This window comes from Streptomyces sp. NPDC127595 (assembly GCF_042671685.1).
In the GTDB taxonomy this organism is placed as follows: domain Bacteria; phylum Actinomycetota; class Actinomycetes; order Streptomycetales; family Streptomycetaceae; genus Streptomyces.
This window is the reverse complement of sequence record NZ_JBHXWK010000016.1, coordinates 113,356-169,144: the sequence shown is the minus strand read 5'-3', so window position 1 is coordinate 169,144 and position 55,789 is coordinate 113,356. Positions and strand designations below refer to the sequence as shown.

The following is a 55,789-nucleotide window of genomic DNA, read 5'->3' as shown; positions in this document are numbered from 1 at the left end:
GTGCCGGAAGCAGCGGTTGACCAACGTCACCAGGCTGTCGTCGGCGACGCGGGAGCCCTCGTGGTAGAGGTAGGCGCCATAGCAAGTGGCGTGCGGGAGGCCGTAGTTGACCTCGTGGACCTCGCCGGGCCCGAACCCGCCGTCCACCGGTTTGACCTCGCCGTCGGCCAGGTCGAGCGCGCCGACGACCCAGGCGAGGTGGGGGAAGTTGTCGTAGACGTCGAACTTCTCCAGATCGGTCACCGGGTACAGCGGCGGCGGGCTGATCTCCTCGGCGCCGGCCGCGAAGGCCCAGTCGGTGAACGTCCGGTCGAGTTCGCGCACGAGCCGGGTCGCCGCCGGCCCCAGGATGGCCAGTGCGGGGGCGCCCGCGTTGCCGGTCAGCCGGTTCACCGGATGATTCCCGTCTTCTCGAGGAACTTGGTGGTCTTGCGGAAGGTCTGCGCCTCGGCCGCGACCCGGGCGGGCGAGGCGAGCAGGGTGCGGCGTACCTCGTGCGGGTCCGCCAGGCCGGCGTCCCGGTAGACCTGGGGGTGATAGAGCGACTCGAAGCTGTGGGTCATATAGCGCCGCAGATAGCCGGAGATCTCGTCGAGCTCCGCCTCGGTCGCGGTGCTCTTGACGTCCTGGTAGAGCAGTTGGACCAGTTCGCGGCCGAAGGCGATGTGCCGGGACTCGTCCTGGTGGTGGATCCGGTTGATGGAGCGGATCGTCTCGTGCAGCCGCTCGTCCGCCGCCATCGCGGAGTTGTAGTGGTCGACGAGCTCCTCGAAGATCATGATCCGGGCGAAGACGAGCAGGCTCTCCAGCTTGGCCGAGGGGGCCGCGGCACCCGCTCCGGCCGGCTGCCGGTAGATCTTCCCGTCGCCGTAGCGAAGACAGAACTCGGCGAAGAACCACATGTGTTCGTTCTCCTCACCGATGAAGTGGTGGAAGAACTCCGAGGGCGTCTCGAATCCCTTGGTGTGAATGCGGTTCACCACTTCGATGAGCAGCTCGCGAATGCCGTGCACATTCAGGCTGTAGAAGTTGATGCTCTCGAAACGGGAAAGCTTCTGAAGCTGTTCGGTACTCAGTGAATCGGCCAGTTCGGTGCCGTAGGTGGTGGTGAGTTCGGGGCTCATCCACCACATGGCTTCCGGCAGTTGTTCAGGCCATTCGAAAAGCCGGTAAGGATTGTAGTAGTCGTCGATCGATTTCGCGCTGAGGCGGCCCAGTATCCCCTGGAACCGTGCACTTCGGTCAATGACCTCGCTGGACATGGGGCAATGGCCTCCGCTCGCCGAGGATTGCTTCGCTTTCGAAGGTAGAACGCCGGTCGTGTTCGGCTCAACGCCCGGAAGTGGCCTGGCCGGGACCGGACAGTGCCGCCGATCCGATGCGGTGGCGGTGTCCCATCGGTTACCGTCGAGCGATGGCCTGTCCGTCAGCGGTCGACTTGCAGTGCTGCTGAGGGATTCGACGGGATCGTTCCGACCAATATCCGGTGCGCATGGCGTCTCAGGGAGGAACCACACTCCGTGGAAGGTTCGGTTGGCATGGGTCGGCAGATCCACTCTCTGCGCAGGCGGTCCGGGCTCAGCCAGAGCGAGTTGGCGGCCAGATCCGGCATGAGCACACGGGCGTTGCGCGATATAGAACGCGGGCGGGTGGCACGTCCGCAGTTGCGGACGATCCAACGACTCGTGGCCGCCCTGGAGTTGTCCGACGGAGAAGCCCAGGAACTCTATGCGGCGGACCGCACGACACCCACCCGTAATTCCGCCAGATTCCGCGTGAACATTCTCGGTACGCTCTCGATCCACAGCGGTGACACCGATGTTCCCGTCAACCGGCCGATGCTGCGTCGACTGCTCGGACTCCTGGTGTTGAAGCAGCCACATTCCGTCACGCACGAGGAGATCGTCGACACGCTCTGGCCGACGGGTCCGCCGCGTTCTTCACAGAGTCTGGTCCATACCTATGTAAGCCAGGTACGCCAATTGCTGGAACCGGCGGGGCCGTTGACCCAGGCCGCGCCGAGCGTGGAACGCGTTCCGGGCGGATATCGGCTGCGGGCTGAGGCGGGCCAGAGCGACCTGGGCCGTTTCCGGGACCTTGTGGCGCGAGCGAAGCGCACGTACGGCGCCGGAGATCTGGAGATCGCGCACCAGTCGCTCGCGCTCGCCCTCCAGTGCTGGCGCGGCCCCGTGCTCAGCGACGTGGACCCCCTCTTCCGGCAGCACCCGAGCGCCGTACTGGCCGCCGAGCAGCGCGTGGAGGCCACCCTGCTGTACGCCGACCTCTCGCTGACCGTGGGCCGGCCGGAGCAGGCGGTACCCGTGCTGTGGGAGACGGCGGGCGGTGAACCCCTGCACGAAGGGGTGCACGCCCGGCTCATGCTCGCGCTGGCCGGGAGCGGCGAGCAGGCGGCGGCCCTGAACGTGTACGCGTTCTTCCGGGAGCGCCTCGACGAGCAGCTCGGCATCACACCGAGCCAGGAGCTTCGGGAGGCGCATCTGCGGGTGCTGCGGCAGCAGGTTCCGCAGCCCGAGCGGCCGGCCCTGTTTCCTCCGGGGCCGACGTCCGTGGGGAGTACGGGAACCGCAGCCGCGAGCGCGCCGTCCGCGCCCGCCGCCACCCCGGTCAAACCGTCCCAACTGCCCGCCGGCACCTCCTCGTACGTCGGCCGCGAGCGGGAGAAGCGGGAGCTGGACGGCCTGCTGGGGACCGAAGCGGCCGACGGCGTGGACAGGGCCGACGGGGAGGACCGGTCGACGGTGATGGCGGTGGTCGGACCGCCCGGCGTCGGCAAGACGGCGCTGGCCCTGCACTGGGCCCATGTCCGGCAGGAGCGCTTCGAGGACGGCCATCTCTTCGTGGATCTGCGCGGCCACTCGCCGCTCCCCGCGCTGGAACCCGCCGACGTGCTGGCCCGCTTCCTGCGCGCGCTCGGCGTTCCGCCCGACCGGGTACCGGCCGGCGAGGAGGAGGCCGCCGCCATGTACCGCACACTGCTGGCCGGCCGGCGCATGCTCATCGTCCTCGACAACGCCGGCAGCGCGGACCAGGTGCGTCCCCTGCTGCCGGGTCCCGGCCGCTGCCGGGTGGTCATCACCAGCCGCAGCCGGCTCCCCGGCCTTGTCGCGGGTGAGGGAGCCCGGCACCTGGGCCTGGAGGTGCTCAGCCTCTCCGAGGCACACACGCTGGTCGGCCGGATCCTCGGCGAGGAGCGGGCCGCCGCCGAACCGGAAGCGGTGGTGCAACTGGCCCGGCTGTGCGGGTGGTTGCCCCTGGCCCTGCGGGTCGCCGCGGCCAACCTGATCGCCAACCCCGTTCTCAGCGTCGCCGGCTACTGCACCGAACTGGCCGGCGGCGACCTGATCGGCGGGCTGCGGATCGAAGGCGACGAACGGTCCACCGTCCGGGCCGCCTTCGACCTGTCCTACCTCGCGCTGTCCGAGGGCGCGCGCCGCACCTTCCGGCTGCTCAGCCTGGTACCCGGCTCGGACATCACCGTCCCCGGCGCCGCCGCCCTGATCGACGACTCGCCCGCCGAGGCGGCCCGGCTGCTGCGCCGCCTCGCCCACTCGCACCTGGTCATCGAACCGACGCCGGGCCGGTTCGGCATGCACGACCTGCTGCGCTCGTACGCCCGTGAACTGGCCGACGGCGAGGAGACGGAGGCGGTCCGGCGCCTGCTCGACTGGCAGTTGGCCCGCACCGAGTCCGCGGCGGAGCTGCTGTACCCGGACGACCCGGCACGCTTTCGGACGGCCGGACGCGAGCGGACCCGGGCCGGTGCGCCCGGCGTGACCGACACGGACGAGGCGACCGAGTGGCTCACGACCGAGCGGGAGAACCTGGTGAGCATGGTGCAGTACGCCGCCAGGACCGGAATCCACACCAGCGCCTGGCGGCTCGCGGAGGCCCTGCACGGATTCCTCTCCGTCGGACTGCACCGGGCCGACCGACTGGCCGTCGCCAGGGACGGACTCGCGGCCGCGGTCGCCGACGGGGACCTGCGCGCACAGTCGGCCGCCCGGCTGCGGCTCGCCGACTGCCACTGGGCACAGGGCCGAAACGCACACGCCGTACAGGACTACGGGCTCGCCCTGGACCTCGCCGAGCGGGCCGGCTGGGGGGACGGACAGGCCATGGCGCTGCGCCGGATCGGGGCGGCGCACCAGGAGAACGGCGCGATGCGGCAGGCCTCGCTCTTCCTCTCCCGGGCCCGTGGCCACTCCTCCCGCGGCACCGGGCCGGGAGCGGCGGAGGACCTGGTGAACCTGGGTCTGATCTGCTGGAAACTGGGGCGGCTGCAAGAGGCGGTGGCCCACTACACGCAGGCGGCCCGGATCTGGGACGAGCTGGACTCCACCGGCAGTGCGGCGATCGCGCGGACCAACCTCGGCGTCGTCCACCGCGCCATGGGGCGCCCCGCCGAGGCGATCACCCTGCTGGACCGGGCCCTGGTCCTGCACGCCCGCAGCGGCAACAAGACGAGCGAGACCGTGGCACTGAGCTGTCTGTCGACGGCGCACTCGGACACGGGCGACCATGTGCGCGGACTGCGGCTGGCCCAGGAGGCCGTCGCCTCGGCGCAGGCCCTGCAGAACCGGAGGCTGTCCGCGAACGCGTGGTTCTCCATGGGGGCCGCCCAGGAGCGGGCCGGCCGGCCCGAGGCCGCGGACAGCTACCGGCTGGCCCTGCACCTGGCCGGAACGGTCGACGACCGCTTCCCGCAGGCCTCCGCGCTCCTCGGCCTCGCCACCCTGGCCCTCCGGCAGGACGAGCCGGAGGAGGCACTGGCCCACGCCGGGCAGGCCCTCGCGCTGGCCCGGGAGGCGGAGTTCGGTGTGCTGGAGGCCTGCGCCCGTCATGTCCTCGCCCTGGCCCGGGTGTTGCTGGGGGACTCGCGGGCGGCGGTGGAGGAGGCGCGACGGGCGCTCGAAATGCACCGGCGGACCGGACACCGGCCCGGTGAGGCCCGCAGCCACATGGTGCTGGGCTGCGCGTTCGCCGCGAGGGGTGAACCGGACCGTGCCTTCGGTCACCGGCGCAAGGCCCTGCTGCTCTTCCGGCAGATGGGCATTCCCGACTTCCGGGACTTCGCGGCACATGGGCGCGCCCGCCGGAACTCGGCGCGGGTGGACGAGGCCGCGGACACCGGGCCGGCGCAGCCGGTTCCGCTGTGTGCGGAGCTGCCGGGGAGGGGTTGAGATTTCTGCCGCCTTCTGCGGCGGAGGTTCGGGCTGGATTGTGTTCGTCCAGGTCAATGGTGGTGCGGCGAGAGCGGAACGGCAGCCTCAGCGAGCCGTCGCGCTATGGGCGCACTGTGGCCGTTCGTCCCATCGGTCTCCCTATGCTCTCGGGCAAGAGGTACAGACCAATAGGGGGCGAGCATCGTGGAGATCACCACCGCCACGCGGTCCGGGGGCGGACCGGACGGCAGCGAGGACCTAGTGGTCGCGGGAGGCCACTTCGCCCTCCTGCTCGACGGGACGGGCGCGGGCACCGGCACCGGCACCGTCGAGGCTGAGGGGTGCGGGCACGGTGCCCCGGGCCTGGTGAAGGAGCGATGCGGGCATGGTGCCCGGGGCCTGGTGGAGCAGCGGTGTGGGCATGGTGCCCGGGGCCTGGTGAAGGAGCGGTGCGGGCACGGTGCCCGGGGCCTGGTGAAGGAGCGGTGTGGGCATGGTGCCCGGGGCCTGGTGAAGGAGCGGTGCGGGCACGGTGCCCGGGGCCTGGTGAAGGAGCTCGGGAGCCGGCTCGCCGACGGTCTGATCCGGAACGCGGACGCACCCCTGGGCGCCATGCTCCGCGGCGCGTTCGAGTCCGTCCGCGAGGCCCACCGCCTGCGCTGCTCGTCCACTTCCGCCCGGGGGCCGGTCCCTTCTGCGGCGACGGTCGCCGTCCTGCGGCAACGCGGGCACTTCCTGGACCTGTTGGTCCTCGGCGGTGTGGCCGCCCTGGTCCAGTTCCCCGACCTGACCGTCAACGCCGTGCGCGGACGCCGGCCGGCCGGTGGCGGCGCCACGGAGGAAGCCTCGGCCGTGGTGGGCAGCCTGCCCGCGAAGGACGTCCACCGTGTCTGTCTCCTCAGCGGCGGGGCGTATCGGCTCGCCGAACCGTACGAGAAGCGCTGGCCCCTGCTCCTCGACCAGTTCGGCAGCGCGGGCCCGGACGCCTTCGTCGCGGCGACGCCGTACGACGACGCGTCGGTGGCGCTCTGCGTGCCGCGCCTTTGACCGACGGGTCGAGGGGCTCGTCGGGGGATCAGTCGAGTGGCCGGTCGCATGACTGGCCGCATGGCTGGTCGGGTCGCTGGTCGAGCGACAGGCCGGGGGACCGGCCGCGACTGTCCGGGCGGCCGGGCAGGCGACTGGTCGAGGGTTCAGTCGGGTGACTGGTCGAGCGACAGGCCGGGGGACCGGCCGCGTGACTGTCCGGCCGGCCGACCGGGCGACTGGTCAGGCGACTGGCCGGGGGTTCAGTCGGGTGACTGGTCGAGCGGTTGGTCGGGCGGCCGACCGGGGGACCAGCCGCGTGACCGGTCGAGCGGCTGACCCGGGCAAATCGACCCGGCGACCGGCAGGGCTCCGGGCCGAGCCACGAGAACCCGCACCACAACCTCCGCCGCCCCTCACGCCCACCCCCGCCTCCTCACGCCCACCCCCGCCTCCTCACGCCCACCCCCGCCTCCTCACCCCTACGTCCTCAAGCCCGTCTCCTCACGCCCACCCCCTCACGCCCACCCCTCACTCCCGTCCTCCCACACGCCAACGACCCCCGAGGTGACCAGTTGCCACAGTTCACGGTGCCCTTTTCCGGTTCGCGTAGCCGTAGCGGGCCGCTCTCCTTCGGGCACGCCAACATCGTGCGCGCCATCACCATCGACGACGACCCCACCCGTCTGAACCTCGCCATGGTCTTCGACGCTCCTGCCGAGGCCGACGTCGGCCACGTCGCGGGGCTGTTGCGCACCCTGGTGGAGCGGCACGAGTCGCTGCGCACCACCTACCGGCTCACCACACCCCCTGTGCAACAGGTCGCCACAGAGGGTGAGTTCAGGATCGAGCTGGTCGAGGCGGCGGAGACGGAGGGCGATCCGCAGGACGATCCGCTGACCCTCGCCGAGCACACGGCCCGTCTCCTGCGCGCCAAGGTCTTCGACCTCACCGCCGAACTCCCGTTCCGTGCCGCCCTGGTGACGCGTGACGGCGTCCCGCTCCATCTGGTCTGGGTCGTCACCCACGCCGCGATGGACGTTGCCGCCTGCGAGACCCTGCACAGCGAATGGACGGCCCTGTCGGCGGGCCGGCCGCTGCCGCCGCCGTCCATGCAGCCCCTCGACGTGGTCGAGTTGGAGGCAACCCCACGCATCCAGCGGCTCGGCGAGGGAGCCCTGCGGTACTGGGAGGCGCAGCTTCGCCGGGTGCCGCAGGCGATGTTCACCCCGTCGTACGCCGCTCCGGCGAAGACCTCGTGGCTGCACGCCGGACTCGGCATCCGCTCCCGTACCGCGCCCGGACATCTCCGGGCCGTCGCCGAGCGGACCGGAGCCAGCCCCTCTGCCGTGGTGCTCGCCGCGCTGACCGCGCTGCTCGCCCACCGCACCGGGCACCGCACGGTCGTCACCACCTCGTTGTCCGGCAACCGGGTGGTCCGCGCGCTGCGCGGCTTCGTCGGATCGCTGGCCCAGGACGCCCTGCTGCCGGTCGAGTTCGAAGGTCTCGACGGGTTCGACGACGTGGTGCGCAAGGTCCGCTCCACCGCGCTGCCCGCCTACCGCAGCAGCTGGTTCGACCCGACCGCCGTCTGGCAGGTCATCAACGGCGTCAGCGGTGAACGCGGCATCAGCTTCGCCCGCGACCTCGTCTTCAACGACATGAGCGCGCTGGCCACGGACGCCGCCTCGCCGGACCAGTCCGCGCGCGGCCGGCTGCCCGGGGTCTGGATCCCCGGCCATCAGGCCCCGCTCGAAGAGGACCCGGAACTCGGCGGCAGCATCACCTGGCTGCCCGCCGAGGACATCCCCTGCCGGTTCTTCGCCTGCCTCTACCGGATGGACGAGGAGTTCGAACTGACCCTGTGGGTCGACCCGCAGACGCTCGCACCGGCGGAGGCCGAGGAGTTCGGCCGATCGCTGCTGCGCCTGCTGCGCGCCGCCGCCGAGGCCGATCTGCCGCTGAAGGACCTGCCGTCGCTGACCGCCCTCCCGCCCACCGAGCGCGGCGACGGCTGGGTCCTCAGCGATCACACCTGGATCGAGCCCGCCGCCGTACGGGACCTGCTCGCGGAGGTCACCGGGGACGTCCCGCACGCGGTCACCGTCGTGCCCGACGAGCGGATCGGTCATCGGGTGGTGTGCCATCTGGCCGCTCCGGCCAACCCGGAGGCCGTCCACGAACGGGCCCTGGTGGCGCTGCCCGGCCGGGTCACGGCCATCGTCCCGCACCACTACCTCGTCCACCCCGCCCCGCCGGCCGACGACCCGGCCGACCCCGCCGCCTGGGCCGAGTTGCCGGTCATCGCCGAAGCAACCGGCCGCACCCGAGGACGTGACAACGCGTGAGTACGGAAACCGACCTCCGCACCGACAAGGGCGCCGCCCCGGCCGCGACCCTGTGGACCACCAACTTCCGCCTCTACTTCGGGGCCCGCACCAGCTCACTGCTCGGCGACGCCATGCTGCCCGTCGCGCTGTCCGTCGGTCTCCTCGAAGCCGGTTACGGCAGCGGAGGCGTCGGCTACGCGCTCGGCGCCTGGATGGGCGCCCTCGCCCTGTGCATGCTGTTCGGCGGCGTCCTCGCCGACCGGTTCACACCCCGCCGCATGATGGTCCTCGCCGACCTGGCACGGCTGCTCATCCAGGCCGGCATGGCGGGCATGTTCATCACCGGCCACACCTCGCTACTGGCGGTCGTGGCCCTGCAGTTCCTCTCCGGCTGCGCCACGGCGCTCTTCCAGCCCGGCGTGGCCAGCATGGTCCCGCAGGTCGCCACCGACGTGCAGCGGGCCAACGGCGTGCTGCGGATCGCCGAGTCCAGCGCCGGGATCCTCGGCCCGGCCCTGGCGGGCGTCCTGGTCGGACTCTCGGGCGCGGGCACGGTCTTCGCCATCTACGCCGCCACGTACGGCATCAGCGGCCTCTGCCTGCTCGGCCTGCGCATCAAGACGGCCGTGGCGGACGCCTCGGAGTCCTTCCTGCGCCAACTGTCCACCGGCTGGACGGAGTTCCGCTCCCGCCCCTGGCTGTGGGGCGTCATCTCGACCTTCCTCCTGTACGGCTGCTTCGTCGCGGGTGTCTCCCTGCCGGTCGGCGCGGACCTGGTCGTCGACGAGCTGGGCTCCACCGGCCTGGCCATCGGCATGGCCGCGCTGGGCGGCGGCGGAGTCATCGGCGGCATGGTGGCGATCAAGGTGCGCAGCACCCGCCCACTCGCCGTCGGTTCGATCGGCTGGGCGCTCTACGCGCTGTCGCCGGTGGTGACCGCGGTGCGGCCGAACATCGTCCTGCTCGCGTTCGTCTGGGCGCTGGCCGGTGCCGGGCTCGCGTTCTGGGCGGTGATCTGGACGACGACCGTGCAGACGCAGATCCCGCCCGAACTCCTCAACCGCGTCTACGCCTACGACGTGGCCGGCTCCCTGGTCTCCATGGCCCTCGGGCGCTCGCTCGCCGGCCCGCTGGCATCCCTGGTCGGCCAGCGCACGCTGATGGTGTTCGCCACCGTGCTCGGCCTGCTCTGCAGCGGTCTGCTGCTCGCCGTACCCGCCATCCGGCAGTTGCGCGCCGTACCCGTCGGCCCGCTGCCCGCCGGAGACGACGACCGGAGGAACTGATGTTGGACATCATCCCCGCACCGAATCAGCCGTCCGGGCCGCGCACCCGCGAGACCGTCGACGTGTTCGCCGTACAGGTCTACGAGTTCGTCCTCAGCCGGCCGGGCGTGACCCGCGAAGCGGTCGGGCGTGCGCTCGACGCACCCTGGCAGCACGTCGACGACGCCCTCGAGGTGCTGCGCGGTCTCAGACTGGTCAAGGCGCCGGTCGGCCCGCGGGACGGCCTGGTCGCCGTCGATCCGGAGGCCGCACAGATCGAGCTGATGGTGCCGCTGGAGCGCGCCATCCACGACAACCGGCGCAGGCTCGCCGGCGTGCAGGGCCAACTCCAGTCCTTCATGGCGGCGTTCCACGACAGGGGGCACGACCGGCCGCGCGGCGGGACGGTGGTCGTGACCGACGACGCCGAGGAGATCGAACTGCGGCTGGTGGAGGCCGCACACCGCTGCACGCGGGAGATCCTGCTGATGCAGCCCTGCGTGGCCCAGGAACACCCCGAGCTGCGGCAGGCGCATCCGCTGATCCTGGACGCGCTGCAACGAGGCGTACGGGTACGGGTGTTGTACCCGCACACGGCCCGCGGCGACGCCGGGACCCGCTCACGCATCCGTGAACTCGTGGCGGCGGGCGGGGAGGTGCGGACTTCCCGCGAGATCCACCGGCGGTCCCTCGTCTTCGACCGCAACACCGCCTTCGTCCCGGCCGAATCCACCGTGGACGCAGACACGGGAGCCACCGAGGAGAGCGGTACGGGAGTCACCGCCGTGTACGAGCCGGCGGTGGCGACCTTCCTCGGCAGCCTCCACGACCTGGTCTGGGAACCGGCGTTCCCGCTGGAAACCGCCACGGTCGGCTACGGGGACGTCCGCAACGACCTCAGGTCGACCATCCTCGAACTGCTCGCCGCGGGCATCAAGGACGATGCGATCGCCCGCCGGATAGGGCTGTCCGAGCGTTCCCTCCGGCGCCATGTCGCCGCCATCATGCGGGATCTGGCGGCGGGCAGCCGCTTCCAGGCGGGGGTGATGGCCGCGCGGTCCGGCCTTGTCGACCCGGTCCGGGCGGGCACGCTCACGGACCTCGGGGAGGAAGGGGCCGCCTGAACCCGCGGACGGGAGCGGACGGGAGCGGACGGGAGCGGAGAAGAGCGGAGGAGAGCGGACGGGAGCAGACGCGGGCGGAGGAGAGCGGACGGGAAACGGAGCGGCCCGCCGGAGGCGCTGTGCCTCCGGCGGGCCGGACTTCGTGCGGGTCGCACTTCTACGCGTCAGGACTGCGGCCGCTCAAGCCCCGCGTCGCTGGGCCAGCAGCCAGTCGTAGACCTCCGGGTTGTCGTACGTCCGGGTCCACGAGTCGTGTCCGACGCCGGCGTAGCGCGTGAAGCGTGCCTGGTTGCCCCGCCGGTGCAGGGCGTCGACGACCTTCGCGGTGTGCTCGACGGGGATGTTCTGGTCGTCCTCGCCGTGGAAGGTCCACACCGGGAGCATCCCGATGCGGTCGGCGGCCTCGGGCATCCACGATCCGCAGATGGGCGCGGCGGCGGCGAACCGGTCCGGGTAGCGGGCGGCCATGCACCAGCTGCCGGCCCCGCCCATGCTCAGGCCGGTGACATACACGCGGTCCGGGTCGATGCGGTGCTGCTCGATCACCTCGTCGAGCAGGGCGTACACCCCGGAGATCTCGGCGGCCCAGGTGCTGTACGCGGGACACTGCGGCGCCAGCACGACGAAGGGCAGGTCGGCGCCCTGCGCCACCTGCTTGACGGGCCCATGGGCGACGAGGTCCAGCGGATTGTCGCCCCGCTCCGACGCACCGTGGAGAAACAGCAGCAGGGGCCAGCGTGTTCGCTCGTCCCGACCGTATTCACTCGGCAGCGAAAGAGCGAAGGGAAGGCTGTTACCCACATTGTCCACTTTGAACGTGGACGTTTGAAGATCGGAGGTCATAATCCCAGCATCCTGCCAGTGGACACTCACTGTCAATGAACCCTCGTCGGGCGGAGGAAATGGAAAAAGAACTTCCCCTGCTTTCGCGGACAAGACTGCCGGTACCGCCCTTCCCGGGTTCACCGTGGCCACCGAACGACAAGAAAGCGCAGGTCAGTTGGGTAGTCCAAGCGTGAAGGACTTCCTCTTCCGGGAAAGCGGCCGCTCGGTTTCGCTATAGCTTCCTTATGGCTTCGCCCTCGCAGCCGCCCGCTACTGTTCTTCCGTGCATTCGACCGCCGCGGAATCCACAGAATCGTATGGCGCAGAATCGTATGGCAGGGATTTCCGTGGCGCGACCTGGGGAGATTTCACACATGGCCACGCAGCACACGGCTCCGGCAGCGGGAAACCCCTTCGGGGTCCGCGAATCCGACGCGCTGGAGGTCGTCGTCTTCGACGGCGGGCTCGGCGACCGGTACGTCCTGGACGCGGAGGACCGTTACCGTACGGCGTTCCCCGGGGCCGGCGTCACCCACAGCGCCGTGCCGGACATCGAGACCCTGCTCCGGCCCCGCTTCGACGGCGGCACCCCGCCCGACCTGGTCGACAACACAGGCCCTGGCTCACTGCCCACCGCGGCGCTCGCGGCGGCGGGGGAGCTGACCGACCTGCGGCCCCTGCTGGCGGCGCCCTCGTACGACGATCCGGCGAAGACCGTCGGCGAGACGCTGATACCGGGGGTCGCCGCGAAGGGCCGCTTCGGGGGCGAGGAGGTGTGGGCGCTCAACTACGCCTACACGGCCTTCGGTATCTGGTACTCCCAGCAACTGCTCGACAAGTACGGCTGGTCCTACCCGCGGACCTGGGACGAGATGCTGGACCTGTGCGCGGAGGCGAAGAAGGCGGGCATCGCCGGGTGGACCTATCCCGGCGCCTACCCGTACTACCTCCAGTGGACGCTGTATCCGTTCATCGCGAAGATCGGCGGCACGGACGTACTGAGGTCGATCGAGCATCTGGAGCCCGACGCCTGGCGGCATCCCGCGGTACGGCAGGCCTTCGAGGCCTATCACGAGCTCACCGTCCGAGGCCATGTGCTGGACGGCAGCGCGGAGTTCGACCATGTGCAGGCACAGGCCGCCTGGACCCGGGGCGAGGCGCTCTTCATCCCGAACGGCACCTGGGTGGAGAAGGAGACCCGGGACACCACTCCGCCCGGTTTCCGGATGACCGTGGCCCCGCCCACCGGGCTGGACGCCTCGGACGCCCTGCCCTTCGGCACCGTCTGGGCGCAGGTCGGCGAGGCCTACGTCATCCCCCGGGACGCCCAGAACCGGGCCGGTGCGATGGAGCTGCTGCGGCTGATGCTCAGCCGCGGGTCCGCGCGCGACTTCGCCCTGCACTCCTCGTCGTTGACCACCGTGCGAGGTGCCGTCGAGGGAATGGACCTGCCCTCCGGACTCGCCTCGGCGGACGCGATGCTGGCCGCGGCGGGCAGCCACATCGTCGCGCCCCGCACCGACTGGTACCAGACGCTCAGCCGCGAGGTGATCGCCTCGATCATCGGCGAGATGATGGCGGACCGCATCAAACCCGCCGAGGCGATCGAGCAGATCCAACGCGCCGCGGACGCCACCGCCAACGACCCCACGGTCAGGAAGTACCGCCACCCCTGACCTGAACAGGGGTGGCGTACCCAGGAGTTCTGACGGCGGCTGGTCCCACGGGGGTGGCTCAGCCGACCGTCAGCCACTTCGGGCTCGTGGCGATCGCCTTCAACTGCTCGATCGTGACAGCCGGAGCCTCACGCGTCGCGTCGCTCTCCTGGCCGCCGGAGTTGAACGCGCTGACCACCACACGCCTGCCGTCGGGCCTGATGGTGTCGGCCGTCCACATGACGACTCCCGAGCCGCCCTTCTCGCCGGGCCCCTGCCGGGTGACGACCTTCGTGCCGTCGGGCAGGACCTCGGCGTCCGGGCCGAAGAGCTGCCCCTCGACATCCGACATGTCGGGCTGGACATTGATCTGGATCAAGCTCTCGCCCTGCCCGTCGTCGACCACGACATAGGCGAACCCGGTGTCCTGGCCGCCCTTTCCGACCACCTCGACGTCCTCGGGGAGCAGGGAGACGAGCGTCGACCGGATCGCCTCGCTGTCGATGCCGGCGGGTGGTGCCTCGGGGGTCCCGGTCGGCGTCTTCGGGTCGTCGGGGATGGCGTCGATCGCCGTACGCCATTCCGTGGCCGTGACCAGGGCCTCCAACTGCGCTGCCGACAGGGGCGGTTCGTCCCTGCTCACCGGTGCGCCCTTCTCGGCCGGGGCGTTCCATTCGTTCACGGTGACGTGCTGCCCCTGCGGAGTGACCAGGTACGCGGTCCACAGTTTCGTGTCCACGCGGCGGTCCGGATACTCGTACCCCTTGAACAGCGTGAGCGCCGAGCCGTCGGCGAGCCGGCTGGTGGCGCAGGAGTCGTACGGAGACAGTGCCTTGTCCGGGCATTCGACGGCCTGGGCGCTCTGCTCACCGTCCGGCGCGAGCCGACCGAGGCTGACCGTGACAGCCGCCTTGCCCTGCCCGTCGTCGTACACGACCTCTGCGTACGGGCCCAGCAGCTCGTCCGTGCCCCGTGACTGCCGCCCGCTGAACTCGCCCTCGGGGAGCAGCTTTTCGAGGGTGCGTACGAGTTCGTCGCCGGAGATCGCGCCGGCCGGCGTCCCGGCGATGGACGTCGAGGCCCCCGCGCTCGCCGCCACGGAACGGCCACCGCCCTCGCCGCCCCCGGGCACGAGCAGCGCGGCGCCCAGTCCCACCAGGGCGACCCCGGCCACCCCGCCCATGACAGCGGCCTTCCGGCGGAGCAGGAGCCTGCGCCCGCGCTCCTCCCCGGCGGCGAGCAGTGCGCCCCGGTCGGTCTCGTAGGACTCGCCGGCCTGGCGCAGGACCGTGCCGATCCGCTCCTCGAACTGCTCTTCCGGCTCTTTCATGGGCATGGCGAACCAACCTCTCCGCGGTCGATAAGTCGATGTGGGTTTCAGTGAGTTGTGAGCGCCGGTTCAGGGGGTCGCGTACTCGTCGAGCGCGTCGCCGAGCAGGACGCGCAGCCGGGCGAGGGCGCGGACGCAGCGGGTGCGTACCGCGGCCGAGCTGACGTTCATCGCGTCGGCGGTCTCCTCGATGCTTCGGTCCTCCCAGTAGCGCAGGACGACCACCGCCCGGTCCTTGGCGGACAGCCGGCCGAGCGCCTCGACCAGGGTCAGCCGCAGGGGTGTGTCGGCGTCGGCCGAGTGCGGGTCGGGGAGGTCGGGGAGTACGTCCGTGGCACGCTCCCCGCTGCTGCGGCGCCGCTGGTGCGCGAGGAACGTACGGGTGAGGACGGTCTGGGCGTATCCCGCCGGGTTCTCGGCCTTGGCGACCCGGTGCCAGCTGACGTACAGCCGGCCGAGCGCCTCCTGCACCAGGTCCTCGGCGAGATGGGTGTCCCCGCCGGTGAGCAGACATGCGGAACGGTACAGATGCCCCGCGCGTGCCGCCGCGAACTCCTGGTAGCCCTCCGCCCGGCCCTGTCTCATGCGCCGCCCTCCCCGTGACTCCCTACGGCCCTCACTTCTCTGATGCGGTGGACCCGCGGAAATGTTTCAACGGGGTGGGGGGATCGCCGGCCACCGCGTCACGCCCACCCCGCCCCACCCCACCTGTGAACCGTAGTTGGGACGCGTATTCGAGGTCACCCCATGGTGTAGCACGCGGCATGAAGTCGCCCGGCCGTGCCTAGGGTTGATGGTCATGAGGTCAGACTTCGGACTGGGCGCCGCCGTGGTGGCAACCGTCCTCCTCGCCGTCCCCCAGCCCGCGGCGGCCGCGGATCCCACACACCGGGCGGCCCCGGCCCAGTGCACCGAGGGCGGCCGGGATTCCCGGTACCGCTCCTCCGTCCACGACGGGGAGATCCGCTGGAAGGACGAGACCGGGTTCGACGACGCACTCGCCCGGGCGAACAGGGTCTGGTCCACCGACGGGCTCGCCCAGGTCCGGATCAGGCCCGCCCACACGGATGTGACCGCCGACCTGCGCTGGCGCGAGGTGAACCGGACCGGGCCGGGCTGGAGGAACGTCTACGGCAAGTGGTCCTCGGGGCCGGGAACCGACACCATCCACCTCAACCGGGCCTACCTGGACGACGGCAGACGCCGGGGCGACACCAGGGCCCGCCGCGTGGTGGCCGCGCACGAACTGGGCCACGCCCTCGGCTTCTGCCACAAGTCGGCCGACCGGTACGCGACGTTGATGGACGCGGACTTCGGGCGCCTCCCCAGGGACGGCAGGCCGACTAAGGGCGACCGCCGGAACTATCACAGGCTCTGGGGCTGAGGAATGAGGAGAGCACGGATCGCGGCTGTCTCGGCCGTCGTCGCGCTGGCCCTGGCCGGTGGCGGCTGGATCGGCCACGAGAGCCCGGACACGGTGGAGTCCGTGGAATCCCTCACCCGCTACGACCCCGCCGACCCCCGGCAGGTCACCGCCACCGCCGACGACGTCTTCGTCGCCGACGTCCTCGCAACCACCGGCCGCAGAACCATCGACGACATCGACTGGGACCTCTACCGGGTGCGGGTCGGCGAAAGCCGCAAAGGCGACCGCACGGGCACGGTGCAGGTGGCCGTGGAACACGGCAGCCCCCTGCTGACGGCCGGCGCCGCCTACCTCTTCGCGACCAACCGCTTCCCCCACCCCGCCGACGGCAACGGCCAGGTGGCCGGGACGACGCCGAGGGCCGCACCCCGCTAGGGAGTGCGGCCCACGGGCTCACTGGAGGAAACGGAGGTACTACGGCAGTGAGTGGACCTTCGGTCCGACCGAGTTGGACCAGGCGTTGCCCGCCGTGGCGTCCCAGTTCGTCGACCAGGTCATCGCGCCGCGCAGGTCCGGGTAGGTCTTCGACGGCTTGAACGTGCCGCAGTTGGTGCCCGCGGTGAGGCAGTCGAGGGCGTTGTTCACGATCGTCGGGGAGACATAGCCGCTGCCCGCGCCGCTGGTGGAGGCGGGGAGGCCGAGGCCGACCTGGGACGGGGCGAGGCCGCCCTGCAGCTGGATGCAGGCGAGCGCGGTCAGGAAGTTCACCGTGCCCTGCGAGTACACCTGGCCGTCGCAGCCGAGCATCGAACCGCTGTTGTAGTACTGCATGTTGACGACGGTCAGGATGTCCTTGATGTTCAGCGCCGTCTGGAAGTAGGCGTTGGACGTGGACTGCATGTCGATCGTCTGCGGCGCCATCGTGATGATCAGCGACGAGCCCGCCTTGGTGGAGAGGGACCGCAGCGCCTGCGTCATGTACGTGGCGTTGAGACCGTTCTCCAGGTCGATGTCGACGCCGTCGAAGCCGTACGTCGTCATCAGGGAGTAGACGGAGTTGGCGAAGTTCGTCGCGGACGCCGAGTCGTTCACCGACACCGTGCCGGTCTCACCGCCGATGGAGATGATGACCTTCTTGCCCGCCGCCTTCTTGGCCGCGATGTCCGCCTTGAACTGGTCGACGGTGTAGCCGCCGAGCCCGGCCGAGTCGAGGCTGAAGGTCACCGCGCCCGGTGTCGTGGTGGCGGAGGCGAAGGCGACCGCGATGATGTCGTACTGGGACTGGACGGCGGAGATCTTCTGGACCGTGGCGCCGTTGTTGAAGTTCTGCCAGTAACCCGTCACGGCGTGCTTCGGCAGCGTGCCGCCGCCGCCCCCGCCGGACGCGGTCGTCGTGCCGGTGACCGTCGCCGACTTGGCCGACTCACCGGCCGAGTTCGTCGCCGTGACCTGGAAGGTGTACGAGGTCGAGGCGGCCAGCGAGGAGACGGTCGCCGAGGCTCCGGTCACCGACTGGACCTTCGTGGCGCCCTGGTAGACGTTGTAGCCGGTCGCGCCCGAGACCGTGTTCCAGGCGAGGGACACGGAGGACGAGGACGTGGAGGAGACGGCCAGACCGGCCGGGGCCGCCGGGATGGTCGGCGCCGGGTCGCTGCCACCGCCGCCGTCGGGGCCGAACACCGAGATGTCGTCGGCGTAGTAGGGCGCCTGCCCGTACCAGCCGTTCGTGTACACCGTCACCGAGGTCGTCGAGGCGCCGGTGGTGAAGGTGGTCGTCAGCTGCTTCCAGGCGGCGGAGTCGGGCGTCCAGGTCGACACGTCCGTCGTCCCCGTGCCGGTCACGCCGAGGTACGTGTACCCGCCCTGAACCCAGGCGCTCAGCGTGTACGTCGAGTTGGGCTTCACGGCGACGGGCTGCGTGCACTTGGCGTTGTCCTGGCCGGCCGGCGTGCCCTTCAGCGCGGCAGCGCCGCCGTGCACCGGCGAGGAGACGGTCGTACCGCTGCCCGCGGTACACGTCCAGTTGGTCAGGCCCGACTCGTAGCCGGCGTTCTTGACGTTGTTGATGTCCGCGGCCGAGGCATCGGTGGCGAGACCGGCGACGGTGAGGAAGGAAGCGGTGACGGCGGCGGCGAGGAGCCCCGCCCAAGTACGTCTGCGTCCGGACATGCCTGAAACGCGGTCCACTGGGACCTCCGGTGAGGGGGACGGAATGGGGGAGAGCTGGGCAGAGCTGGGGAGGGCGTACGGAACGGTGGTCACCGTTGTTGGGGTACAAGGTGGTCCAGACCAATTGGGTTGTCAAGACCTCTGGCGCCTGCCGGACCCCTCAACGCCCTTACCGGCGCGCCGAGTTGTGGCATATGCGGCTCACTCTCCGTTGATCATGCCCGCACCTTCAGTGAGTTGATCTCGCGAAGTCGGTGTTGAGGGGGGCATGCCGTGGATATGGTGCTGATGCAGGAGAGCGTCACAGTGGCGATCTATGGCTATATGTGACGGTCCATGGCGAAAAAGGGGCGATCTGGGGCGGTGGTTGACCACTCCGCCACAGTGAAGGGCCCGCCGCAGCGAACGGGGTGTGTGCAGCGTGCCGACCGCGATAGCCGTCACCAGTCCCGATCTGGTGCTCCCACCGCACGACCGGCAGACCCCGCCCGCCGTCGTCCAGCCCCTCGACACCCTCGAAAGCTCCCTCCTGGGGATGCACGCGCTCATCGAGCAGCACGGGTACGTCATCTCGCTCTACCCCGCCTCGGTCTCCGGCCATGTGACGCAACGGCTGCGCACCGTCCGCTCCGTCCTGGAGAGCGACCGCATCGCCCTGCTCGGCATCGACCTTCCGCCGCTCGGAGTCGCTCTGCTGGCCCAGCAGTTGAGACAGCTCTCGGTCTGCGACTTCAGCCCGGGCGTGCTCGCCTCCGCCGCCCGTCTGCTCGCCCACTACATCTACGCCGGCGCGCTGCTCGGCTCGGTCGCCAAGCTCGACCAGGTTCCGGTGTCCCTGAAGTCCCACGCCAAGTCGTGGGTGCCGGGAGCCCAGTTCGCCGTACTGGCCAATCCGCGGCCACAGCTCGTACGCGTCGGCCAGGAGGAACTCGCCGGGCCGGAGTTCGGCACCCGGCTGCTGGCAGCCTCCGGCCAGGCACCCTCCGACTGGGTCACCGCGACGCTCGCGCCCGCCTGGCGCGTGCAGGGTGTCGCGACCGTACCGCTGCCGGAGGAGTCGGCGCGCTGGTGGGGGACCGGGAAGCTCGTCGAGTTCGCCGCCGGGCTGTACGACGTGTCCGTGCTCTACCAGCTCGTGTCGTCCGTCCGGCGGGAGCAGTGCCACTGGTGCGGGCTCGAACTCATCGGTGACCGCTGCGGGTTCTGTGCGGCGCCACTGGCACCACCGTCGTCGTCCACGCCGCAGCCGTCGCCGTCACAGACGTCGCAGGCGCGGTCACTGTCCGCACCGTCATCGTCGACGGAGCTTCCGGCTGCCGCCGTACGGGCAGCCTCTTCTGTACGCGCCCTGCCCCCGGGCGCCACATAAGCACCGCCGAGCACCACCAGGTACGACCGCTCGACCCCGCCGTCCCCGCCCCACGATCGAGGTTGTCCGGATCATGCTGCAGCACCCTGGGGGACAACCCCCGGACCCCAGGCAGGAAAAGCAGCTCGGCACAGTCCCCGGCACGCACCTACGAGGTGAGAATCAGTGAACTCGCGCCAGCGCCGCGGCGTCATCCTGCTGGTCCTCTCGGCCCTGTGCGCCATGGGCGCCTTCGCCGGAGTGCTCTCGGTGATCCGCGACGTGAACTCCAAGGTCGGCCCGGAGGTGGCGGCGTACCGCCTGAAGGACGACATCGCGCCCTACAAGGTGCTGTCGGCCGACCAGTTCGAGAAGGTCGAGATGCCCGAGCGGTGGCTGTCGTCCACGGCCGTCACCGACCTCTCCCAGATCCGCGGCAAGATCGCGGTCACCCAGCTGGAGAAGGGCTCCCTGCTCCAGACCGACATGATCGTGGACCGGCCCGCGCTGGAGGCCGGCCAGCAGGAGATCGCGATCATGATCGACGCGTCGACGGGGGTCGCGGGCAAGATCAACCCGGGGTCGCGGGTGAACATCTACGCCACCTTCAAGGCCGAGGGTGACAAGGGCGTCAACCAGTCCAAGGTCATCGTCGAGAACGCCCGCGTCATCGACGTCGGCAAGCTCACCGCCCTCGACCCCGGCCAGTCCACCGTCGAGCGCAGCCGGACCGCCACCCAGGCCGTCCCCATCACCTTCGCGCTCGACACCGCGGACGCCCAACGCGTCGCGTTCGCCGAGTCGTTCGCCGAACACGTCCGGCTGGCCCTGGTGGCGGGCGGCTCGAACACCCCCGTCGCTCCCGGCGACCGCACGTACACCCTCGACGAGGACAAGTAGGAGGCCGGGCATGACGAGGCCAGGTGTGACCGTGCCGGGCGTGAGGTCCGCGAGGCGGGGGATGGCGCTCGCGAAGTCGGCCGTGTCGATCGCGGAACCGGTCGTGACGTCCGGCGAGTCGGCCGTGATGTACGCGAAGTCGGCTGCGGAGATCGCGGAGTCGGCTGTTACGGCCGAGAGGCCGGCCACGGCGATCGCGAGGCGACCCGCGACGATCGCGAGTCCGCCCGTAGGGATCGCGACAGCGGTCGTGACGATCCGTAGGTGGGTCCGATGACCATCCGTATTCTCCCGGCCGTCGGTGACATCGACTCGGCCCGTGCGCTCACCACACTGCTGAGCCAGCTCGCCGACGCCGAACCGGCCCCGCCGGTGGCCGACTCCACGGCCCTGCTCGACACCCTCGCGCGGCTCGCCGGGGAGTCGCTGGACGAGCTGCCCGAGGTCATCCTCGTCCACGAACGGATAGGCCCCGTACCGGCGTTGGACCTGATCCGGGACCTCGTGATGCGCTTCCCGGCGGTCGGCGTCGTCCTCATCACCGCCGACACCGGCAACGGCGTACTCACCGCCGCCATGGACTCCGGCGCCCGAGGCATCGTCGGCCTGCCGCTGGGCTACGACTCCCTCGCGGAACGCGTCCAGGCAGCCGCCGCCTGGTCGCGCGGCATGCGCCGCCATCTGGTCAGCGGTACGCCGGAGTTGTACGCCGGGCCCGGCGGCACCGTCGTCACGGTGACCGGCGCCAAGGGCGGCGTCGGTGCGACGGTGACGGCCGTCCAACTCGCCCTCGCCGCCCGCGCTTCCGGCCGTGACGTGGCCCTGGTCGACCTGGACCTCCAGTCCGGCGACGTGGCCTCCTACCTCGACGTCCAGTTCCGCAGGTCGGTCGCCGACCTCGCCGGCATCAGCGACATCAACCCCCGCGTACTCCAGGACGCCGTCTACACCCACGACACCGGCGTCGGCCTGCTCCTCGCCCCCTCCGAGGGCGAACGCGGCGAGGAGGTCACCGACCGGGTGGCCCGCCAGGTCCTGGCCACCCTGCGCTCCCGCAACGACGTCGTGATCGTCGACTGCGGCTCCCAGCTGAACTCCGCGACCGCCGCCGCCATCGAGATGGCGGACCACGCCCTGCTCCTGGTCACCCCCGACGTCATCGCCGTACGCGCCGCCAAACGCATGATCCGCATGTGGGACCGCCTCCAGATCCGCAAGGCCGAGGAGACGACGACCGTCGTCAACCGTTTCGCCCGCGGTACGGAGATCCAGCCGTCCCTCGTCGAGAAGGTCACCGGCACGAAGGTCGCCCGCTCGGCGATACCCGCCGCCTTCAAGGAGCTCCAGTCCGTGGTCGACGCGGGCCGGCTCCAGGACCTGGACGCCCGCTCGACCGTGAAACAGGCCCTGTGGGCGCTCGCGGGTGAACTGGGACTGGTCATCGCCCAGGAGGGCGGGGGCGGCGGCAGGCGACGCAAGGCCCCGTCCTCGGACCGGGGCGCACTGGCACTGCGGCGCAAGGGCGGCGACCGAGGCGCCGTGACCCTCGAATTCGCCGGGATGTTCCCGCTGTTGCTCGTCGTGATGACCATCCTCTGGCAGTGCGTGCTGTACGGCTACTCGTACTCCCTCGCCGGGAACGCGGCGGACGAGGCGGCCCGCGCGGCTACGGCGGCGTACGCGGTGAATGGCGCCGTGGGCGGGGAGTGCCAGGCGGCGGGGAGCGAGCATCTGCCGGGGGCCTGGGACGGTGCCACGATCGCCTGCGGCCCGGACGGCTCGCTGATGAAGGCCACCGTCAGCGTCCAAGTGCCGCTGTTCTTCCCGGGGTTCGATGTGGACTGGACCGTGGAGGGGGAAGCGGGCGCGGCGCTGGAGGGTGATGGCGGATGAGCCTCACCCGGATCACCCGGATCACCCGGATCACCCGGATCACCCAGCTCTCGCAGGTCACCCAGCTCTCGCAGCTCTCGCAGATCACCCGGCTCTCGCAGGGACTCAGGCGTCGGCGCCGAGGCCTGAGGCATCGGTTCAGGGACGACCGGGGCGTCTCCATCCTGGAGTTCGCCGGGTTCCTCCCCATCCTGCTCGTCGTCGGGATGGCGGCCATCCAGCTGGGCCTGATCGGCTACGGCATCAACCAGGCCGGCACCGGGGCGCGAGCCGCGGCACGGGTCGCGTCGCAGGACGGGGACGGCGTGGCGGCGGGACAGGACGCGGTGAGTGGCTGGCTCAACCCGGCCGTTCCGGCGCCTGCTGTGGGCCCCGACCTCACCACCGCCACGGTCACGGTCACCGTCCCCTCCGTCATCCCCCTCTTCGACCCCGTGACCGTGTCCCGCAGCGCCACGATGCCCACCGACGACTGACCGCCCGTACGAGAGGAGCCGAAGCCATGAGCCTGCGTTCCCGCATCGCCGCCCCCGACGAGGGGGGACCCGCCCGTGAGGACGGACACCTCGTCGCCCTGTACCGCACCAAACTGCTCGAAGAGATCGACCTCGCCGAGATGTCGAGCCTGGCGGCGGCCGAACGCAGGCTGCGCCTGGAACGCGTACTCGGCCACATCATCAGCCGAGAGGGCCCGGTCCTCTCCTCCGCGGAACGCTCCCAGCTGATCCGCCGAGTCGTCGACGAGGCCCTCGGACTCGGCGTCCTGGAGCCACTCCTCGCCGACGCGTCGATCACCGAGATCATGGTCAACGGCCCGGACTCGATCTTCGTGGAGCGGGCGGGACGAGTGGAGCAGCTCCCTCTGCGCTTCGCCTCGAACGAGCAGTTGATGCAGACGATCGAACGCATCGTCTCGACGGTCAACAGGCGGGTCGACGAGTCGAACCCGATGGTCGACGCCCGCCTCCCCACCGGCGAGCGCGTCAACGTCATCATCCCGCCGCTCGCGCTCACCGGCCCGACGCTCACGATCCGCCGCTTCCCCCGTGCGTACACCCTCCCGGAGCTGATCGGCCTCGGCACCCTCGACGAGCAGATGCTGATGCTCCTCGCGGCGTTCGTCCGGGCCCGCTTCAACGTCATCGTCAGCGGCGGCACGGGCAGTGGGAAGACGACCCTGCTGAACGCCCTCTCCGGGCTCATCCCGTCCCACGAACGCATCATCACCATCGAGGACTCGGCGGAACTCCAGCTCCAGCAGGAGCACGTCATCCGCCTCGAATCCCGCCCCCCGAACGTCGAGGGCAAGGGCCAGGTCACCATCCGGGACCTGGTCCGCAACTCCCTCCGGATGCGCCCCGACCGCATCATCGTCGGTGAGGTCCGCGGAGGCGAGACGCTCGACATGCTCCAGGCGATGTCGACGGGGCACGACGGTTCTCTCGCCACGGTCCACTCCAACTCGGCCGAGGACGCGCTGATGCGCCTGCAGACCCTCGGTTCGATGTCCGAGGTCCAGATCCCCTTCGAGGCGCTGAAGGACCAGATCAACTCGGCCGTGGAGGTCGTCGTCCAGCTCTCCCGGCACGCCGACGGCTCCCGCAAGGTCACCGAGATCGCGCTGCTGGTCTCGCACGGCCGCGAACAGTTCCGTATCGCGCCAGTCACTCGTTTCGTATCCAGCCCCGTGGGCCCCGACCGGGTCGTGCGCGGCTACTTCGAGCATCTCCCGCTCCCGCGCGCGGTCGCGGAGAAGCTGTACGTCGCCGGCGAACCGCTCCCGCCGGCCTTCGGCGTGGCCGAGGCCCACGTCGACGTACTGAACACAAGGCAGGCCATCGGATGACCCCCGGGCCGGAGAGTCGGATGACCCCCATGTCCGGGAGGTGTGAGCCATGAACAACCCCGCCCTGCTCGCCCTCGGCGCGACGGTCCTGTGCGGCACGCTCGCCGTCGCGGGCGTCCACGCGTACGCCGCCGGACGCGCCCAGCGCCAGGCACTGGTCGACCGCCTCTCCGGCGCCGGCCCCCTGCGCAGCGCGGCCGGCAGAGTACGCCGCTTCGCCGGCATCGACCGGCGGCTGCGCCGCACCCGCATAGGCCGCACCATCCACATCCGTCTGTCGGCGACGGGACTCGACGTGACGGCGGGGGAGTTCTTCACATACGTCACCGCCGTGGTCGTGGCACTCTGGCTGATCGCGGCGGCGGCCCTGGCCCCCTTCTTCGGCCCGATCGCCGCCCTCATGGGTGTCTGGGGCGCGGCCGTCTTCCTCAACTGGCAGCGCCAGAAACGCATCGAGGCCTTCATCAGCCAACTCCCCGACGTGGCGCGCCTGCTGGCCAACGCTACGGCGGCGGGGCTGGCGCTGCGGACCGCCCTCGCGATGGCGGCGGAGGAGCTGGAAGCCCCGGCGGGCGAGGAACTCGCGCACGTGGCGGACCAGTTGACGATGGGCCGGACGGTCGACGACGCCCTCGCCGAACTCTCCGAACGCCTCCCGTCCCGCGAACTGATCGTCCTGGTCACGACCCTGGTGCTCGCGAACAAGGCGGGCGGATCGGTCGTCAGCTCGCTGCGCAACCTCACCCAGACCCTGGAGGACCGCAAGGAGACCCGGCGCGAGGTCCGCACGATGCTCTCCGAGGTCAACGCCACCGCCTTCACGGTCCCGTTCCTGGGCATCGGCTCACTCGTGCTGATCAACTCCTCGAACGAAGGAGCCCTGGCCCGCGTCACCGGCTCCCCGCTCGGCCAGGGTCTGGTCCTCCTCTCCCTGGGCCTCTACACCGTCGGCTTCTTCGTCATCCGCCGCCTCGGCAAGATCGACGTATGAGGGAGGGATGACCTTGCTGCCCCTGCTCCTTGCTCTCCTCATGGCCGCCTCGATCGCGGGCGTGCTCCTCGGCATCCGCATGATCAGGGCCGACGCCAAACTGCCCTCCGACCTGGTGCTCGCCCTGGAGGTCGGCGGCACCCGCGTCTCCAAGGCGGACTCGGCCGTCGACCGCCTCGGCATGCGCTTCGCCCCCGCAGTCCTGCGGCTGATGGGCCCCCGCCGCGTCGACGCCAAACGCCGCCGCATCGACATGGCGGGCAACCCCGGCGGCCTGACCCTCAACCGCTACGCGGCCCGCCGGGCGGTCTACGGCGTCTTCGGCGTCGTACTCGGCCTGGTCTTCCTCTCCAACGGCCAGCTCCTCTTCGCCGCCCTGACGCTGGCCTTCGGCCTGGTCGCCGCCGACGCCCTCATCTGGCAGGCCGTCCGCGAACGCAAGGAGGTCATCGACCGCACCCTCCCCGACTTCCTCGACGTCCTCGCGGTCGTCGTCTCGGCGGGCCTCGGCTTCCGCCAGGCCCTGGACCGCGTCGCCGAGAAGTACGAGGGCCCCTGGGCGGACGAACTGCGCATCACGCTCCGCCAGATGGACGTGGGCGTCAGCCGCCGCCAGGCCTTCGACGAACTCCGCAGGCGCAACTCCTCCGAACAGGTCGCCCAGTTCGTCTCGGCGCTCCAGCAGGGCGAGGAACTCGGCTCCCCGATCGCCGACACCCTCATCCAGCTCGCCAACGACATGCGCCGGACCGACGCCCAGAACGCCCGCCGCCGCGCCGCGAAAACCATCCCCAAGGCAACGATGGTCACCCTTGTCTTCATGCTCCCGGCCACGATGATCCTGATCGCCACGGGCATGTTCCTCGGCTCGGGCACCGACTTCGGCTCGATCCTGGGCCGATGATGAGGAGTCGCTTCGCTCACCTGCCACGGCCGTCTCAGCTATGGGCACGCGCCCTGGGGGCGGCAGCCCACCCACAGCGGCACGGCGGTGTCGTGGGCCGTCGCAGCCGACTTCGCTGTGGGCATGCGTGCCGCTTGGGGCGGCACCCGTCCCAAAGCGAGCGGCACCTCGCAAACGCCGAGCAGCGCACCCAACCCGCGGTCCACCAGCACGCCGGGCGCGAGATGGAGGGGGCGAGCACCAGTACAGGCTGGCCCCCCGACGCCGAGAACCCAGCAGCTGGCGCCCGCTGGCCAAACGGCGACGCCGGTTACCTGGCAGACGACGCCCCGCCCCCGGGAAGTATCCGTCTCCAGCTCAACGCCCTACAGGCCCTCTGCCGCCAGGCCTTCGCCGTACGCCTCGCAGCGATCGCGATCGGCGCCCCCGTCGCGATGGCCAACGCGACGGACGGCCCACCCCGCTACGCCGTACTCGCCGCGGCGGTCCTCGGCGTCATGGGCTCGTACGCCATGCTCCGGGACTGGGACCGCTTCGGCCCCCGTCTCCTGGCCCACCCCACCCTCATGGCCGTGGACCTCAGCTTCGGCGCGATCCTGCTCCTGACCGCGTCCCCTGCCTCTCCCCTCGCCTACGCGACGGTCTGCACCCCACTCCTGGCGGGCCTCCTGTATGGCTGGCGCGGCTCGGGCGTCTTCACTGGCCTGCAGCTGATCGTCCTGCTCACCGTGTACAGGGCCTGGGCACACCACCCGGGAGCAGGGGCCAACACCCTCCTCATCGCAGGCTTCTGCGTCGGCGCGGGGATCATCGGCGTCACCCTCCGCAACCTGATGTTCCGCTTCGGCGCGGCCAGCGAGGCACTGTCCGAAGTGACCTCCCGCCTGGCCGTGGCGGAAGCCGTGGAGTCGGAACGAGCCCGCCTGGCCCGCGAGATGCACGACTCGGTCGCGAAGACCCTCCACGGCCTGGCGCTGGCGGCGGAGGCGCTGGCGGCATCGGCGAACGCGTCGAGCACCGCGGCCCCTTCGGACCCTTCGTATCCGAAGACACTCGACGCCCTCAAGGGCCAGGCAACGACAGTGGCGTGCGCGGCGCGCAGAGCCGCGGCGGAGTCACGCGCCCTCCTCTCGGACCTGCGCCACCACACGGACCTCGTCTCCGAACTCACCCTCCGCACAGTGGACTTCGAGTCGCATACGCAGATCAGGACCTCCCTGAACCACAAGGGCGGCCGCTGCCCCTCCCTCCCCGCCACCACGGCCCACCACGTCCTGGCGATCGTCTCCGAGGCACTGGAGAACACCCACCGCCACGCGGACGCGAAGCGCGTCACGATCGAACTGGAAGCCTCCGACACCGCCCTCACGGTCCGCGTCCAGGACGACGGACGAGGCCTGCCGGCCGCCACCACGCTCCAAGACGCAACGAAAACCGGCCACTTCGGCCTGCTGGGCATGACGGAACGGGCCGCCACCCTCAACGCCCGCATTCACCTGGGCCCCTCCCCGCAGGGCGGCACGGAGGTAGCGGTCACGCTCCCTGTCACGCACCCCGCTCCGCCCGGCGCTCCCCACCCCCCTCAACAGGAGGCCGCACATGCCTGACCAGGCACTTCCCGGCCCGCCGCCGCTGCGCGTACTCGTGGCCGACGACAACCCGGTCGTCCGGGCCGGCCTCACCGCGCTGCTCGGCGGCCACCCGGACATCGAGGTCGTGGCGGCGGCGGCCGACGGCGAAGAGGCCCTCGCCTCCGCGACCCGCCTCACCCCGGACGTCATACTCCTCGACGTCCGTATGCCAGGCACGGACGGCCTGACCGCCCTGCCGGGCCTGGCGCGTCTCGCCCCCGTGATGATGCTGACGTACAGCCGGGAACCCGAGGTCGTGGCCGAGGCCCTGCGCCGCGGCGCGACCGGCTACCTCGTCCACGGCGAGTTCACCGCCGCCGAACTGATCACGGCCGTACGGAACTTGAGGCACGCCACTCCGGTTTTCACGAATTCACTCGGTGTTTCCTACGAACCGAACAAAACTTCTTCGCATCTGCAACCATCTATGGCACAGTCTTCAACGACGCGACTCACGCACGCGGCGGCCCTTCACCGCCGCACCCCCAACCGGCCGGACTTCGGCCTGAGTTCAAGGGAGGTGGAGGTGATGGACCTCATCGCAACCGGCATGAGCAACCGCCAGATCGCCGCCACCTGCTTCATCAGCGAGAAGACGGTCAAGAATCACATCAACCGCATCTTCGCAAAGCTGCACAGTTCCACGCGCAGCGAAGCGATCGCCCACTGGCTGGGCACCGCGCGCGAGGGGTGGGTCCGGTGACCCCGCGATGGACGCCGTTGCGCGGAAGTTGGGCCCATGGACCCACTCGCAGTAGGCGGGTTCTCACGTACGGTGCTCGGGTTGGTATTGATGGCGTCGGCTGGGAAGGCAGAGACAATGAGCAGGCTCGAGACGTGGACGCGGACCGTTGCCTCCCGGATGCGGGGCGAGAAGCGAGACGCGGGGGCCGGGTTCGTGGAGTACGCGGGCCTGATGATCATCATTGCGGGGATCTTCACGCTGATCGACAGCTTGGGGCTGGACGGCCTGATCTCGACCGCGATACTCAACGCGGTCACGGATGTCATTGGCGGCGGCTGACCTCTGCACGGCTACAGAGCGACCGAGGGCAGACGCTTCCCATTTATATCTGGCTGACGGGGATCCTGCTCTTCGCCGCGTTCGCCTTCTTCGCCTTCGCCCAAGCAGCGTCCGCCCGCAATGGAGCTCAATCCGCGGCGGACGCTGCGGCGTTGGCGGCCGCGCAGGACGCGCGGGACGAGATAGTCGAGGAACTCGGTGGCGCCATCGGCCAGGAGGACAACTGGCTGGACTGGCTCGACGGCGACCTCGACCCCACGGGTGCGGGAGCGGCCGCCGCGGCCCAGCAGTTGGCCGCCGAGAACGATTCGACTCTTCAGGGCATCCAGTTCGTCACGATGAGCGGCTTTCCCGGGTTCGAGGCCGACATCCAGACCAACTACACGGTCGGCGACTCGATCATTCCCGGTACGGAGGGCATGCAGGCCAGCGCTCATGCCGTGGCCGTCATCCAGCCGCGATGCGATTTCGATCTGGACGCGGATCCCGAGAATCCCGTCCAACTGGACTGCGACGGCGAGATCGTGGACATCGATCCAGGAGATTTCGATCCGGTCGAGCTTCCGGACGCGTCCGTGCTGTTCTCCGTGCATCTGGCCGAGTGAGAGGAACTTGTACCGATGGGCATTCGGCACACCATGAAGGGCCGCAGGGCGCTGAGCGCGGTGGCGATCACGACTGGGCTGCTCCTCACGGTGGCCGGCTGCGGCGGGGGAGACGGCGGGGAGTCCGACAAGGGAGCCCCGACCTCCTCAGCTTCCGCGACGAGCGGCAGCAGCGACGGTGGCGACGCGGAGTCGAAGACGCCGGAGCCCGAAACGGTGCTTGCGGAGGTCAAGGGTGAGAACGGTCTGGTACTGGCGATCACGTCCGCCAAGCGTGACGAGGGCGGGTTCGTGACTGTCGAGGGGACGGTCACGAACAACACCGACGGCGCCTGGGTCGCGGCGAACTGGCGGGGTGATGAGCAGGAGTTGACCAAGAACGGCGCCTCCATCGCTGGAGCTGCCCTGATCGACCAGAAGGGCAAGAAGAAGTACCTCATCCTCCGCGACACCTCGGGACGCTGCCTGTGCACGCAATTCACCGGTGGCGTACAACAGGGCGCGACCGCCCAGTGGTTCGCCCAGTTCCCCGCACCCCCCGCGGACGCCACCGAAGTGGACTTCCAGGTCGGTGGAATGCCCCCAGCCTCCATCCAGCTCACCGAGGGCGAGTAACCATGGCCCTCCAACCCCGCAGCGCGGCCACGACGTTCACCGCGCTCGCCGTACTGGCCACCCTGAGCCTCACCGGGAGCCCGGCGCACGCCGATGACGAGGACCCCAGCGCTCCGCCGGGCAGTGTGACCACTTCCCCGCCCCCCGAAATCGACGCCAACAGCCCCGGACTGAAGCTCTCCGACGGCGGAACCCTCGCCCCCGCCAAAGTCCTCGACATCAAGTCGGTAGTAGAAGACCTCGGCGGCGAAGAGCGCCGTGAAGACACCAACTCGGACGTGACGTTCGCGCTGCAGGCCGAGGTCCTCTTCCCCAAGGACAGCTCGAAGCTGAACCCCGAGGCCCGTTCACGTATTCAGGCGATCGCGGACGAGATCGAGGCCCAGAACGCGACGACCGTCAGGGTCTTCGGCTTCACCGACAACCTCGGCTCGTACGCCCACGGCCTGACCCTCTCCAAGAACCGCGCCGAAGTGGTGCACGACCAACTGGCCTCCTACCTCGGCTCGATGGACGTGACCTTCGAGGTACGCGGCTACAGCGAGGACTACCCGATCGCGGACAACACATCGGAGGAGGGCCGCCGCAAGAACCGCCGAGTGGAGGTGACGTTCCCGCGGGTCGCGGAATCAAGCTCCAGCGAGAGCTGAGGCCGTCTTGCAGGGTCTCAGCTTTCGCGGCGGGATCTCAGCCCGGATGGCCCATCGGTGGCACTTCTGCCGTCTTCGTGAGAGTCGCAGCTCGGAGTGTTCACCGGCCCTCTCCGCCAGGCCGTAGGCCGTTGACCAGCAATCCCAGCAGATGCTCGGCTGTTCCTTCTGGTACCTGCTCGCGCAGCCAGGCGGCGGCGTTCATCAGCGCATGTACGTCCGCTGCCGTGACGTCGCTGCGGACCGCGCCGGCCTCGCGGGCGGCGGTCAGCAGGGCCTCTGTGATCGCGGCCATCCGCTCACACGCCTCGTGCAGTTCCGATGCCTTGTCGTCGAGGCCCTCCATCAGGAGTGCGGCAAGGCCCCGGTACGCCGCTGCGTGCACCGTGACGGCGCTCATCCACTCCGCGAGGGCGTCCAACAGCGAAGTCCGTTCCGGCAGTTCGCCGCCAAACCTGAAGAGCGCCGCGTGTCGCTCGCGTAGCAGGGCTGCACACAGCGCCCGCCGGTTCGGAAAGTGCCCGTACAAGGTTCCGATCGCGACTCCGGCCTGGCGGGCGATCCCTTCCAGCGACGCCCCGGTGCCCTGCTCGCGCAACGCTCGGTCGGCCGCCGCCAGGATGTTGTCGCGGTTCCGCTGCGCGTCGGCGCGCGGTCGGCGCGTTCGAGTGCCGCTCATCCACCAGCCCCTTGCCAAGTTGAGGGTTCCTCGACTTATTATTTCGAGGATCCCTCACTTTAGGGGAAGGGCTTCATATGATCTTGGTTACCGGAGCCACCGGATCCATCGGCAAGCATCTGGTCCGGCAACTCCAGGAACTCCGGGTACCGTTCAAAGCACTCGTCCGGGATGCCGGCAAGGGTCGTACGCTCGGCTGCCCGTACGTCATCGGAGACTTCGACGACCCCGACTCGATGGCCGCGGCGCTCGCCGGTGCCGACCAAATCCTGCTCAACGGCGCGGGCGCGGTCCCCACTGCCGACGGGTCGCCGCAGCCCATGGTTGCCCAGCAGAAGGCCGTCATCGACACGGCCGGGCGCGTCGGCGTAGGGAAGATCGTCAAGGTCTCGGTCTGGCACGCTCAGCAAGGCGGCAAACTCGCCGAGGGTGCGCACTGGGACATTGAGCAGCACCTGAAGGCGTCAGGCATCGAGTGGACCCTCCTCCAGCCCAGCGGTTTCATGCAGAACTTCATCACCGGAGCGGGCACGCTCAGCGACAACGGGAGCCTCATCGCCCCGGCGACCGACGCGCCGGTCTCGTACATCGACTGCTACGACATCGCCGCAAGTGCGGCCGTCGTGCTGTCCGAGTTCCTGGGGGCGGGCCGGACTTTCGTCCTGACCGGCCCGGAAGCACTCACGATGGCCGAGATCGCCGGGCACCTCTCCGGCACCCTCGACAAGCCCGTCGACGTCATCGGCCTGAGCCGCGATGACATGGCGGTACGACTCAAGGCGCAGGGCGTTCCCGCACAATTCGCCGCCGACGTCGCCGACCTCTGGGCTGACGTCGGAACCGGCTCCCTGGCGGCGACAACGCACGACGTCAAAAACCTGACCGGATGCGAACCGCGTACCTTCGCCGAGTTCCTGACCGCAAACCGGGCCGCCTTCCGCTGAGTCGCGAGCCCACGGGGCTGCTGCACCGAATACTGCGGATCATCCTCCGTCGGACCGGCCGCCCCGACCTCACCGTGATCGCTGAAGACGTCCTGGGGGCGGTTGTCGTAGCCGCGTTCGGCGGGAGCGTACTTGGTGAAGCAATGAACCACAGCCAGCCGCTGGAAGACTCTGCGTCGACGCAAACTCGCTGAGGGCTTCACTGAGCCGGAAGGCGTAGCAGAGGCTCGTCGTGAGATCCGGCTGTCCACGGCCCTGGCGCAAGCGGTGTACGACCGGCGTGGCGAACTCGGGCTGACTCAGACCGAACCGGCCGCCCGCGCCGGCCTCACCCAGGCGAAGGCCTCCCGCATCGAAGGCTCTGACACCGCCCCGACACTGCCGTTCCTCGCCAAGCTCGCCGCAGCTCTGGACGCCACCCTGAACATCGCCCTCGAAAACGACGACACCCAATAGACCTTCACCGGGCATCGCACCGACCCGGCCCGAGCAGACTCGGTCTGCTCAGGCCGGGTCTGCCAAACGATTGGTTCTTCCAAGATTCTGGTGGTGACATTGCCGAGGGTCGCGCGGCCGGGCTGAAGCGGGGGCTGGACGGCGGTTCACAGCTCGGCGGGGCTCTGGACCGGGAGACTCAGCGCATGCGCGCACTCGATGAGCCTTTTGTCGTACGCCACGAACGCACTGACGGCGCTGCCCAGACTGAGTGCCGCGGCACAGTGCAGTGCGTCGACTGAACGGAGGCGTTCGGTGTGCGGCAGGCGGCCGGCCCTGTCGAAGGCGGCGGGGCGCAGGCGTACGAGCGCGCAGTCCTCCAGCCATTCGTCCACCTCGCGGAGCGTCTCCTAGTCCGATCCGCAGGCTGTCAGAGCCCGTCGCAGCTCCGTGCGGGTCAGATCGCTGGTGAGAACCGTCAGGGAGCCCTGCCGGGTGAGCCACCGTTCGAGAGCGGCGCTTTCCACCTCGGTCTTGAAGAGCTTGATCGCCGCCGACGTGTCCAGGTAGATCACCGACATCAGCGATCACCCTCCAGATCCCGTAGGTCCTGGAGTGACTGGCCCGCCACGTCCCCGTCCGGTAAGGCGGGGGCTCGCCGGATCTTGGCCGTCTCCGCTGCCGTGCGGGCACGGGCCAGGTCGGCGCGGTCGATGACGCCGTCCTCCACCGCCTGGTTGATCGCCTCTTCGGCGGGATCCGGAGGCAGTGTCCGGGCAACCGTACGGCCAAGGCGGGTCACGGTGATGGTGTCGCCACGCTCCAGCCGCTTGAGTGCAGCGGCGGCGTTGCGCTGAAGATCACGGACCGTGATGGTCGTGTTCCGCTTGTCTTCGGACATGGCGAACAGAATGCAGTGCGACATGCCGTCGTTATGTGCGTCACCGGGGATTCCGTGTGTGTCAGTCGATATCCGCCCCCGGCCCCATCCGCCCCCGGCCCCCGGCGAGGCAGAAGTGGTCATGACGCGCACGGTCCGGCTGGGATCGGCTCGCTGCGCTCCCCCACCAGCCAGCTCGTCAGTTGCTCGTCGTTACTCAGGGCCACCAGCTGGACCACGAATTCGGCCTCGACCCGGGCTGATCGCCGGCGCACACCAGGAGCTGTCCTCATGGCTGATGGGGCAACTACCGCTGTTGAGACGGGGAAGCGTTTCAGGTCACCGCGGATTTTCACGTGGTGTCCGACGCGCACAACACGGTGGCGTTCGGCGAACGTGCGGCATGGCCAAGGGGGCGGGGAGCGGCCTGGACCGAGGAGCGGGCGCCCCCAACCGTCCTCGTAGCCGCCACCCGCCCAGGTGCCCACCCGCCCGATATCACCCACCCGTCGGGCCGGGAGGAGAGATCGCAGCCCTCTCATAGCTCTCGTCCAGGAGTTGATGGCATCGCCTGGCGCGCCGGGTTCCGGCGGCGTCGCTGCGGGCGTCTCGGGACGCTGCCCAGAAGGCGCGGCCCGGTGCTGCCCTGAAGATGCTTTCGGCTGCCTGCCGCAGCTGGCTGTCGGTCAGGGCGCCCAGCTCGTACATCATCTCCCAGTGCGACAGCACCAGGTTCAGGTACAGATGCTGGCGCCGGGCCACCTCGGAGGTGTTCGCGTCGAGCCGGCCCCAGCAGGCCATGAGGGACGGGTCGGTCATGGCCATCCGTATCAGCTCGGTGTGAGCGGTACGCATGCCCTGTTCGCGGTTGGCCTTGCTCTCCCGGGCCTGGAACACCAGCGACGCGCCGATGCCCGCGAGGGCGAGTCCCGCGATCAGGGCGGATACGGCGCCGTAGGCCTGGGCGACGTTGCCCACGCGCTGCCAGTCGCGGTCGGAACCGGAGTCGCTCGGGCCGAAAGCGCGCAGGGCGAGTGGGGACAGCAGGACGAGAGCTGCGGACACGGCGAGGGCCAGGACGCTCAGGCTGATCCTGACCGGGGGAGAGGGCCTGCCGAAGCGGCGCCAGGCTGTGTGCCCGTCGCGCCCGGCCCCGGAGGGCCCGGTTCCGGAGGAGTCACCGCTCATCGGCGGAACCCTCTTCCGGTGCGCCCTCTTCCGCCCGGGCGGCCAGCAGCGGGCCGGTCACGCGGTCGTGGAACGCGAGCAGCTCCTCACCCTCGGCGAGGAGCTGCTCGATGTCCCGGCGGCAGCCTCCGATCAGCTCCGGATCGGTGTGGCGTACCGCGCCGTCGAGGTCTCCGTCATGGGTGTACCGCAACTCGTAGAGAGCGATGGACCCGAGGACGACGAGTTCGGGCATATGCGCTGGGGGGGGGGGTGTCGCAAGCCGTCCCGGCCCGGCTCGGGGCCAGGCTCGGCGTCGCTGATCACGCGGATCTCCTCGCCGAGTTCGGCGCGCAGGCGCAGGATGCTCATCTCCCACAACACGTAGTCCGAGGGTGGGAGTTGGACGATGCGAACGCGCCGCAACCGGGCTCCCCGATCGCGGGCGTCGTCGTACTGGCGTGCCAGCGCCGGCCGTTCGGATTCGGCGAGCCGCAGCGCACGAGCCCATTCGCCCTCCTGCGTGGCTTCCCACGGGCCGTATCCGGGCTCACGGAAGCTTTGCCCGGACTCCAGCTTGTCGACGAGAGCGGAGCGTGGGTACTCCTCACGAAAACGCGCGAGGTAGTCCGCGCGGGACAGCGGGGTTCCGGCGTCACGCAGATCCCCTATGCGGGAGAGGGTGGACTTGCCCGAGCCCTCCTGATGGTGACGGTCAGGTGTGTCAGGCATCCGGGATGTCCCGCTTCGCGGCGAGGAGGGTGCTGCGCGGAATGATCACCACGCGTTCGTCCTGCGCCACGGACACCCCGGCCGGCAGCCGCTCTTCGTACGCATCCGTCGCCTCGCGCCCTATGAACGCGAAGTCACCGTTGTCGAGCTCCCATATGTCCGGGCAACTCTCGGTGGCGCTGGTCAGTCCCAGTTCCTGCGGCGACCGTCCCAGCCGCCGGGCGAACCCGGCGTCGAAGTCGGCTTCCCACGGGCGTTGTGCTGTTCCCATCCGTCTCGTCTCCATTTCCCTTGAGGGGTACGAGAGTTGATCTTGCGGGCTCGCGCGAGGCTAACAACGGAAGGAGGGGGCGGCAATGGGGCGTTGCCGGTCCGAGTGGCCGCCTGCACTCCGCACGGAGACGGACTGACGCCCCGACAGCGGAAGTGGGGTCGTACTCCTGCGATACGCACCCGAGCGAGCCGACACCGCCGGTGCCGCGTACGGCAGTTGTCCGCCGGGCCAGTTATGGGTAGTAAGGCCGCATGACTGGACTAGGTGCGGTGTTCCGGCCTCAGCTGCCCCCCGAGCGTCTGCGTGCCGTCGCGCGCGCGGCGGACGAGGCGGGCCTTGAGGAACTCTGGTTCTGGGAGGACTGTTTCCTGGAGGGCGGGATCTCGGCGGCGGCGGCCGCACTCGCCTGGACCGAACAGGTGCGGGTCGGCGTGGGCCTGCTCCCCGTCCCGCTGCGCAATGTCGCCGTCACCGCGATGGAGACGGCCACGCTGCACCGGCTGTTCCCGGGGCGCGCGATCCTGGGCGTCGGCCACGGCGTACAGGACTGGATGGGACAGGTCGGGGCGCGGGCCGAGTCACCCGTGACCCTGCTGCGCGAGTACCTCGACGCCCTGCGCGCGCTGCTGCGTGGCGAGCGGGTCAGCACGGACGGGCGGTACGTGAAGCTCGACGGCGTCGCCCTCGACTGGCCGCCGACCGAGGTACCGGAGGTTCTCACCGGCGCCACCGGGCCCCGTACGCTCCGGCTCTCCGGCGCGGCGGCCGACGGCACCATCCTCACCGCCGCCACCTCACCCGAGGGCGTACGACAGGCACGTCTGCTCATCGACGAGGGGCGGGCGCAAGCAGGGCGGACCGATGACCACCGGGTGGTCGTCTACCTCCACGCGGCCACCGGGCCCGATGCCGAGGCCCGGCTGCGCGCCGAGATCGAGGCCAATGGCGAGGCTCAGCTGCCCGAGCACGGAGTCGCCGGTGACGCGGGCGCGGTGGCCAAGGCGGTCCAGCGCCTCGCGGACGCCGGGGCCGACACTGTGATCCTCCAGCCGACCGCCGACGAACCCGACCCCGAGGGTTTCGTACGGTTCGTGGCCGGCGACGTACGGCCGCTGGTCTCCTGAGGGGCGCCACCCCAGTTCACCGGAACGGTTCGGAGGGGCGTCAGCCCGGCCGGTGATCCCCCTCCTGGCCGTCGATCAACTCCCGCACGATGTCCATGTGCCCCGCGTGCCGGGCCGTCTCCTCGACCATCCGGATCAGGACCCAGCGCAGGGAGACGGTCCTCCCGTCCCAGGACTTGCCCAGCTCGTCCAGCGACAGCTCGGTGATCGTGCCGTCGGCGGCGGTACGGGCGCGGGCGTAGAAGTCGACGATCTGTGCCGTCGTCTCGCCCTGGCCCGCGCTCATGTCCTCCCCGGCGAACGGGTCGAACCAGAACGGCTCGACCTCGCGCCCGAAGGTCGAGCAGAACCAGCCGTACTCGACGGACGCCAGATGCTTCACCAGGCCCAGCAGACTGGTCCCGGACGGGGTCATCGGCCGCCGTAGCTGCTCGTCGTCGAGACCCTCCAGCTTCCACAGCACCGCGTCCCGATGCCGCTTGAGACTCGCGTGCAGACTCTCCTTCTCGCCTCCGGTGTACGGCACCTGGAGGGCCCCTCGATTCGTCGCCATGCCCGGAACGTAGCAGCGACCACTGACAAGGCCCGCGAACTCCCGGCAGCGCCTCGCAGCGCCCTGCCGGGTCCCGAGCGCGCCGGGGTGAAAATCCCTCGCGCCCCTCCCGCACCCCCTGGGAGGATCCCCGCATGCCCACCTCCCACCGCACCTTCGAAGCCCTGGTCGCCGAGGCCGAGGCGGCGTCCGTCGACGGCTGGGACTTCTCCTGGTTCGAGGGCCGGGCCACCGAGGAGCGGCCTTCGTGGGGATACGCGCGGGCGATGGGGGAGCGGCTCGCGCACGCGTCCGCCGCCCTCGACATCCAGACCGGCGGGGGTGAAGTCCTGGCCTCCGCGCCGGAGTTCCCGCCGCTGACCGCCGCGACCGAGGGCTGGGCGCCGAACGTAGCGAAGGCCACCGCGCTCCTGCACCCGCGCGGCGCCGTCGTCGTGGCCTCCCCGGAGGACGCGCCGCTGCCCTTCGCGGCCGAGGCCTTCGACCTGGTCGTCAGCCGTCACCCCGTCCGTACGTACTGGGACGAGATCGCGCGCGTCCTGCGCCCGGGCGGCACCTATTTCTCCCAGCAGGTCGGCCCGGCGAGCGTCGTCGAGGTCGTGGAGTACTTCCTCGGTCCGCAGCCGGACGAGGTCAGGAACGGCAGGCACCCCGACCGGGCCGTCGCCGCCGCCGAGTCCGCCGGGCTCGTCCTCGTGGACCTCCGCTCGGAGCGCCTCCGTATCGAGTTCCACGACATCGGAGCCGTCGTCCACTTCCTGCGCAAGGTGATCTGGATGGTCCCCGGCTTCACCGTCGGCCAGTACCGCCCCCAACTCCTCGCCCTGCACCGGCAGATCGAGACCGAGGGACCGTTCGTCGCCCACAGCACCCGCTTCCTGATCGAGGCCCGCAAGCCGGCATAGCCCGCCTGGGCGTGCGCACCCGGCACCCCGGCCAGTGCGCCGACGCGTGGCGGCCCGAAAGCCAGGACAGCACGCCGACGCGCGCCGGCCTGGAAACCGGGCCGACGCCCTCACGCATGCGCCCCCGCCGTCACCTTCCCGATCACCAGCTCCGCCTTCGCCTCCAGCACATCCCCCACCCGCGCCACCTGCGCCGCCAACTCCCGTTCCCGCGCGGCGGTCAGCCGCCCCAGCGGCTCCACCGTGATCGTCGTACGCCGCCCCTGGCGCCGCTGGTGCCAGACTCCCGCGACCACGCCGTCGACCAGGAGCACCGGATAGTTCCCGGCCTGACCGCCCGCGAGGGCACGCTCGTACGCCGCCCCGGGGAACAGCGTCTCGCGCGGCTGGGCGGCGATTCCGTACGCGTCGAAGTACGGGAGCAGCCGCACCCCGCGCACCGGCGCCGCGGGGAACTCCGTGTCGCCCGCCGCCACCCAGGCCGGCCCTCCCGCGAATCCGACCTCCTCGATCTCACCGGCAGCAGCGCGGGCGGCGAACAGCTCACCCACCCAACCCCGCGGCGCCGCCGCCCACTTGGCGAAGTCGGCCGGGGTCGCCGGTCCGTATGCGCGCAGATAGCGGCGTACGAGAGCGGAGAGCGCCGCGTCCGCCGCGATCGGTTCGAAGTGCGGGGGGCGCGTGTACGTCACCTTGCGGCCCCGGTTCGGGCCGAAGGACAGTGCACCGCGCTGCCCCGCCCGGTGCATGACCTGACGCCAGCGCGGCCACATGGTCTGGAACGCGGGCATCACCAGGTCCCCGGCCCACGGCCCGGTGCGCGCCACGACCGCGTCGCCCAGCTCGTCAATGGTCAGAAACGCCCCGTCCAGCGCGTCCCCGATCGCCGCGACCACCTCCTCCGCCTGTGCCTCACTGAGTCGTACGTCCCGTGCGAACGGGCCCTGGCCGGTGGGAATCGCCGACAACGCGGCCGTCCAGAGGGGGAGTTCGGCGGCGGGCAGCAGATGCACGGTGCCCCGCGGACCGTACGTCTTCACCAGCGACCGGTGTTCCCACAGCGCCGCGCGTACGTCCGCCCGCGTCAGCCCCTCCGTGCGTACGCCCACCGACACCTCGGCCGCCGACAGCACCTGCGCATGCGCGCCGAGCATCGCGCCGACGACCTCGGCAACGGGGGTGGTGGTCTCCGCCGGCACGGCGAGGAACTGCCGTTCCAGTCGCCGCGCGCTCGCCTGGTCCCATGTGATCTTCGCTGACATACGCCGACGCTAGAGCCGAAAGAGGTCAGATCCTGTCCTCTGAGAGGGCGGGAACCGACTGTCCGGCTGATTGACCGAAAACATGCCGATGCGGCACGGTCTGCGTGAGATGTCCGTCCGTATGGCGGACGCAGGGCGGGAGATGGGCGGCGTCCGGGGCCAGGCGCGACCGTGTCCGGGGTGTGGCGGGCAGTGCACAGGTTTTCCACATCGTTATCGAGAGCGGCTCGCCTCGGCTGTTTGCCTCGCGTAAGTTCAGACCAAGGTAATTCGCGTGAGCAAAGCTGCGCGTGTGGCACCGCGCAGTGGAGGGGGCTGCGCGGTGCCGGGTCCACTCCCTGAAGTGGCCTGACGTGACGTCACCGGCCCGCGGCAGGGCCACTGCCCCCGGTTTACGGACCACGAGCCGGCCCGGTCCGAGTCACCCGGCCTGGACCACGAGCCGTACCCCGCGCCGTACCCCCCACCGCTCCATCGCCCCGGCCTCCGCCTCCAGAACATGCCTGGCGCGCGGGCGCGGCAGCCCCACCCGGCCCGGGCGCATCGTCCGTACCGCAAGAACCCGGAATTCGCGGTCCAGTTGGGCGACGTCGATCGCGAACCGCATCCCCAGCGTGTGCACCGAGTTCGCCGGACTCAGCAGCAGCGCCCCCTCGATCCCGTCCCGGCCGAGCAGTCCACGCCCCCGGGCCCGCGCCGACTCGGCGAGCTCCAGTGGCACCGGCTCGGATGTCTCGGGGGTGGTGAACGTGGCCATGGCTGCGAAGTTAGCGGGGGCGTCAAGCGGGCGTACCTGGGGCGGTCACTCTCCTGGAGTACGTCCGGGTGGGTGGCCAGGGAAGAGCACAACGGTGTGCAAATCCACCGGATCTTTCCGAATCCTCCGCGAGCGCCGGAGAATCCCTTTGAATCCGCTGTTATTCGGCCATGATCACGCCCTGAATCCGGGCTTCCGTGCCCATCGCGGCGTCGTCGGGCAACTCCGGAGAGTAGTTGTGGCACGCCGATGCACGCAGCATCACTTACGAAGGGTTATGGTGGAAACCCCCCCTCGGGCCGGTCCGTCTCCCCCCCACGGACCGGCCCGTTTTTTGTCCCCGCGCACGGCCCGCCCGACGGGCGCCCCCCATGCGCCCCCGGTTCCGCGGACCGAAGCCCCGGTGACTCAGCGCCGACCGGCCCAGATGTTCGTCCCCGGCGTCGACACCGCGAAAGCGTCGATCTCCTTCAGCTCCTCGTCCGACAGCCGCGGCGCCGACAGCGCCGCCAGGTTCTCCTCCAGCTGCCGCACGCTGGACGCGCCGATGAGGGCGGAGGTCATCCGCTCGTCGCGCAGCACCCAGGTGAGCGCGAGCTGCGCGAGGGACTGGCCGCGGCGGGCCGCGATGTCGTTCAGCCCGTTCAGCCGACGTACGACATCCGCGTCGCCCGCCAGGCCCGGGTCGAGTGACTTGCCCTGGGTGGCGCGTGAGCCCTCCGGGATGCCCTTGAGGTACTTGCCCGTCAGCAGGCCCTGCGCGAGCGGTGCGAAGGAGATACAGCCCATGCCGGCCGCCTCCAGCGTGTCGAGCAGGCCGTCGTCCTCGGTCCAGCGGTTGATCATCGAGTACGAGGGCTGGTGGATCAGCGGACGCACCCCAAGCTCCGTCAGGATGCGGACCGCCTCGGCGGTCTGCTCGGCGGTGTAGGAGGACACCCCCACATACAAGGCCTTGCCCTGCTGGATCGCGGACGCGAGCGCGCCCATCGTCTCCTCCAGCGGAGTGTCCGGATCGAAGCGGTGCGAGTAGAAGATGTCCACGTACTCGACGCCCATCCGCTTCAATGAGGCGTCCAGCGACGACAGCAGGTACTTGCGGGAACCCCACTCGCCGTACGGGCCGGGGTGCATCAGGTAGCCCGCCTTGGTCGACAGGACCAGCTCGTCCCGGTACGGCGCGAAGTCCTGCTTCAGCAGCTTGCCGAAGTTGAGCTCGGCCGAGCCGGCCGGCGGCCCGTAGTTGTTCGCCAGGTCGAAGTGCGTGACGCCGAGATCGAAGGCGCGGCGCAGGATCGCGCGCTGGGACTCCAGGCCCCGGTCGTCACCGAAGTTGTGCCACAGGCCGAGCGAGACGGCGGGCAGCCGCAGTCCGCTGCGCCCCGTACGCCGGTATTCCATCGAGTCGTACCGCTCCGGCGCTGCGCCGTATACAGAAATGTCGTTCATGAATACGAAGCTACTTCAGCGCACGGACAACTCGCCGGAGAGCCTCGCGGCTCGTCGCAGGAGAGCCCTGTACCCCAAGGGAGCACTGCGTTCCCACAGGGGTAGGGTGTCGGCCCTGGGGGATCGTCATCTGCACGGAGGGGCTGACAACTCGTGAACCTGCGCGACAACCTGCGCCGACTGCTGGTCAGGTTCTATGCACGCAGGGTGGAGGGCCACCTCGATCACGATCAGGTGCCCAAGCACATCGGCGTCATCATGGACGGCAACCGGCGCTGGGCGAAGGCGGCGGGTTCCACGGCTGCCCACGGGCACCGGGCCGGAGCCGAGAAGATCGAGGAGTTCCTCGGCTGGTGCTCCGAGACCGACGTCGAGGTCGTCACCCTGTGGCTGCTGTCGACGGACAACTTCGACCGTCCCGAGGAAGAGCTGGTCCCGCTCCTCGGGATCATCGAGAACGTCGTCCGCACCCTCGCCACGGACGGCCGCTGGCGCGTCCATCACGTGGGCACGCCCGACCTGCTGCCCGGGCAGATGCAGAACACCCTCAAGGAGGCCGAGGAGTCCACCGCGCACGTCGACGGGATACTCGTCAACGTCGCCATCGGCTACGGCGGACGCCAGGAGATCGCCGACGCCGTGCGCTCGATGCTCCTCGACGCCGCCGACAGGGGCGCCTCGATCGAGGACGTCGCCGAGTCCGTGGACATCGACCTCATCGGCAAGCACCTCTACACGAGCGGCCAGCCGTTCCCCGACCTCGTGATCCGTACGAGTGGTGAGCAGCGGCTGTCCGGATTCATGCTCTGGCAGACGGCCCACTCCGAGTACTACTTCTGTGAGGTCTTCTGGCCGGCCTTCCGCAAGGTCGACTTCCTGCGCGCCCTGCGCGACTACGCGGCGCGACACCGCCGCTACGGCGGCTGACCCGCGGGTCCGCTCAGGACGCCGTGCAGGTCCGCTCAGGAAGCCGTAAGGGACGTACGTCATCAGGAGTTAACGAACGCGCCGTTCTATGTCATGGCATGGCATCGCGCGTTCGAGGGCATAAGCCTTCCAGGTCGATGCCCGAACCACGGGCATCGGATCTCAGCGGGCGGCACGGGGCCGTCCGCCCGGGAGGCCCTTTGCACCAGCCCGACCGTGCGGTCAGTACGGACGAAGCGGAGGGCCGGTTTTCGGCCCGCGCATCGGCGCCGCAGACCGGTCCAGATCTCCTTCGTCGCTCCCCGACCTCATCCGAGGGGGTACGTCCTTCCGTGGTGACCAGCACAAAGCGCCGTATGCCAGACCGGCGCACATATGTAATCGACACCAGCGTCCTGCTGGCCGACCCGAACGCCCTGAACCGCTTCGACGAGCACGAAGTAGTGCTGCCGATCGTCGTGGTCACGGAGCTGGAGGCCAAGAGGCACCATCCCGAACTCGGCTACTTCGCCAGGCAGGCCCTGCGCCTGCTCGACGAGTTCCGGGTGCGGTTCGGCCGCCTCGACGCACCTCTCCCGATCGGGGACCTCGGAGGGACCCTGCGCGTCGAGCTCAACCACTCGGACCCCAGCGTCCTGCCGAGCGGCTACCGCCTGGGGGACAACGACTCCCGCATCCTCGCGGTGGCCCGCAATCTGCAGGCCGAGGGGTACGACGTCACGGTCGTGTCGAAGGACCTGCCGCTCAGGATCAAGGCGTCCTCCGTCGGACTCCTCGCCGAGGAGTACCGCGCGGAGCTCGCCATCACGGGCAACTCCGGCTGGACCGGAATGTCCGAACTGACCCTCGCGGGCGAGCAGGTGGACATCCTCTTCGACGAGGGGCACGTCTACGTCCCCGAGGCGGCGGAACTGCCGGTGCACACGGGCCTGACGATCCAGTCGGAGCGCGGCAAGGCACTGGGGCGCGTGACGTCCGAGGGCAATGTCCGGCTCATCCGCGGCGACCGTGAGGCCTTCGGCATCAAGGGCCGCAGCGCCGAGCAGCGCATCGCGCTCGATCTGCTCCTGGACCCGGACATCGGGATCGTGTCGATGGGCGGCCGGGCCGGCACCGGCAAGTCCGCACTCGCGCTCTGCGCGGGTCTGGAAGCCGTCCTGGAGCGGCGCCAGCACCAGAAGGTGATGGTCTTCCGGCCGCTGTACGCGGTGGGCGGGCAGGAGCTCGGCTATCTGCCCGGCTCCGAGTCGGAGAAGATGAGCCCGTGGGCGCAGGCCGTCTTCGACACCCTCTCGGCCGTCACCTCGCGCGAGGTCATCGAAGAGGTCACCGCACGCGGCATGCTGGAGGTCCTGCCGCTCACCCACATCCGCGGCCGCTCCCTCCACGACGCCTTCGTGATCGTGGACGAGGCACAGTCGCTGGAACGGAACGTGCTGCTGACGGTGCTGTCCCGGATCGGCGCCAACTCACGGGTCGTTCTGACCCATGACGTGGCACAAAGGGACAATCTGCGAGTCGGCCGGTACGACGGAGTGGTCGCCGTGGTCGAGAAGTTGAAGGGCCATCCGCTCTTCGCGCACGTGACCCTGAACCGGTCCGAGAGGTCCCAGATCGCGGCACTAGTGACCGAAATGCTGGAGGAAGGGCAAATCTGAACCGTCTGACCCATCTGGACCCGTTCCGGTAATGGGTGGCGGATGCACGGTAGTTGGCGCCGTCCGGCAAAGGCGAAGAGCCTAGCCGGGCGGCGTCTTCGTGCGCGCTTGTTTCCGCGAAACTCCTGGGACAAACGAGGTGTGAGCTTTCACACGCAACTCGGAATTGCCCTGTGGCGTCGAGGTACGGCAGAGTCTCACTCCTGTCAGGCCCCGCATACGACACACCTGTACCCCCAGCGGTACGGCACCACAGGAACCTCAGAACTCCATAGAGCCGTCGTATGCCGCCCGCGCACCACGCGGCAATCCCCGCAAGGGAGTTGCCCACCGGGCCCGCGCCTCCCGTGACCCCGCAGTTGGGAGGCCAGCGTCAAAGGGGCACGATTGCGTCCGCGAGGGTCACCTAAGCGGTCGATGCTGGAAGGAAACCGTGTGAGCCGGATTTCGGTCCGGGGATTCGCAGTGGCCTCGGCCACCGCGGTCACCGCTGTCGGAAGCGTCGTCGGAGTTGCCTCGGGCAGCACCGCTGCTCCCTCGAACGACGCCGAGGCGACGGCAAGCGACGCGACTCTCCTCGCGGACATACCTGTCGGCCAGCAGGCACAGGTACAGACCGCATCCCTGACGCAGCAGGCCACCGCTCAAGCCATCCAGGCCGACGCGAGCGCCAAGAAGGACGCCGAGGAAGCCGCCCGTAAGAAGGCTGCCGACGACGCCGTGGCCAAGCAGAAGGCCGCTGAGGAAGCCGAGCAGGCGGCCAAGGAGAAGAAGGAAGCCGAGGAAGCGGCCAGCAAGGCCGCGACCGCCGACGCCAGCAGCTTCGCCGTGCAGTCCTCGTACACCACCGCGCAGATCCAGGCGATGGCCCAGTCCATGGTGCCGAGCGGCCAGTACCAGTGCTTCAGCAACATCGTGGACCACGAGTCCGGCTGGAACTACACGGCCGTCAACGCCTCCTCCGGTGCCTACGGTCTCTTCCAGGCCCTGCCCGGCTCCAAGATGTCGTCCGTCGGTTCCGACTGGCAGACCAACCCCGCCACGCAGATCAAGTGGGGCCTCAACTACATGAACGACCGCTACGGCAGTCCCTGTGAGGCCTGGTCGTTCTGGCAGGCCAACAACTGGTACTAAAGCCGCGCTCAGCACGCCGGCCGCTCAACCTTTCGGAGCCCCTCCCCGTCCTACGGTGAGGGGCTCCGGCCATGTACGGTCGGATCCGACGACTCCAGGGGGGAGTGGTGGGGAGCAACGGGGGCGGGGGAAAAGGACGGATCATGTCGCGCGTACCAGGATGGCTCGGCCGCGCCGGGGCCGGACTGACCGAACTGGGCAGACGGTTGGACGAGCGACGGGCCGAGGTGGAGCGGGAGTCGCAGTCCGGGCCCGACGACCGGCCGGCCCGGGACGCCGGGTCACGCGGAGCGTCCTCCGCGGACTCCTCGTCTTCGCAGGCGGTCGACGCCCCGGGAGATACCCAGTCCCCAGGTAATGCCCCGCCGTTGTCGGGTGCTCGGTCCTCGTCGGGCGGCGGCCCCAACGCGCGGGGTTCTCACGACGACACGGCAGCAGCAGCTTCGGGCGTCTCCGATCTCTCCGGTGCCCCTGTCGACCCCGCCGCGGCCTCCGCTTCAGCTACCGGCCCCGCTCCCGCCCCTCCCACCTACGTGACCGCAGTGGCCGCCCGCCCCGACCCCGCCGTGGCCGTGCCATGGGGTGTACGGGTCGCCGCCGAGGCCGGCTGGCGGCTGCTCGTACTCGCGGGCACCGTCTGGGTGTTGATGCGGGTCATCGGCGCCGTACAGCTGGTGGTGTTCGCCTTCGTGGCCGCGCTGCTCATCACCGCGATACTGCAACCCGCCGTCGCCCGTCTGAAGGACTACGGGGTGCCGCGCGGGCTGGCCACCGCACTCACCGCGATCCTCGGCTTCGTCGTCATCGGGCTGATCGGCTGGTTCGTGGTCTGGCAGGTCCAGGAGAACATCGACACCCTCTCCGACCAGATCCAGGACGGCGTCGACGAGTTGCGGAACTGGCTCCTCAACAGCCCGTTCCATGTGACGGACAAGCAGATCAACGAGATCGCCAAGAACCTGCGCGACGCGATCGGCACGAACACGGACCAGATCACGTCGGCGGGTCTCGAAGGCGTCACCGTCATCGTCGAGGCCCTGACCGGGATCCTGCTGACGATGTTCTCGACGCTGTTCCTCCTCTACGACGGCAAGCAGATCTGGGAGTGGACGCTCAAGCTGGTACCGGCGGCGGCCCGTCCGGGCGTCGCGGGTGCGGGCCCGCGGGCCTGGCGCACGCTGACCGCGTACGTCCGGGGCACGGTCGTGGTGGCGTTGATCGACGCGATCTTCATCGGGCTCGGCATCTACTTCCTCGACGTCCCGATGGCCGTACCGCTCGCCGTCTTCATCTTCCTGGGCGCGTTCATCCCGCTCGTGGGTGCGGTGATCTCGGGGGCGCTGGCGGTGGTGGTCGCGCTGGTGACGCAGGGGCCCTTCACGGCGGTCATGGTGCTGGCCGTGGTGCTCGCCGTGCAGCAGATCGAGGGGCACATCCTGCAGCCGTTCATTCTCGGGCGGGCTGTACGGGTCCATCCGCTGGCGGTCGTCCTGTCGGTCGCCGCGGGTGGCATGGTCGCCGGGATCGGCGGGGCGGTGGTGGCCGTGCCGTTGGTGGCCGTCACCAACACGGTGGTGGGCTATCTGCGGTCGTATACCTCCGAGGAGCCCGGGGGTGCCACGGCGGTGGAAGTGGCTCCGGTGCGGCGGCCGGTGCCGTAGCGCGTGGGCGCGGGGTGGTGTTTTTCGCCCCCTCCGCCCCTACCCGTCCCTTGTCTCCGGGGGCTCCGCCCCCAGACCCCCGCATCGCGCTGAACGCGCTCGTCCTCAAACGCCGGACGGGCTGAAACACCGCCCCACGGGCGGGTGGGGGATCGGGATGGCGCGCGCTCGTCCTCAAACGCCGGACGGGCTAAAAGGTCGGTGACAGAACCGTGACAATGGGCCCTGGCCTGCGCTTATTTACTTTCAATCGCCCTCTATACGCAGTGCGTATACACGCCATGTATACGCCGTGTGTAGAGTCCTCCCCATGTCCATCGGCCACACCCTCCTGGGACTCCTGGAGTCCGGGCCCCGTCACGGTTACGACCTGAAGCGGGCCTTTGACGAGAAGTTCGGTCATGACCGGCCGCTGCACTACGGCCAGGTCTACTCGACGATGTCGCGCCTCCTGAAGAACGGTCTCGTGGAGGTCGACGGGATAGAGGCGGGCGACGGTCCCGAGCGCAAGCGGTACGCGATCACCGAGGCCGGGATCACCGACGTACAGCAGTGGCTGGCGACTCCCGAGAAGCCCGAGCCGTATCTGCAGTCGACCCTCTACACGAAGGTCGTCCTCGCGCTGCTCACCCACCGCGACGCGAGCGAGATCCTCGACACGCAGCGCTCGGAGCACCTGCGCATGATGCGCATCCTCACCGACCGCAAGCGCAAGGGCGATCTCGCGGACCAACTGATCTGCGACCACGCCCTCTTCCATCTGGAGGCCGACCTGCGGTGGCTGGAGCTGACCGCCGCGCGCCTCGACAGACTCGCCGAGGCGGTGACGAGCCGATGACCACCCCGACCACCCCTACGACTCCGATGAGCGCGATGAACCAGCCGACTGCACCTCCCGGTTCCCTGCTGACCGCGGTGGACCTTCGCAAGACGTACGGAACGACGACCGCGCTGGACGGCGCCGAGTTCTCCATCCACCCCGGCGAGGTCGTCGCGGTGATGGGACCCTCCGGCTCCGGCAAGTCCACGCTGCTGCACTGCCTCGCCGGAATCGTGACGCCCGACTCGGGCTCGATCACGTACAACGGCCGTGAGATGGCGACGATGAACGACACGCAGCGCAGTGCCCTGCGGCGTAGCGAGTTCGGGTTCGTCTTCCAGTTCGGACAGCTCGTGCCCGAGCTGACCTGCGTCGAGAACGTCGCCCTGCCCCTGCGGCTCAACGGCACTGGCCGCAAGGAGGCCGAGCGCACCGCCCTGGCGCGGATGGAGCAGCTCGAGGTCGACGACCTCAGGAGCAAGCGGCCCGGCGAGGTCTCCGGCGGCCAGGGGCAGCGCGTGGCGGTAGCCCGTTCACTGGTCACCGACCCCCGTGTGCTGTTCGCCGACGAGCCGACCGGCGCGCTCGACTCGCTCAACGGCGAGCGCGTGATGGAACTGCTCACGGAGGCTGCCCGGTCCACCAACGCGGCCATCGTGCTCGTCACGCACGAGGCACGGGTGGCGGCCTACTCCGACCGCGAGATCGTCGTACGCGACGGAAAGTCCCGGGACATGGAGCGGGCCGTATGAAGGCACGTTGGGCCCGCCAGTGGGCCAGAGACCTGGCCATGGGGTCCCGGTTCGCCTTCACCGGCGGCCGCGAGGGGTGGGTACGGGTCCTGCTGACGGCCGTCGGCGTCGGACTTGGTGTGGCGCTGCTGCTGCTCACCGCCGCGATACCGAGCGCGCTGACCGCCCGGCACGACCGCGAGAACGCGCGCACGGACATCACGTTCAGCGACGTACGGAAGCCGAAGGCCGACAACACGCTGGTCGTCGGGAACGTCAGCACCACCTATCGCGAAAAGAACGTCCGCGGGCGGGAGTTGGAGCCCGAGGGCCCCGGGGCGCCGCTCCCGCCGGGGGTGGAGAAGTTCCCGGCGCCCGGCGAGATGGTGGTATCTCCCGCGCTGGACGAGCTGTTGAAGTCGGACAGCGGGAAGCTGCTGCGCGAGCGGCTGCCGTTCCGCACCGTCGGCACCATCGCCGAGCCCGGACTTGTCGGCTCCGCCGAACTCGCCTTCTACCTGGGCGGCGAAGGCCTGGCGCCGCAGATCGACAGCGGCAGGGTGACCCGCATCGACCGATTCGGTAATCCGAATCCGACCTCCGACCAGATGGATCCCGTACTGATCCTCATGGTCCTCGTCATGTTCGTGGTGCTGCTGACGCCGGTCGGAGTCTTCATCGCGGCGGCCGTACGGTTCGGCGGTGAGCGGCGCGACCGCAGGCTCGCCGCGCTGCGTCTGGTCGGCTCCGACAGCCGGATGACCCGGCGGATCGCCGCCGGTGAGGCGCTCGCGGGCGCCGTGGTCGGGCTCGGCTTCGGCACGGTCTTCTTCCTCATCGGCCGTGAGATCGCGGGCTCCGTCGAGGTCCTCGACGTCAGCGTGTTCCCCAGCTATCTGAACCCCTCGCCCGCGCTGGCCGCGCTGGTCGCCCTCGCGGTGCCGGTGGCTGCGGTGCTGGTCACCCTGCTCGCGCTGCGCGGTGTGGTCATCGAGCCGCTCGGGGTGGTGCGCTCGGCACGGCCGGCGCGGCGCCGGCTGTGGTGGCGGCTGCTGCTGCCGCTGGCCGGGCTCGCGATGCTCTACCCGATGATCGGGCAGGGCCGGGAGAACGGGGACTTCAACCAGTACCTCGTCATCGGCGGCGTCATCCTGCTGCTCGTCGGCGTCACCGCGCTGCTGCCGTGGATCGTCGAGGCCGTCGTGGCCCGGCTCGGCTCCGGTGGCGTGGCCTGGCAACTGGCCGTACGCAGGCTCCAGTTGAGCAGCGGTACGGCGGCCCGCATGGTCAACGGCATCGCGGTGGCGGTGGCCGGGGCGATCGCCCTGCAGATGCTGTTCGCCGGCGTCGAGAGCGACTACACCGAGGTGTCCCAGAACGATCTGGCGCGGGCGCAGATGCAGGTATCCGTGCCGAGCGGGGTCCCGCTCGACCCCGCAGCCGAGAAGTTCGAGCGGACCAGGGGCGTCACGAGCGTGTCGGCCTACTCCGAGGGCTACCTCGGCGACAGCAGGAAGGACCCCGAGTTCTCCAACGGGATCACGGTCGCCGACTGCGCTTCGCTGCGTGAGCTGGCGACTCTGCCCTCGTGCCACGACGGCGACGTCTTCGCCGTCACGGGGACCGGATTCGACACCGAAACGGAAACACTGGCCAAGCCGGGCAAGACGCTCTACATCGACCCGTCCTACGCGGACCTCCCGCGGAGCAAAGAGATCGCCTGGACCGTGCCGCAGGACCTGAAGCAGGCCAAGGTGATCGTGGACCAGAACGGTTCGTACCGCGGCGGGTTCCTGTTCACGCCGAGCGCCCTTCCGGCGAAGGCCGCGCCGGTCGTCGAGGGGCAGATCTATCTCAGCGCCGACGAGTCCGTGCCGGACGTGAACGAGTACATACGGAACACGGCGGCGGACATCAGCCGGTTCTCCGACCCCTTCGTGTGGTCGTCCAGCACTCAGTCCGAGCAGTACACCTCCATCCGCACCGGCCTGTTCGTCGGCGCCACCGCTGTCCTCTTCCTCATCGGCGCGAGCCTGCTGGTCTCCCAGCTGGAGCAACTGCGCGAACGCAAGAAGCTCCTGTCGGCCCTGGTCGCCTTCGGCACCCGGCGCCGCACGCTGAGCCTGTCGGTGCTCTGGCAGACCGCGATCCCGATCGCCCTCGGTCTTGCCCTGGCCTCGACGGTGGGCCTGATCCTGGGAGCGGTCCTGCTGAAGATGACGACCACTCCGGTACGGGTGGACTGGGCGAGCGTCCTGTCGATGACCGGCATCGGCGCGGGAGTCGTCGTCCTGGTGACGCTCCTCAGCCTGCCACCGCTGCTGCGGCTGATGCGGCCGGACGGGCTGCGTACGGAGTAGGGCGCCGTGGTGAGCCGAACGGCTCAGAGGACTCGTACGGGCAATGGCCGCAGCGCTTCCCGGAGCGCTGCGGCCAGTTCCGCGTACTCGGCCGCGCGGGCCGCCCCCGTACGCATCGCCAGCCCGATCCGCCGGGTCGGTGCCGGGTCGGCGAAGTAGCCGGTGAGGAGCTGGTTGCTGCGGCTCGTCTCGACCTTGACGGCGGTGTGCGGGAGCAGGGTCACGCCGAGGCCGCCTGCGACGAGCTGGACGAGGGTGGAGAGCCCGGCGGCGGTCGTGGTGACGGGGGCGTCCGCGCGGCCGGCCTCCCGGCAGATGTCCAGTGCCTGGTCCCGCAGGCAGTGCCCCTCGTCCAGGAGCAGCAGATTCAGCTCACGCAGGGCCTCGCGCCGGATCTCCTCCCGCCCTCCCAGCCGGTGGTCCAGCGGGGTGACGAGCACGAAGTCCTCGTCGTACAGAGGGAGTTCGACGACTCCGGGCACACCGAGCGGCACGGCGAGCAGGAGCAGGTCGAGCCGGCCGACCGCGAGGCCCTCCAGCAGGCTCGCGGTCTGTTCCTCGTGGACCTGGAGGTCGAGGTCCGGGTAGCGGTCGTGGACCAGCCTGAGGACGGTGGGCAGCAGATACGGCGCGACGGTCGGAATCACCCCGAGCCGCAGCACCCCGGTGAACGGGGCCCGTACCGCTTCCGCCTCCTCCATCAGCGCCCCGACCTCGTCGAGCACTGCCTTCGCCCGTACGGCGAGACGCTCTCCGGCGGGTGAGAGCAGCACCTTGCGGGTCGTCCGCTCCAGCAGCGTCACCCCGAGCGTCTCCTCCAGCGCGGAGACCGCACCGGACAGCGCGGGCTGACTCATCCCGATCGCCGCGGCGGCGTCCCGGAAGTGCAGTTGCCCGGCCACGGCAACAAAGGCACGCAGCTGGGCGAGGGTGGGCTGACGGCGCCCGCTCCCCGCCGCCCTGGTGCTCTTGGCGTTGGACATGACCGCACTCCCACCCATGGCGACTGATAGACGTTTCCGATCAGGGCGTCCGAGTGTAGTCATCTCGCCAATCAATTCGGCATGTGGCGGCAGCCGCCTCGTCCGCACCGTGGAAAACGACTCAAGATGGGTCTCATGTCACTCGATGAACTGAAGTCCGCTGTACCGGACTACGCGAAGGACCTGCGCCGCAACCTCGGCACGGTCATCGACGACTCCTGCCTCACCCGGCAGCAGCTGTGGGGGACGGTGCTGGTGTGCGCCATCGCTTCGCGTTCCCCCCGCGTACTGCGGGAACTGGCGCCCGAGGCCAGGGCGAACCTGTCCGTGGAGGCGTACACCGCCGCCAGGTCGGCCGCCGCCTTCATGGCGATGAACAACGTCTTCCACCGCACGCGCCACCTGCTCTCCGACCCGGAGTACGGCAAGCTGCGCGCCGGTCTGCGGATGAACGTCATCGGCGACCCGGGGGTCGAGAAGGTCGACGTCGAGCTGTGGTCGGTCGCCGTCTCCGCCATCAACGGCTGCGGTGCGTGCCTCGACTCCCACGAGCAGACGCTCCGCAGGGCCGGGGTGGACCGCGAGACGATCCAGGAGGCGTTCAAGATCGCGTCGGTCGTCCAGGCCGTGGGTACGACGCTGGACGCCGAGGCGATTCTCGCGGAGTAGCCGCGCGTTGTGCGGGTGCGGACCTGTTCAGCGTGAGGTCAGTCCTGACGGACGGTGTCCCTGCCGGGGCCGCCGGAGAGCGTGTCCCTGCCCGGGCCGCCGTACAGCTTGTCGTTGCCGCTGTTTCCGTAGATGGTGTCGTTGCCGCTGTTGCCGTGCAGGGTGTCGTTGCCCTTCCCCCCGTACAGGCGGTCGTTCCCGGTCCCGCCGGAGATCTTGTCGGCGCCGTCGCCGCCGTTCAGGCTCTGGCCTCCCGCGCCCCCGCTGATCACGTCGCTGCCCACGCCACCGTCGACGAAACCGGTGGAGAAGATCGTGTCGTTGCCCTTGTTGCCCAGCGCGAGGGTCCCCTTGCCCGCGTGGATCGTGTCGTTGCCGTCACCGCCCATCGCGACCGAGGCCTCCCCGACGGTCAGGGTGTCGTTGCCGGCACCGCCGTCGACGTAGTTGCCGTTGAGGCCACTGGCTTCGGTCAACGTGTCGTTTCCGGTACCGAGGTCGGTCGACGCGAAGTTGTAGTTCTGCTCGGTGCTGTTGGTGTAGGCGAGGGTGTCGTTTCCATCGCCGAGATCCACCTTCAGGGTGGGGTACGGGTCCTGGCTGTCCGAGATCGGGACATCGCATTCGGTAATGCTGGAGTCGCGATACGAGCAGTTGCCCCTGGAGTCGATCGGGACGACGTCTTTGATGACGTAGACGATGCTTCCGAGGCCGTTGAGATGGTCCGCGGTGATGGTCACCTTGTTCACCTGGCCGTCCGCGGCCGTGTACACGACCGATCCGTCGATGACCTCGGCGGTGGCCGACGGCGGCGCGGCACTGGCGGCACCGGCGAGCGCCAGCGGGGCGGCCAGCCCTCCACCAAGAGCCAGTGTCAGCGCCGACGCGACCCGTAACACCGGTCGATTGATGAGGCGAGGGGATATGGCAGCCATGGCAAAGCCTCCTTTTTGCGGACGTATGCTTTCTTGCCGCAATGTGTGACACGCCTGGGCGGCATTTGGTTGTACGCCCACTCGCCCGGCCCTCCCCCCGCTTCGAGCCGGCTGAGCGACGGCGCGTTGGCCCGCTCCGCAACCTTCCAGCCCTCTCGCTAGTCGGTTCCCGTGAGGCTGGAGTGTGTTGCGTGCTGATTCTCACGTCCGTAAAAGACCGGATCGGCGGGCCTTTGTCATACCGCGTGGTGTTAGTTTGCTGAGCTGACCTGACCTACGAACCTGTGTGCCACACGAGAGTGAAGCGGAGCGGATCGACCCATGGGACGAGCGGATGAGAGACGAGCGCGGCAGGCGCAGGGCCACCGCCGCGCGGCGCCCAAGCGCTCGGCCAGGGGCAAGGGCAAGGATTCGGCCGGGGGCAAGGACAAGGCCGGCCGCCGCAGTGGCATACGCCGGTTCCTGAACTGGAAGACGATTCTCGGCACGGTCTTCGGCTTCTGCCTGCTCGGCATGGGCGCCTTCATCGTGCTCTACATGGTCGTCGACGTGCCTGCGGGCAACGCGGCCGCGCAGCAGCAGAGCAACATCTACCAGTACAGCGACGGCTCGACCCTTGCCCGCACCGGCACGGTGAACCGTGAGGTCGTGGAGCTGGCCAAGGTGCCCAAGGAAGTTCAGCAGACCTTCGTCGCCGCCGAGAACAAGTCCTTCTACACGGACTCGGGAATCGACCTCAAGGGCACGGCCCGCGGTCTGATCAACACCCTCTCCGGCAAGGGTCTTCAGGGTGGCTCGACGATCACCCAGCAGTACGTCAAGAACTACTACCTCACCCAGGACCAGACCGTCACGCGCAAGCTGAAGGAAATGGTCATCTCCCTGAAGGTGGACCAGCAGCAGTCCAAGGACGACATCCTCGCGGGCTACATCAACACCAGCTACTACGGCCGTAACGCGTACGGCATCCAGGCCGCGGCGCAGGCCTACTACCGCGTCGACGCGAGCGACCTCGACGTCGCGCAGGGCGCGTATCTCGCCTCGCTCCTCCAGGCGCCGAGCCAGTACGACTGGGCCGTCGCCACGGACACCGGCAAGGAACTGGTCACGGAGCGCTGGAACTACACCCTGGACAACATGGTCGAGCAGGGCTGGCTGGACTCGACCGAGCGCAAGGCCCTGAAGTTTCCGGTGCCCAAGGACCCGCAGGGCGCGCCCGGTATGGAGGGCCAGACCGGTTACCTGGTGGACGAGGCCAACAGCGCGCTGGCGAAGCAGCTCGTCACCGACGGCACGGCAGCCGACCTGGACGACGCGACGGCCATGGTCAAGGCGGGCGGCTGGACCATCAAGCTCAACATCGACAAGAAGAAGCAGGGCCAGCTCGAGGACGCCGTCAAGGCGAAGCTGACCAGCAACCTGGACGCCAAGAAGCGGGACGTCGACGCGGACGTCCAGGCCGGCGCCGTGTCCGTCGACCCGAAGACCGGCAAGGTCCTCGCGATGTACGGCGGCACGGACTACTTCAAGCACTACATCAACAACGCGACCCGCGCCGACTACCAGCCCGCGTCCACCTTCAAGCCGGTGATCCTCGCGGCCGCGCTGGACCAGAACGCCAAGACGCAGGACGACAAGCCGATCACGGCGAACACGATCTACGACGGTACGAGCGGCCGCGCGGTGAAGGGCAGCGACATCGCCTTCTCGCCGCCGAACGAGGACGACCAGGACTACGGCGACGTCACCGTCCAGACCGCGATGAACAAGTCCATCAACTCCGTCTTCGCGCAGATGGGCGTCGACGTCGGCATGGACAACGTGCTGAAGGTCGCGGCCGATCTGGGCATGGACACCAAGGGAGTCCAGGCGGTGCCGGCGCAGACGCTGGGCACCATGGGCGCCAGCCCGCTGGAGATGGCGGGCATGTACGCCACCCTCGACAACCACGGCAGGAAGGTCACCCCGGCCATCGTGGCGTCGGCGGAGCACAAGGACCGTACGGTCAAGTTCGCCGACCCGATCGGCGAGCAGGTCATCAGCGTGGAAGCCGCCGACACCGTCACCTCC

Annotated in this window: 53 protein-coding genes and 1 pseudogene (2 of these 54 running past the window's edge); 35 read left to right on the top strand and 19 right to left on the bottom strand. The window is 69.8% G+C overall.

Going from position 1 to position 55,789, the window contains the following annotated elements; genetic code table 11:
• Positions 1 to 393: the beginning of a hypothetical protein gene (locus ACFVKT_RS36750; protein ID WP_385740095.1), read on the bottom strand. 480 nt of this gene lie to the left of the window's left edge; the window shows 393 of its 873 coding nt (coding positions 1–393); it begins with the start codon at positions 391 to 393; the stop codon falls past the left edge of the window.
• Entirely contained in the window at positions 390 to 1,262 is an 873-nt protein-coding gene (locus ACFVKT_RS36745) for a diiron oxygenase (RefSeq protein ID WP_385740092.1), read from the bottom strand. The genes ACFVKT_RS36750 and ACFVKT_RS36745 overlap by 4 nt, the downstream gene beginning before the upstream one ends.
• 276 nt (positions 1,263 to 1,538) lie before the next feature.
• Here ACFVKT_RS36745 and ACFVKT_RS36740 point away from each other — a divergent pair, with 276 nt between their 5' ends.
• The 5 genes from ACFVKT_RS36740 to ACFVKT_RS36720 all read left to right on the top strand — a co-directional run bounded on the left by ACFVKT_RS36740 (position 1,539) and on the right by ACFVKT_RS36720 (position 10,928).
• Positions 1,539 to 5,201: a BTAD domain-containing putative transcriptional regulator gene (locus ACFVKT_RS36740; protein WP_385740089.1), complete on the top strand. Its 3,663-nt coding sequence runs from the start codon at positions 1,539 to 1,541 to the stop codon at positions 5,199 to 5,201.
• Between the two features lie 186 nt (positions 5,202 to 5,387).
• On the top strand, positions 5,388 to 6,230 hold the full coding sequence (locus ACFVKT_RS36735) for a hypothetical protein (RefSeq protein ID WP_385740086.1): 843 nt from the start codon (positions 5,388 to 5,390) through the stop codon (positions 6,228 to 6,230).
• A 554-nt stretch (positions 6,231 to 6,784) separates the two neighbouring features.
• The gene (locus ACFVKT_RS36730; protein WP_385740083.1) at positions 6,785 to 8,557 is read left to right on the top strand and encodes a condensation domain-containing protein; all 1,773 of its coding nucleotides are present in this window, start codon (positions 6,785 to 6,787) and stop codon (positions 8,555 to 8,557) included.
• Positions 8,554 to 9,825: an MFS transporter gene (locus ACFVKT_RS36725; RefSeq protein ID WP_385740080.1), complete on the top strand. Its 1,272-nt coding sequence runs from the start codon at positions 8,554 to 8,556 to the stop codon at positions 9,823 to 9,825. The genes ACFVKT_RS36730 and ACFVKT_RS36725 overlap by 4 nt, the downstream gene beginning before the upstream one ends.
• On the top strand, positions 9,825 to 10,928 hold the full coding sequence (locus tag ACFVKT_RS36720; protein WP_385740077.1) for a LuxR C-terminal-related transcriptional regulator: 1,104 nt from the start codon (positions 9,825 to 9,827) through the stop codon (positions 10,926 to 10,928). The genes ACFVKT_RS36725 and ACFVKT_RS36720 overlap by 1 nt, the downstream gene beginning before the upstream one ends.
• Before the next feature lie 180 nt (positions 10,929 to 11,108).
• Here ACFVKT_RS36720 and ACFVKT_RS36715 read toward each other — a convergent pair whose 3' ends face one another.
• A complete protein-coding gene (locus ACFVKT_RS36715) occupies positions 11,109 to 11,729 on the bottom strand; it encodes an alpha/beta fold hydrolase (RefSeq protein WP_385740074.1) in 621 nt (206 codons plus the stop codon).
• Positions 11,730 to 11,998: 269 nt separating this feature from the next.
• On the opposite strand from ACFVKT_RS36715, the gene ngcE reads away from it, so the two are divergent.
• Positions 11,999 to 13,429, top strand: coding sequence for an N-acetylglucosamine/diacetylchitobiose ABC transporter substrate-binding protein (ngcE, locus tag ACFVKT_RS36710; protein ID WP_385740071.1), 1,431 nt, complete (start codon positions 11,999 to 12,001; stop codon positions 13,427 to 13,429).
• A 58-nt stretch (positions 13,430 to 13,487) separates the two neighbouring features.
• On the opposite strand, the gene ACFVKT_RS36705 is transcribed toward ngcE, so the two are convergent.
• Together ACFVKT_RS36705 and ACFVKT_RS36700 are read right to left on the bottom strand one after the other, a co-directional pair.
• Positions 13,488 to 14,744 (bottom strand): hypothetical protein, encoded by a 1,257-nt coding sequence (locus ACFVKT_RS36705; RefSeq protein ID WP_385740068.1) that lies wholly within the window; start codon positions 14,742 to 14,744, stop codon positions 13,488 to 13,490.
• 63 nt (positions 14,745 to 14,807) lie between these two features.
• Positions 14,808 to 15,323 carry a SigE family RNA polymerase sigma factor gene (locus ACFVKT_RS36700; protein WP_385740065.1) on the bottom strand — a complete coding sequence of 172 codons (516 nt, stop codon included), beginning with the start codon at positions 15,321 to 15,323 and terminating at the stop codon, positions 14,808 to 14,810.
• A 214-nt stretch (positions 15,324 to 15,537) separates the two neighbouring features.
• Here ACFVKT_RS36700 and ACFVKT_RS36695 point away from each other — a divergent pair, with 214 nt between their 5' ends.
• Together ACFVKT_RS36695 and ACFVKT_RS36690 are read left to right on the top strand one after the other, a co-directional pair.
• The gene (locus tag ACFVKT_RS36695; protein WP_385740062.1) at positions 15,538 to 16,122 is read left to right on the top strand and encodes a hypothetical protein; all 585 of its coding nucleotides are present in this window, start codon (positions 15,538 to 15,540) and stop codon (positions 16,120 to 16,122) included.
• A 3-nt stretch (positions 16,123 to 16,125) separates the two neighbouring features.
• A complete protein-coding gene (locus ACFVKT_RS36690; RefSeq protein ID WP_385740059.1) occupies positions 16,126 to 16,539 on the top strand; it encodes a hypothetical protein in 414 nt (137 codons plus the stop codon).
• A gap of 39 nt (positions 16,540 to 16,578) precedes the next feature.
• Here the strand turns inward: ACFVKT_RS36690 and ACFVKT_RS36685 are convergent, their stop codons facing one another.
• Complete coding sequence (locus ACFVKT_RS36685) at positions 16,579 to 18,273, bottom strand: chitinase (RefSeq protein WP_385740056.1); 1,695 nt, start codon at positions 18,271 to 18,273, stop codon at positions 16,579 to 16,581.
• Positions 18,274 to 18,694: 421 nt separating this feature from the next.
• Here ACFVKT_RS36685 and ACFVKT_RS36680 point away from each other — a divergent pair, with 421 nt between their 5' ends.
• From ACFVKT_RS36680 to ACFVKT_RS36615, 14 genes are all read left to right on the top strand, one after another.
• Positions 18,695 to 19,642 (top strand): hypothetical protein, encoded by a 948-nt coding sequence (locus ACFVKT_RS36680; RefSeq protein ID WP_385740053.1) that lies wholly within the window; start codon positions 18,695 to 18,697, stop codon positions 19,640 to 19,642.
• A 165-nt stretch (positions 19,643 to 19,807) separates the two neighbouring features.
• Entirely contained in the window at positions 19,808 to 20,521 is a 714-nt protein-coding gene (cpaB, locus tag ACFVKT_RS36675) for a Flp pilus assembly protein CpaB (protein ID WP_385740050.1), read from the top strand.
• A 10-nt stretch (positions 20,522 to 20,531) separates the two neighbouring features.
• A complete protein-coding gene (locus ACFVKT_RS36670) occupies positions 20,532 to 20,798 on the top strand; it encodes a hypothetical protein (RefSeq protein WP_385740047.1) in 267 nt (88 codons plus the stop codon).
• Positions 20,795 to 22,414 carry a CpaE family protein gene (locus ACFVKT_RS36665; protein WP_385740044.1) on the top strand — a complete coding sequence of 540 codons (1,620 nt, stop codon included), beginning with the start codon at positions 20,795 to 20,797 and terminating at the stop codon, positions 22,412 to 22,414. Before ACFVKT_RS36670 ends, ACFVKT_RS36665 begins: the two co-directional genes overlap by 4 nt.
• Positions 22,411 to 22,890: a TadE/TadG family type IV pilus assembly protein gene (locus ACFVKT_RS36660; protein ID WP_385740041.1), complete on the top strand. Its 480-nt coding sequence runs from the start codon at positions 22,411 to 22,413 to the stop codon at positions 22,888 to 22,890. Before ACFVKT_RS36665 ends, ACFVKT_RS36660 begins: the two co-directional genes overlap by 4 nt.
• 26 nt (positions 22,891 to 22,916) lie before the next feature.
• On the top strand, positions 22,917 to 24,260 hold the full coding sequence (locus ACFVKT_RS36655) for a CpaF family protein (protein ID WP_385740038.1): 1,344 nt from the start codon (positions 22,917 to 22,919) through the stop codon (positions 24,258 to 24,260).
• Positions 24,261 to 24,309: 49 nt separating this feature from the next.
• A complete protein-coding gene (locus tag ACFVKT_RS36650; RefSeq protein WP_385740035.1) occupies positions 24,310 to 25,251 on the top strand; it encodes a type II secretion system F family protein in 942 nt (313 codons plus the stop codon).
• Positions 25,252 to 25,258: 7 nt separating this feature from the next.
• Positions 25,259 to 26,155, top strand: coding sequence for a DUF5936 domain-containing protein (locus tag ACFVKT_RS36645; RefSeq protein WP_385740032.1), 897 nt, complete (start codon positions 25,259 to 25,261; stop codon positions 26,153 to 26,155).
• Between the two features lie 134 nt (positions 26,156 to 26,289).
• Positions 26,290 to 27,762 carry a sensor histidine kinase gene (locus tag ACFVKT_RS36640; protein ID WP_385740029.1) on the top strand — a complete coding sequence of 491 codons (1,473 nt, stop codon included), beginning with the start codon at positions 26,290 to 26,292 and terminating at the stop codon, positions 27,760 to 27,762.
• Complete coding sequence (locus tag ACFVKT_RS36635; RefSeq protein WP_385740026.1) at positions 27,755 to 28,489, top strand: response regulator; 735 nt, start codon at positions 27,755 to 27,757, stop codon at positions 28,487 to 28,489. Before ACFVKT_RS36640 ends, ACFVKT_RS36635 begins: the two co-directional genes overlap by 8 nt.
• A 117-nt stretch (positions 28,490 to 28,606) precedes the next feature.
• Positions 28,607 to 28,810, top strand: coding sequence for a hypothetical protein (locus tag ACFVKT_RS36630; protein WP_385740195.1), 204 nt, complete (start codon positions 28,607 to 28,609; stop codon positions 28,808 to 28,810).
• Positions 28,807 to 29,415, top strand: a complete 609-nt coding sequence (locus tag ACFVKT_RS36625) for a pilus assembly protein TadG-related protein (protein WP_385740189.1) — start codon at positions 28,807 to 28,809, stop codon at positions 29,413 to 29,415. The genes ACFVKT_RS36630 and ACFVKT_RS36625 overlap by 4 nt, the downstream gene beginning before the upstream one ends.
• Before the next feature lie 15 nt (positions 29,416 to 29,430).
• Positions 29,431 to 30,030 (top strand): hypothetical protein, encoded by a 600-nt coding sequence (locus ACFVKT_RS36620; RefSeq protein ID WP_385740023.1) that lies wholly within the window; start codon positions 29,431 to 29,433, stop codon positions 30,028 to 30,030.
• A gap of 2 nt (positions 30,031 to 30,032) precedes the next feature.
• A complete protein-coding gene (locus ACFVKT_RS36615; protein ID WP_385740021.1) occupies positions 30,033 to 30,680 on the top strand; it encodes an OmpA family protein in 648 nt (215 codons plus the stop codon).
• A 100-nt stretch (positions 30,681 to 30,780) separates the two neighbouring features.
• Here ACFVKT_RS36615 and ACFVKT_RS36610 read toward each other — a convergent pair whose 3' ends face one another.
• Positions 30,781 to 31,359, bottom strand: a complete 579-nt coding sequence (locus ACFVKT_RS36610; protein WP_385740018.1) for a TetR/AcrR family transcriptional regulator — start codon at positions 31,357 to 31,359, stop codon at positions 30,781 to 30,783.
• A gap of 77 nt (positions 31,360 to 31,436) precedes the next feature.
• On the opposite strand from ACFVKT_RS36610, the gene ACFVKT_RS36605 reads away from it, so the two are divergent.
• Both ACFVKT_RS36605 and ACFVKT_RS36600 read left to right on the top strand, forming a co-directional pair.
• Positions 31,437 to 32,303 carry an SDR family oxidoreductase gene (locus ACFVKT_RS36605; RefSeq protein ID WP_385740015.1) on the top strand — a complete coding sequence of 289 codons (867 nt, stop codon included), beginning with the start codon at positions 31,437 to 31,439 and terminating at the stop codon, positions 32,301 to 32,303.
• Positions 32,304 to 32,570: 267 nt separating this feature from the next.
• A complete protein-coding gene (locus ACFVKT_RS36600; protein ID WP_385740012.1) occupies positions 32,571 to 32,759 on the top strand; it encodes a helix-turn-helix domain-containing protein in 189 nt (62 codons plus the stop codon).
• 146 nt (positions 32,760 to 32,905) lie between these two features.
• Here the strand turns inward: ACFVKT_RS36600 and ACFVKT_RS36595 are convergent.
• The 6 genes and pseudogenes from ACFVKT_RS36595 to ACFVKT_RS36570 all read right to left on the bottom strand — a co-directional run bounded on the left by ACFVKT_RS36595 (position 32,906) and on the right by ACFVKT_RS36570 (position 35,788).
• Positions 32,906 to 33,319 (bottom strand): annotated as a pseudogene (locus ACFVKT_RS36595) (type II toxin-antitoxin system VapC family toxin).
• Entirely contained in the window at positions 33,319 to 33,639 is a 321-nt protein-coding gene (locus ACFVKT_RS36590) for a type II toxin-antitoxin system Phd/YefM family antitoxin (RefSeq protein ID WP_385740009.1), read from the bottom strand. The pseudogene ACFVKT_RS36595 and the gene ACFVKT_RS36590 overlap by 1 nt, the downstream one beginning before the upstream one ends.
• A gap of 477 nt (positions 33,640 to 34,116) precedes the next feature.
• A complete protein-coding gene (locus tag ACFVKT_RS36585; protein ID WP_385740006.1) occupies positions 34,117 to 34,806 on the bottom strand; it encodes a DUF6082 family protein in 690 nt (229 codons plus the stop codon).
• A complete protein-coding gene (locus ACFVKT_RS36580) occupies positions 34,796 to 35,041 on the bottom strand; it encodes a DUF6879 family protein (protein ID WP_385740003.1) in 246 nt (81 codons plus the stop codon). The genes ACFVKT_RS36585 and ACFVKT_RS36580 overlap by 11 nt, the downstream gene beginning before the upstream one ends.
• Complete coding sequence (locus ACFVKT_RS36575) at positions 34,939 to 35,517, bottom strand: DUF6879 family protein (RefSeq protein WP_385740001.1); 579 nt, start codon at positions 35,515 to 35,517, stop codon at positions 34,939 to 34,941. Before ACFVKT_RS36575 ends, ACFVKT_RS36580 begins: the two co-directional genes overlap by 103 nt.
• Complete coding sequence (locus ACFVKT_RS36570; protein ID WP_385739998.1) at positions 35,510 to 35,788, bottom strand: hypothetical protein; 279 nt, start codon at positions 35,786 to 35,788, stop codon at positions 35,510 to 35,512. The genes ACFVKT_RS36575 and ACFVKT_RS36570 overlap by 8 nt, the downstream gene beginning before the upstream one ends.
• A gap of 254 nt (positions 35,789 to 36,042) precedes the next feature.
• On the opposite strand from ACFVKT_RS36570, the gene ACFVKT_RS36565 reads away from it, so the two are divergent.
• Positions 36,043 to 36,915 carry an LLM class flavin-dependent oxidoreductase gene (locus tag ACFVKT_RS36565; RefSeq protein ID WP_385739995.1) on the top strand — a complete coding sequence of 291 codons (873 nt, stop codon included), beginning with the start codon at positions 36,043 to 36,045 and terminating at the stop codon, positions 36,913 to 36,915.
• Between the two features lie 40 nt (positions 36,916 to 36,955).
• Here ACFVKT_RS36565 and ACFVKT_RS36560 read toward each other — a convergent pair whose 3' ends face one another.
• Entirely contained in the window at positions 36,956 to 37,468 is a 513-nt protein-coding gene (locus ACFVKT_RS36560) for a DinB family protein (RefSeq protein ID WP_385739992.1), read from the bottom strand.
• Between the two features lie 134 nt (positions 37,469 to 37,602).
• On the opposite strand from ACFVKT_RS36560, the gene ACFVKT_RS36555 reads away from it, so the two are divergent.
• Positions 37,603 to 38,373, top strand: a complete 771-nt coding sequence (locus tag ACFVKT_RS36555; protein WP_385739989.1) for a methyltransferase domain-containing protein — start codon at positions 37,603 to 37,605, stop codon at positions 38,371 to 38,373.
• A gap of 110 nt (positions 38,374 to 38,483) precedes the next feature.
• Here the strand turns inward: ACFVKT_RS36555 and ACFVKT_RS36550 are convergent, their stop codons facing one another.
• From ACFVKT_RS36550 to mgrA, 3 genes are all read right to left on the bottom strand, one after another.
• Complete coding sequence (locus ACFVKT_RS36550) at positions 38,484 to 39,635, bottom strand: winged helix DNA-binding domain-containing protein (RefSeq protein ID WP_385739987.1); 1,152 nt, start codon at positions 39,633 to 39,635, stop codon at positions 38,484 to 38,486.
• A gap of 421 nt (positions 39,636 to 40,056) precedes the next feature.
• Positions 40,057 to 40,392 carry a DUF192 domain-containing protein gene (locus tag ACFVKT_RS36545; protein WP_385739985.1) on the bottom strand — a complete coding sequence of 112 codons (336 nt, stop codon included), beginning with the start codon at positions 40,390 to 40,392 and terminating at the stop codon, positions 40,057 to 40,059.
• A 408-nt stretch (positions 40,393 to 40,800) separates the two neighbouring features.
• Complete coding sequence (gene mgrA / locus ACFVKT_RS36540) at positions 40,801 to 41,841, bottom strand: L-glyceraldehyde 3-phosphate reductase (RefSeq protein WP_385739982.1); 1,041 nt, start codon at positions 41,839 to 41,841, stop codon at positions 40,801 to 40,803.
• 153 nt (positions 41,842 to 41,994) lie between these two features.
• Here mgrA and ACFVKT_RS36535 point away from each other — a divergent pair, with 153 nt between their 5' ends.
• From ACFVKT_RS36535 to ACFVKT_RS36505, 7 genes are all read left to right on the top strand, one after another.
• Positions 41,995 to 42,768, top strand: a complete 774-nt coding sequence (locus ACFVKT_RS36535; protein ID WP_385739981.1) for an isoprenyl transferase — start codon at positions 41,995 to 41,997, stop codon at positions 42,766 to 42,768.
• Between the two features lie 332 nt (positions 42,769 to 43,100).
• Positions 43,101 to 44,426, top strand: a complete 1,326-nt coding sequence (locus ACFVKT_RS36530; protein WP_385739978.1) for a PhoH family protein — start codon at positions 43,101 to 43,103, stop codon at positions 44,424 to 44,426.
• A 417-nt stretch (positions 44,427 to 44,843) separates the two neighbouring features.
• Entirely contained in the window at positions 44,844 to 45,560 is a 717-nt protein-coding gene (locus ACFVKT_RS36525) for a lytic transglycosylase domain-containing protein (RefSeq protein WP_385739975.1), read from the top strand.
• Between the two features lie 143 nt (positions 45,561 to 45,703).
• Positions 45,704 to 47,221 (top strand): AI-2E family transporter, encoded by a 1,518-nt coding sequence (locus ACFVKT_RS36520; RefSeq protein ID WP_385739973.1) that lies wholly within the window; start codon positions 45,704 to 45,706, stop codon positions 47,219 to 47,221.
• 310 nt (positions 47,222 to 47,531) lie between these two features.
• Positions 47,532 to 48,059, top strand: coding sequence for a PadR family transcriptional regulator (locus ACFVKT_RS36515; protein WP_385739970.1), 528 nt, complete (start codon positions 47,532 to 47,534; stop codon positions 48,057 to 48,059).
• A 35-nt stretch (positions 48,060 to 48,094) separates the two neighbouring features.
• A complete protein-coding gene (locus tag ACFVKT_RS36510) occupies positions 48,095 to 48,793 on the top strand; it encodes an ABC transporter ATP-binding protein (protein ID WP_385740186.1) in 699 nt (232 codons plus the stop codon).
• Positions 48,790 to 51,132 carry an ABC transporter permease gene (locus tag ACFVKT_RS36505; protein ID WP_385739967.1) on the top strand — a complete coding sequence of 781 codons (2,343 nt, stop codon included), beginning with the start codon at positions 48,790 to 48,792 and terminating at the stop codon, positions 51,130 to 51,132. The genes ACFVKT_RS36510 and ACFVKT_RS36505 overlap by 4 nt, the downstream gene beginning before the upstream one ends.
• Before the next feature lie 23 nt (positions 51,133 to 51,155).
• Here ACFVKT_RS36505 and ACFVKT_RS36500 read toward each other — a convergent pair whose 3' ends face one another.
• On the bottom strand, positions 51,156 to 52,115 hold the full coding sequence (locus ACFVKT_RS36500; RefSeq protein WP_385739964.1) for a hydrogen peroxide-inducible genes activator: 960 nt from the start codon (positions 52,113 to 52,115) through the stop codon (positions 51,156 to 51,158).
• A 135-nt stretch (positions 52,116 to 52,250) separates the two neighbouring features.
• Between ACFVKT_RS36500 and ACFVKT_RS36495 the strand changes: the two genes are divergently transcribed.
• Positions 52,251 to 52,784, top strand: coding sequence for an alkyl hydroperoxide reductase (locus ACFVKT_RS36495; protein ID WP_385739961.1), 534 nt, complete (start codon positions 52,251 to 52,253; stop codon positions 52,782 to 52,784).
• 38 nt (positions 52,785 to 52,822) lie between these two features.
• Here the strand turns inward: ACFVKT_RS36495 and ACFVKT_RS36490 are convergent, their stop codons facing one another.
• Positions 52,823 to 53,719, bottom strand: a complete 897-nt coding sequence (locus tag ACFVKT_RS36490) for a calcium-binding protein (RefSeq protein ID WP_385739959.1) — start codon at positions 53,717 to 53,719, stop codon at positions 52,823 to 52,825.
• 321 nt (positions 53,720 to 54,040) lie between these two features.
• Between ACFVKT_RS36490 and ACFVKT_RS36485 the strand changes: the two genes are divergently transcribed.
• A protein-coding gene (locus tag ACFVKT_RS36485) for a transglycosylase domain-containing protein (RefSeq protein ID WP_385739956.1) crosses the window boundary here: on the top strand, positions 54,041 to 55,789 show its 5' portion. 573 nt of this gene lie beyond the right edge of the window; only the first 1,749 of its 2,322 coding nucleotides appear in the window; its start codon is at positions 54,041 to 54,043; its stop codon lies off the right edge, out of view.

Bases quoted from the DNA above. Each gene is read 5' to 3' on its own strand.
- ACFVKT_RS36720 (WP_385740077.1), top strand. From the start codon at position 9,825: ATGTTGGACATCATCCCCGCACCGAATCAGCCGTCCGGGCCGCGCACC.
- ACFVKT_RS36705 (WP_385740068.1), bottom strand. From the start codon at position 14,744: ATGCCCATGAAAGAGCCGGAAGAGCAGTTCGAGGAGCGGATCGGCACG.
- ACFVKT_RS36560 (WP_385739992.1), bottom strand. From the start codon at position 37,468: ATGGCGACGAATCGAGGGGCCCTCCAGGTGCCGTACACCGGAGGCGAG.
- ACFVKT_RS36525 (WP_385739975.1), top strand. From the start codon at position 44,844: ATGCTGGAAGGAAACCGTGTGAGCCGGATTTCGGTCCGGGGATTCGCA.
- ACFVKT_RS36655 (WP_385740038.1), top strand. From the start codon at position 22,917: ATGAGCCTGCGTTCCCGCATCGCCGCCCCCGACGAGGGGGGACCCGCC.
- ACFVKT_RS36610 (WP_385740018.1), bottom strand. From the start codon at position 31,359: ATGAGCGGCACTCGAACGCGCCGACCGCGCGCCGACGCGCAGCGGAAC.
- ACFVKT_RS36510 (WP_385740186.1), top strand. From the start codon at position 48,095: ATGAACCAGCCGACTGCACCTCCCGGTTCCCTGCTGACCGCGGTGGAC.
- ACFVKT_RS36645 (WP_385740032.1), top strand. From the start codon at position 25,259: ATGACCTTGCTGCCCCTGCTCCTTGCTCTCCTCATGGCCGCCTCGATC.
- ACFVKT_RS36670 (WP_385740047.1), top strand. From the start codon at position 20,532: ATGACGAGGCCAGGTGTGACCGTGCCGGGCGTGAGGTCCGCGAGGCGG.
- ACFVKT_RS36635 (WP_385740026.1), top strand. From the start codon at position 27,755: ATGCCTGACCAGGCACTTCCCGGCCCGCCGCCGCTGCGCGTACTCGTG.
- ACFVKT_RS36620 (WP_385740023.1), top strand. From the start codon at position 29,431: ATGGGCATTCGGCACACCATGAAGGGCCGCAGGGCGCTGAGCGCGGTG.
- ACFVKT_RS36490 (WP_385739959.1), bottom strand. From the start codon at position 53,719: ATGGCTGCCATATCCCCTCGCCTCATCAATCGACCGGTGTTACGGGTC.
- mgrA (WP_385739982.1), bottom strand. From the start codon at position 41,841: ATGAACGACATTTCTGTATACGGCGCAGCGCCGGAGCGGTACGACTCG.
- ACFVKT_RS36590 (WP_385740009.1), bottom strand. From the start codon at position 33,639: ATGTCCGAAGACAAGCGGAACACGACCATCACGGTCCGTGATCTTCAG.
- ACFVKT_RS36660 (WP_385740041.1), top strand. From the start codon at position 22,411: ATGAGCCTCACCCGGATCACCCGGATCACCCGGATCACCCGGATCACC.
- ACFVKT_RS36690 (WP_385740059.1), top strand. From the start codon at position 16,126: ATGAGGAGAGCACGGATCGCGGCTGTCTCGGCCGTCGTCGCGCTGGCC.
- ACFVKT_RS36575 (WP_385740001.1), bottom strand. From the start codon at position 35,517: ATGCCTGACACACCTGACCGTCACCATCAGGAGGGCTCGGGCAAGTCC.
- ACFVKT_RS36505 (WP_385739967.1), top strand. From the start codon at position 48,790: ATGAAGGCACGTTGGGCCCGCCAGTGGGCCAGAGACCTGGCCATGGGG.
- ACFVKT_RS36500 (WP_385739964.1), bottom strand. From the start codon at position 52,115: ATGTCCAACGCCAAGAGCACCAGGGCGGCGGGGAGCGGGCGCCGTCAG.
- ngcE (WP_385740071.1), top strand. From the start codon at position 11,999: ATGGCTTCGCCCTCGCAGCCGCCCGCTACTGTTCTTCCGTGCATTCGA.
- ACFVKT_RS36550 (WP_385739987.1), bottom strand. From the start codon at position 39,635: ATGTCAGCGAAGATCACATGGGACCAGGCGAGCGCGCGGCGACTGGAA.
- ACFVKT_RS36570 (WP_385739998.1), bottom strand. From the start codon at position 35,788: ATGGGAACAGCACAACGCCCGTGGGAAGCCGACTTCGACGCCGGGTTC.
- ACFVKT_RS36650 (WP_385740035.1), top strand. From the start codon at position 24,310: ATGAACAACCCCGCCCTGCTCGCCCTCGGCGCGACGGTCCTGTGCGGC.
- ACFVKT_RS36545 (WP_385739985.1), bottom strand. From the start codon at position 40,392: ATGGCCACGTTCACCACCCCCGAGACATCCGAGCCGGTGCCACTGGAG.
- ACFVKT_RS36565 (WP_385739995.1), top strand. From the start codon at position 36,043: ATGACTGGACTAGGTGCGGTGTTCCGGCCTCAGCTGCCCCCCGAGCGT.
- ACFVKT_RS36695 (WP_385740062.1), top strand. From the start codon at position 15,538: ATGAGGTCAGACTTCGGACTGGGCGCCGCCGTGGTGGCAACCGTCCTC.
- ACFVKT_RS36515 (WP_385739970.1), top strand. From the start codon at position 47,532: ATGTCCATCGGCCACACCCTCCTGGGACTCCTGGAGTCCGGGCCCCGT.
- ACFVKT_RS36745 (WP_385740092.1), bottom strand. From the start codon at position 1,262: ATGTCCAGCGAGGTCATTGACCGAAGTGCACGGTTCCAGGGGATACTG.
- ACFVKT_RS36630 (WP_385740195.1), top strand. From the start codon at position 28,607: ATGAGCAGGCTCGAGACGTGGACGCGGACCGTTGCCTCCCGGATGCGG.
- ACFVKT_RS36605 (WP_385740015.1), top strand. From the start codon at position 31,437: ATGATCTTGGTTACCGGAGCCACCGGATCCATCGGCAAGCATCTGGTC.
- ACFVKT_RS36495 (WP_385739961.1), top strand. From the start codon at position 52,251: ATGTCACTCGATGAACTGAAGTCCGCTGTACCGGACTACGCGAAGGAC.
- ACFVKT_RS36740 (WP_385740089.1), top strand. From the start codon at position 1,539: ATGGGTCGGCAGATCCACTCTCTGCGCAGGCGGTCCGGGCTCAGCCAG.
- ACFVKT_RS36700 (WP_385740065.1), bottom strand. From the start codon at position 15,323: ATGAGACAGGGCCGGGCGGAGGGCTACCAGGAGTTCGCGGCGGCACGC.
- ACFVKT_RS36580 (WP_385740003.1), bottom strand. From the start codon at position 35,041: ATGCCCGAACTCGTCGTCCTCGGGTCCATCGCTCTCTACGAGTTGCGG.
- ACFVKT_RS36585 (WP_385740006.1), bottom strand. From the start codon at position 34,806: ATGAGCGGTGACTCCTCCGGAACCGGGCCCTCCGGGGCCGGGCGCGAC.
- ACFVKT_RS36555 (WP_385739989.1), top strand. From the start codon at position 37,603: ATGCCCACCTCCCACCGCACCTTCGAAGCCCTGGTCGCCGAGGCCGAG.
- ACFVKT_RS36685 (WP_385740056.1), bottom strand. From the start codon at position 18,273: ATGTCCGGACGCAGACGTACTTGGGCGGGGCTCCTCGCCGCCGCCGTC.
- ACFVKT_RS36665 (WP_385740044.1), top strand. From the start codon at position 20,795: ATGACCATCCGTATTCTCCCGGCCGTCGGTGACATCGACTCGGCCCGT.
- ACFVKT_RS36520 (WP_385739973.1), top strand. From the start codon at position 45,704: ATGTCGCGCGTACCAGGATGGCTCGGCCGCGCCGGGGCCGGACTGACC.
- ACFVKT_RS36615 (WP_385740021.1), top strand. From the start codon at position 30,033: ATGGCCCTCCAACCCCGCAGCGCGGCCACGACGTTCACCGCGCTCGCC.